We start from the raw sequence: 51,879 nt of genomic DNA, 5'->3' as shown, positions 1-51,879 counted from the left end.
GAGAGTATTGGGACGAGCAAAATTCTTTGATGGTAGATCGCGATCTTAATGCTGCGATTAACCTAAAAAGACTGGGGTTGGACATTTTCCCCAGTATAAAACGCCCTAGTGGGAATCTTTCTATAGTAGGAACTATGGATAACAGTACCATCAAGGAAATCTTACATACCCTTCATCGGGCTGTTAAGAAGCCCACATCATAATCTGTAATCAGATTTGATGTGGGAGTATGTCACTTGTTTGATATTGAAATTGTCTGCATCTAAGGCAAAAACCGATCCAAAGCAGCTTTCAACTCTTCAATTTCCGTATCAATATTACCTTCCTTAGCAGCTCTACCAATACATTGAGTTAAATGTTCGTCAAGAATGATTCTCGCAACGCGATCGAGGGCTCCTCGAACCGCAGCAACTTGTACTAGAACTTCAGGACAGGGGCGATTTTCCTGTACCATAGTTTTAATTCCACGAACGTGTCCCTCAATCCGAGACAAGCGATTCACCAACCGTCGCATGGATTCTTCATCGTGATGGTGAGGGTGAGCAGAGTCACCATCGTGATGGTGGTGAGAATTTGAGGGCAAAGATGGGTCAGCAGAAGTATCAGATAGGATCATGAGGAAAAATTTAATAGTTAGAATTCAGAATATCTTGAGTTTGTGCAGGGTTATACCAATTTTTCATGAGGGTGCATAGAATTTGATCCCCCCAGCCCCCTTAAAAAGGGGGAGCAAGAATTCAAAGTCCCCCTTTTTAAGGGGGATTTAGGGGGATCGGGATATATGCAACTTCACATTAAATTGGTATTACTGACTTCATGTATTCTAACCCACGCCTCGAAGCAAAGGTTGCTCCGAAGGGGCTGACAATTTGGCAAAATATATGTGGGAGTTCCTAGTAGCAGATTGACTCGGCACCAGAACTCCAGCACCCAACTAACTCAGCTAGCATAAAATTAACGCTATGGGAATACTCAAGTTTTTTCGCCCAGCACCCCGAATGGTGTCTTCGCTGTTGCGCGTATTTTTAGGAATTACGATCGCCCTACAGGCTTGGACAATCAGCCCCGCATCAGCATCTGCAAGTAACTTCCAACCCGCCACCAAATCCATAGCCTCACCTTCCCAACTATTAGCACTCCGAGGGACAGAACTCCCGGCGACTGCTAGCAACAATAGTTTTGTGACACTAGCAGTCGATCGCGTCGGACCAGCAGTGGTGCGAATTGATACCGAGCGCACTGTTAGCCGCAACCTCGATCCAGTCATGGAAGATCCGTTATTTCGCAGATTTTTTGGAGACGAATTCCCTACCCAAAGCCCCAGACAAGAACGCTTGCGGGGTCAAGGTTCCGGCTTTGTGATCGACAAAAGCGGGACTGTGTTAACCAACGCTCACGTAGTGGATCAAGCCGATCGAGTGACTGTCACCTTAAATGACGGGAGCGTTTTTCCGGGAGAAGTGTTAGGTACGGATGAGGTGACAGATTTGGCGGTTGTCAAAATTAATACTAAGGGTGTTAATTTGCCGACAGCAGCTTTGGGAGATTCTGATGCGGTGAAAGTGGGAGATTGGGCGATCGCCGTGGGAAACCCCCTAGGATTTGATAATACCGTCACCTTGGGAATTATCAGTACCTTGAAGCGATCGAGCGCAGCCGTAGGTATTCCCGACAAGCGCCTCGATTTCATTCAAACAGACGCAGCCATCAATCCCGGCAATTCTGGTGGCCCGCTGTTAAACGGTTCAGGAGAAGTGATTGGAATTAACACAGCGATTCGAGCCGATGCAATGGGTATTGGCTTTGCAATTCCCATCAACAAAGCCAAAGCTATTTACGCACAGTTAGCGCGGGGAGAACAAGTCAGTCATCCATTTTTGGGAATTCAAATGATTGATTTGACTCCAGAAATTGCTAGAGAGAATAATGCCGATCCAAATGCTCCTTTGATGATACCGGAAGTGAGAGGGGTGTTAGTGATGCGAGTTGTGCCAAATACGCCTGCTGAGAAAGCGGGAATTCGCAAGGGAGATGCGATCGTCCAAATTGACGGCGAATTTGTCACGACGGCGGCAAAGTTGCAAAATCTGGTGGAAAATAGCCAAATCGGTCAAAGTTTGAAACTGAAAGTGCGGCGAGGTTCTTTGACGAAAGATGTTGTTGTTCAAACGGCTCAATTGAGGGATTTTTAACTCGAAGGGGAAGGGGGCAACTGTTGGCTTGCCAACAGTTAATTCAACAACTAAAACGCCCAACCATTGCTACGGGGCTGGCAACTATGCAGAGTTATGCGATCGTTTGTTACAGTTGCGTAAGTCATCAGGAATTAAAGTATATTGGTCACAATCAATAGATAGCCAATTAAAAACTCAGGGAGGATTTAGTGATGACATCTGTGGATATTGAAAAAAAAGCCATGACAGAAGAAGAGGTGGCAAAGTTATGGGAAGCGTTCAAAGTATTTGACACGGACGGGAGCGGTGCTATTTCATCAGAAGAACTGGGTCAAGTGATGCGATCGCTAGGGCAGAGTCCTAACGAAACCGAGTTGCGCGACATGATCAAGGAAGTGGACGTAGACTTGTCGGGCAGTATCGATTTTGAGGAATTCAAAATGCTGATGGTGTCCCAGCAAGGCGATCGCCAGAGTCGTCTCAAACTGTCATTTAGTGTATTTGATGAAGATGGCAGCGGTCAAATCACTAGAGACGAGATGCAGGGGGTGATGAGCCAGTTTGGGCTGACAGAGCAAGAGCTGGATGAGATCATCAAAGAGGTAGACCATGACGGCGATGCCTCAATTGACTTTGAGGAATTCTGCAAACTGGTACCGGATGAGTCAGAGCTCACAACCGGATATCAAGACTCGCCCGTTCCGATTGTCAGTACACAGACAACCGAGATTTCTGATAGTACAGCGGCGGCGATCGCCAGTACAGCAACTGCTATCAACGAGGCTGCTTCTGCCACGATTGAACCTAATCTACAAGAAGCAACCACAGACGATAGCGATCCAGAAATAGCGCGGCTAAAAGAACTACTCGCCCAACACCCACAAACTGAGGAGAAGCGGGGTACGTCCCGCTTGCAGATGCAGATTGGTTTGTTTCGTCTGATCCAGGGAGCAGCCTACCGCTGCTTCCGCGAGAGTTTTTCCGCCAACCACCAGACTCACCTGCGCGTGAGAAACTTGCCATACAGAATCGTTGATTTTGTGCAATTTGTCAGAAGTGCGATCGCCCTTTATAAAGGATTAGGTATCGTAGAGTCTGCGTGCAACCCTCTACTGGATGCAGTAGTGAAGTCGATCGAAGATGAATATGCCAGACTAGAGGCTCGGATCAAGAACTGGAAGACGATCGAAAAAACTCCAGAAATGTTGGCAGAACAAAAAGCCATGTTGGAAGCGCGGGGTAAATCTGCCAGCGCCAAGGAGAAGTTTGCCGCCGGAGTCGAGTTTGCAATCACCATCAAAAAGAAGAGTCTCAACTTGCGCGACATCGCCGAGGGTGTGCTTGCCATCAACGAACTCAACCGACTGCGGAAAATGGAACTGAGTGAGGAAATGGCACCGCCACCAGCCCAATCCGAGGGAGATCCCAAAGAGTACCTGAAGAAGTGGAACCGCGTCATCCTCTCGGATGCCTCAGAAGCAATAGATGGTGCGATGATGCCAGTGGCCTATTGGTATGAAGACTTTACGCCGAAGTTGCTGGCTGCCTTTAGCGTCTGTACCGCAGCAGATATCCCCTTGAACACGGTGGCTGACGAAGCGGCTTTAAACCAGTGGTACGAAGCCACTAAAACGTCAGGGGAATTTGGGCGCTATGGGGCGGATGTTGTAGAAAGCTTTCCCAAATGCGCTCCAAAACAAAAGCTGATGCTTAAACAAGCATGGCGCTTGACGCACAACTATCTAAATGGGGTACAGAAACGACGCGAACGCATGGAGTTTGGGCGCGAGTCTGGCGAACTTTCGCAATATGTGTCGTTTATCGATGTGTATATCGATCGCAGTGAAATCAAGAATTCACAAATGCGCGTCAGCTTCCCTTACTATATTGGCCCTGCGGTGTGGCGTTTCTTCCACACTACGGCTGAAATCGTCTCTACCAAGACCCCCCAACAGCAAACAACTCTGGTGGCCTTCTTCAAGGACTTCTTCAAGCTGTTTGCCACTATGTATCCCTGCCCCTACTGCCGCCACCACCTCAACGCCTATGTCGTGCAGAATAAGGAGGTGGAAATGTACCCTGTAGAGTACCTTGTGCTTGGGCGCGACCCGCGTCTGAATAACTTTGAGGTATCAATGGAGGCCAAGCTGTCCACCGTAGTAGATGGCGCTTCCCTGCGCTTATTCTTCTGGAAGTTGCACAATACAGTCTCTTCATCGATTGCGCGATCGGAGGAGTGGTATCACAAGGATGAGAAAGCATTCTATACCACCCGTTATTGGCCCAGCATTGACTCTGAGCTAGCACGAGCCAAAGCCCTCAAACACATTAGCATTGCGACCGATCGAATGTACCGGCTCTACGGTATGCTCAAGCCATCGGCACGACTGACTGGGGTGAGAGCAACATTGCAAAAACTGTTGGATAAGCGGGATGAGGAAGGCATCAAGGAGGCCTGCTTAGTTGCCCAAGATTATATCAAGGAGTTGGAGGAGGCGATCGTCACCGGACAATTCCTACAAGAGACATATTACTTTGACCCCGATCTTGTCGATCGAGCTCCCGTCTTTAGTCCTGAAGAAGAGGAGTTTGCTCGAAGCGGTGTGTTTGTAGAGGTTGCTTAGATATTAGTGAGTAAAAAGTTAAGCTTTAAAGCTTAACTTTTTAGCGATTATAAAAAACTATAGGAATCCTAAATCATTGTCTAGGAGTGAAGAGTAGATTTTGAGCTTGAGGGTTGCGGTGTCACTATGCCATAATTAATGACAGCATATATTCAAAGGATTAATAAGGACTATGGCAAGCATTACGATTCAAGTTGATGAAGATATTAAGACGGCGTTTGAAGGGGCTACTTCTGAGACTCAGAAACAGTTGAGCTACATTGTTAAATTGTTTTTGAGAGGGAATTTACACAATAAAAGTTTAACTGAAGTTATGGCAGAAATTTCTGACAAAGCACAACAGCGAGGCTTAACGCCAGAGATTTTACAACAAATTTTAGCAGATGATAATGACGAATAGATTTGTCGTAGATACGAATGTTTTAATCAGTGCTTTACTGTTTAATAATTCAGTCCCATTTCGGGCGATTGAATTAGCAGAAAATCAAGGAATAATTTTATATTCTGAAGCAACTTTAAATGAATTAGAGCAAGTTTTGAATCGGAAAAAGTTTAATAAGTATCTTTCTTTAGAAGACAGGCAGGTATTTTTGCTTAAATTTATCAGCGCGTCCGAGTTAGTCTCTATTACAGAAAAAATTGCAATTTGTCGAGATGAAAAAGATAATAAGTTTTTAGAGTTGGCTGTTAGTGGTAATGCCAATGTAATTGTTACGGGTGATTTGGATTTATTGGTATTAAATCCTTTTCAATCAATAGAAATTATTACTCCAGATATGTTTATTGATAGATTTAGTTAATTGTAAGTTGATTTAGCGGTAGTTGGGGTGGGTTGACTTTATAGGTTAGGTTTCTAAAACAGTGCGTTGTAGCCAATTAATAATAGTTTGAATCAGGTGGGGTTCTTGGGGTGAGAAAGTGGGAATGGTGGGATGGGGTAAGTCGGTAATAACGTAGATTGTAGCGTCGAAGCGAGTGAGAGAATCGAGAGAAGTAGGGACACGGCAGTGCCCATTAGTGTCAACTTAAGCCTGAAAGCCTTGAAAAATCTCGTTTATATCCTAGTCCAGATCCCCCTAAATCCCCCTTAAGAAGGGGGACTTTGAGAAGACTCCTGTCCCCCCCTTCTTAAGGGGGGCTAGGGGGGATCTAGATTTAATAGTCAAACAACACTCTCTGACTGGGTTTGACGTTAAGTTGACACTAATGGGCAGTGCCGTGTCCCTACTGCCGTGTCCCTACACCTTGGGGTTTCGCATCTTCATAGAAAATGAGGATGGGGTGTTTATCCCAGTCTAGGAGTGAAGAGTAGATTTTGAGCTTGAGGGTTGGGGTGTCACTATGCCATAATTAATGAGAGCATATATTCAAAGGATTAATAAGGACTATGGCAAGCATTACGATTCAAGTTGATGAAGATATTAAGACGGCGTTTGAAGGGGCTACTTCTGAGACTCAGAAACAGTTGATAGTGGAAGTCGAATTTGGTCATGTTCAGAAATACGATACAGTAAGGGGCTTCGGCTTTGTAAGCCGCACATTTAGGGCCGCTAATCGACGACTTGGAAATAATGTTTGGTTTCACATCACAAATATCAAGCGTGATTACCCCAATCTGGCAAAAGAATTAGATGCTGGTTCGTTGGAGATGAATTTTTGGTACGAAGTTGATAATAGCGATCGCGAAAAGGTCAGTAAAATCTGGCTAGAGCCACAAGACATTCCTAAGCAGCAACGAGACAGTTTAGTTGCTTATATTGAGCAACTATGGTGCAATCATGATCGAGCCCTTCCTGAATGGCTAGATTCCATAACAATTGTTGTGGTTGGACAAGTTCGCAAAGATGAGTTGAAGCAACTTTATGATGATCAAATCCGTAAGCGAAATGAAGTAAAAAAGCAAGAACAAATACAGATACAATCTCGACGTAAACAGGCGATGCAGAGTAACAATCAAACTCAATCGTCCCCAGATCGAGTGCAAGGACATCTGAATAATATAAAAAATAATGCAATTCCATCAGATAGAGATCGTCAATGTAACGCACTAGCTCATCAGGCAAAGAGATAGATACTTTCATAAAAAATACTCGATAGTGTTGGAAACTCAGTTTTTTTGGCTTGTTCGGCTAGCAGCACTGCCTTACTTATTAGCTCACCTTACGGAACAAAAAGACGACCAACGCCCATCCAGGTTTCGATATCCAGCAAGATTTCCAGAATACGATCGACACAACGATTTCGATAGACTCGATCGCCTAAAAATCGATCGGCATCTCCAATGGTAATCACAGGCAGGGAATCCACTGTATTTTCTTCTCGGATCACCTGTTCCAGGGAGTCTTCACCCTTCATGCTGCGGTTTGCAGTAAGCAAGATCATCTGATTTGCCTGAGCAAGTCGCCAAACAACTCGATCGTTACTGTCGATCGACAAATTCATCTGCTTGAAAGTCACCAAACGAATTGGGAGTAGATTTAACCAACCTTGACTCGCAATATTGCCCAATAAAATCTCTGCATGACCTCCCAGATTGTGATCTATAAGAAAATTCATGCTTCTAGTTCGTGTTTGGCTTTCTGCTCTTGAAGTTTTGCCCAAAGAGCCTCTCGACCGGGTTTGGGTGGCATCGCTGCAACGCGGGCTGAATGTTCGCGATTGCGTTCTTCCCAGTAATGCTGAATTTCCTTAGCTTGCCTTAAAACAATTTGATATTCTGCTTCGACTTCTGCACGATTTGCCTCAATGTAGGATAAAGCAACGTTAATCTGATCGTCTGTTAAGTCAAACAAGGAACGGATAAACTTCGGGGGATATTGAGCCGTCAGGTAGTCCATGACATCATAGAGAGTGATGCGCGTACCTGAAATTGTCAGTCCGCGCTCTGTGCGAATAATTGTTGGTTGGTTGTTGGATACTGAAACCATATCTATAGCCTCTGAAACAACTTAGTAAATAATCTCATAGTACCTCACAAATTTGTAATGTCGTATTTGTAGCAAGTAGGGTGCGTCGCCATCTATAATCTGCAAGTTATATCCAAAATCTCGCAGCGACGCACCCTACGGATTAACACTACAAAAAATTAGCCGGATCTTGATCTCGCCGATTCTTCAAGAGAATCGGAGCACCTTGCGAATCGCCCACCAAAGCCGCCGTTTCCTCCAACGCTTCCCTCAGCCGCTTCGCCGCGTAAATCGACATATCGCGGGGCACATTCACCCGATCGCGCAAATACCGCAAAGCCCCATCAGAACCAACAGGCGGCGTACAAACTTCACCAGTCATCATCAAAGTTAAAGCACAACGCAAAGCCTCATCAAATAAATTGTCATCCGCAGGATTGACTTTAATAATGTTGCTGTGATGCTTAATAACGCGGTGGAGTGCTTCAGCGCGCGAGGTTTCCGGTTCTGGATACATAACATCCGGTAATCCAGCCCAAGGCCCATTATCCACGCGGGCTTTATTGAGTAACATCTGCGGTTCCCCGTTTTCAAAACAGCCGCCCATTTGAGGTGGCAAATCGTGTACATGGGTGTGAAAGTCACTCTGAGTACCGCGATAAGTCGATCGGCTTTCCATCCCCGCAAACCAGTCCGCAAAGCGCGGGTTTTCTTCCCGCATGGAGTAGCCTTTGTAATAGTAAAGACTGGCATTCATCCGTTCGACGTAGGGCGTAAAGATGACATCCGCCGTGCCAAATTCATCGAGGAAATAAGGCCCCGGAGTGCTAGCCAAGGCTGCTTCAACTTGGGCGACGACGCTGATAAATTGGTTGCGGTTGTGTTGTTCTGCTTTGGCTGAATTTGCTGGGTAGCACAGCCAAGTACACCAGGCTCTAAATAGCAGTCTTTCCAGTCGTCTCAGGGGAAGGACTTTCGGGTTTTCCATACCCAAACTCAAGGGGCCAAAGACTCGTTCTAGGGCGATTAAGATATCATCGCTTTCGGTGATGATGCGGCCGTCTAGCTCGATCGCGGGTAGCATTCCCGATGGCACTTTCCGCTTGTACCAACTTTCTTTTTCCCCGTAGCAGAACATGGTAACTTTTTCAATGCGGTAGGGGATTTGTTTTTCTTCTAGCCACAACCAGATTTTTTGGCAGTAGGGACACCAGGCGTGGTTGTCGCGGTATAGGGTGACTCGCACATCGGATTCGGTTTTTCCGAAGAGGCGCAACCGGGATTGGGCGTTTGTGGGGCCGTTGGTGCGATCGACTTCAAAGTCTGTGAGGGATTCTAGTTGTGTCCAGCTTAGGGGGGTGGCGATCGTGGCGGTGGATGTCATGGGTGAATTAGTGCGGATGATGGTGGTCAGAAATATAGACTAAATGTATATCGTTTCTAAGTCGCGATCGTCCAAAAGCCAATGGCAAATTTGCCATTGGCTGATGTTTGTTACTGGCTACACCATTCCTACTGAAATCAATAGGTTTTTAGGAGAGCAACGATCGCGATAATGACTGCGATCGCTACATAGCATAGCCCTGCAAAAACGATGATGAACTTGGATATAGCACAGCACCAAGCAATCTGAGGCCAGGGACTTTTTACAGCGCCGCGAAGCATTTTCTCAAGCGCGAAATTTTCAGTTCGATCCAGTAGCGCTGCCAGCCATTGCGCCCAAGCCAGTAGAATTGCTAAGTTATACTCCCAAGTTCCAGGCGCGTGCAGCTTATCAGCAGCCATTACACAGCCTAATGCGATCGCTGTTGAATAAGCCAGTAGAAAGAAATTATCCCAGTACAGGCTGCTTAAAGCATCGTTGACTTCCCCCTTCTCCCAGGAGGCAATAATCGCGCTAGCTTTCTCCTCATTGCCTGCCAATTCAAGAGAAACAATGTTCCAGGAAGCTTTACCGGGGGGTTTGAGCGATCGCTGGTTTGTCTTTGGTGCCAATCCCAAAGTGAGAGCAACCAACAGTCCCAATACTAGCCAATCAGTTAAACCACTGGGGATTAAATGAAGTGGATGCCACAATTGCATTTTCTTGCCTCCTAAAGTTCCGGTGTCACTCGGAGTACAGGATTGGGGCGTGGAGTCTTTTTGTCAATAAGAGACACATCACCCCAACCTTTCACAAAGTCCTGCATATATTTGACGCGAGCCAATGCTTCCTCGCACCAAGCCTCGGAGCGACGGTATGGATATTTATCATTCTGATCCTGCTGCTCATTTTCATCCTGCTGCTCTTTCACCAGCGTCTCGCAGTTGAAACTATTGTCTTGCAACACCTGTTCCATCTTTGTTAGTTCAGTTTCCAGTAGTCCCATTAGTATCTGAAAACGAACCCATTTATGATGTTCAAAGTTGAAATCATCTAATATTTTTTCTCCAGCTATCTTTCCTTTGCATATCACTCGCTGGATAGTTTTATCGTCCATAGACAAATTCAGTCCACCCTCATCGTCACTTAAACAAACCTGCACCACCCGTTCCCTGTAACTTGGCAGCATTGACTGGGTGTTGTCGCGGTAGTTCTGCGCTGTTAGCCAAATTGCCCGGATAAAATCGCTCAGATTAGAAATTTCTGCCCACAATTGAATTGGGCGATCGTTTGCCTTGGCAAGTATAATTGACTCATACAGTTCCTTTCTATTCACATCCAACGTGTCTAGTTGTTCGCCAAGGTTTTCTGGAGCTGGATTGGTAACGACGCTGATAGCATCTGCCTTTATTTGAGTCTTATTTTTGTCCTTAAATGCGTTGGGCTGCAACGAGGTAAGGTTGATTCCAAACGTGGGGCGAATTGGCAACCACTCATCGAAAAGGTGGAGCGGAAAGTTGCTAGAAATTCCTCCGTCGCTGAACCAGTTCCGTTGCAAATCCTCCTTGGTAAGTTTAAGTTTTTCTTCGCCTTGTTTGCGTCTGAAGTCAGCCTTACTAATTGTGTAGAGAGGAACTGCACCGATTAATATAGGAAAGCTGAGGCTCATCCGCATCGCGACTGCCACTGGCAAATTGTCCGCTTCAGGCAAGAAATGAAAACCTTTAGGCAACTCCATGCTTTTGCTTGGGTAAGCACATCGCGTCATATATTCTACGACGTTCGACGGGAATAGCTTGGAAAACTCTTCCTGATTAAAAATAAAAGCGTGGTTTTTGAAAGGCAGTATATAGGGTTGATTGTGACTCAGGTTAGATGTCACCAGCTTGAGGTTAATGCGCTTTTGCTTTAGCTGGCCAACAGTAAGTGGCTCACCGTTTTCATCGATTCCGGCAACATAGTTGATTGTGGCAGTCAGCCAATCGGTCAGCGCCGGATCTTTAGATGTGGGATTGTTTTTTCGCCCACTGCACATTCCAAAAAAGTGACCCGGCACTTTTTTAGTGAGGATGCCGTACAGATCGTAGACGCCAACACCCAAACTACCAATCCACTGCCCTATCCAAGCAAATGATACGCTCAGTAGCAACAAGAGTATAATAAAACTCCATCCGCTTAAACTACCACCCGTAAAGTGAGCCACTAAAAAAAATACTAGAAAAGAGAACCCTGATAGCAAGAAGGCCAGGATTAAACCGATGGCTAAGCCTCTACGCGATCCGAGTGCGAACACCCTCTGGTGTTTAGAGCGAAAAGTTTCGCGAAGAAATCGAGCAAATTGGAAAAAGCCCAAGAATTTTTGCAGCGGACTTAGTTTTTTATGCTTTTTATGGTTGGTTTTTTCCGTTTCTTCTTGTTTTTTCGTCTCGCTAAAAACAGCGTACAGGGTATCCATTAATGGTTGGGTTTCTTGGGAAGGTTGAAATAGCTTGAGTAAGAAGTTGTCTTGACCAAGTTGGTCGCTGATCTCCTTGAGCTTTGGAAAGCCTCCCGTGTCCCGTCCGTATTCTGCTGCTGCTGTAACTGCGGCGGCGATCGCTCCTGCGGAGGTTCCTCCAATACTGCGAAATCGATACTTTTTCGCCAGCTTTAGGACAATCGGTGGATAAACAATTCCGCTCGTCACACCCCCTTTCATGACTAAATCACATTCTTCTTGTTTATCACCCATAAACTCTGATTCTTCAGTTGCATTCAAAAACTCTGTTGGCATTTGACTTCTCCTTTTTAAAAAAATGTTTGCTTGAGAATAGGTCGAGGCTACCCTAATAAATTATTGAATAAATCTAAGTTCAATAACTCTCTAACTGAGTAGTTAGCTAGCTAAATCAACTTTGATTGACGGGATTCGCTTTTTTGGGTTCGTGAAACTTGCGATCGCATTTTCTTTATCCAACTGAGACAAGAGCGATCGCCTAGTTAGCATCAGAAAAAACTCCTTGATCGTTAACCGAGTAAATTTCTGAATGATTAGTATCATCCACGAATCTAACTCTACTGTTTCCTAAACTTGAGATATTTCTCCAAGTTTTGCGCCAACCATCGTAACGATAAAGGAATGTTAAGTTTCCTTGAGGTTCGATACGGTATATCTCACCTTTTCCAGCCTCGCGATCGTAGAAGAGAACCATATCTGTTCTGATAGCAACAATCTGATCCCAACTCTTATGCCAACCAGAATATCGTTGAATAATTTCTCCACCATCCTGGCGAACAAGAGTACCTGTTCCATTATTCCGAAAATATTTGATAACTTTTCCATTACCCAGACTGACTGATATATCACTGCTTTGGTTCTGGCTTGCTATCTCTCCAGAAAGCCAGCCTGCAAATTTTTCCTGAAAAGCTTCAGCTTCCTTCTCCATTGTATTATTTTGATAATTTTGTCCACCTTTTTTGTATTCTCTAAAGTAATGGTATCCAAACTGTGTCATACCTCCTAATTTTTCACACTGTTTAGAGTGTGTAAGCTCATGAGCAAGTAAAATAACTTGGTTGAAATCATTGGGATTGTACGAATCACGAACATAGATGCGATCGCAATAGGTTTGAGCCGCCGATTCTACTCCACCTAGGCGAATTTCTTGACCAAATGCTGACCAAGTATCCATCATCTGAGCATTGTAGACAACCTGTACGCGATCAACTAAGTCACCAAAATGAGGGCGCAAGTATATCTTTTGGCTCTGATACAATCCTTGACTGCCACCGTTTTTTGCACGCATGATATCAGAAGCCGATTGATATCCTACTGCGCCAGCTTGTCCCCATGTCTCCTCAGAAACTTCTGTCGGATTAGTTGGAATACTTATAGGAGGCGGTGTTGGCACACATACAGGTATCGATCCTAATGGGCCTTTGTGTTCAGCTCTATGTAATGGCGGACAAGGGTGAAAAGCTTGAGCTTTTGAAAAACCCAATAAATTTATGCTTGAAATCCCAAGACAAAGCAGCATTGTACTTGGTAAACTCATCCATATTTTAGCTACGATTAAATTGAATTTAATCCTCATAATTATCCTCTTTTAATCTCCTAAATTGTAAGTGTAGTTCCTGGCATTACCCGTATCGACTTCGACAAATTTTTGCCATACTCTACCTATTCCTTCACATTGTCTGTCTGCTCTAGCTAATGTAAAAGCTTTACTTGTTGTGCAAAAACTATTTTTACCGCTCCATTCTCCTCCCTCTTCAGCTTTTGCGTATACATAGTAAATGCCGTTCCTTTTGTTAAGCTCATGGGGATATACTCTCGCGCATTCACCAGAATTTAACTTCCACCATCCTTCAGTAGTCCAGCCTCTAGAACGTCTTGGTGGAGTGTTGCCAAAAATATCTGATTCGGCTGCATCTATTTCCAGATAGGCAAAGGCAACAGAAGCTTTATCGCCTGACTTATTACACACATCAAACCAAGCACTTGCAGTTGAAGGAAACAATAGATTTAAACCCCAAAATGTCGAGCCAACAATTATAGATGTAGACCATTTCAAAACTGCTAAATTAATTTTTGACATCGCTCTCTCTCCCAAGTCTTACAAGATTTGCAGGTATAGGAAATGCAAGTTTGCTTCAAGCCAACAAACTACTAAGAGCCTATTCTCCTAATTGTCCATTGATTGTCATTTCCAGCATCACCACTGCCGGGCTTGCAGCGATAAACTTCGACTGCTGCCCCAGCCCAATGATCGTCTACTCCTACGACTCCTAAGCACAGACCAGAAACCCTATTTTTGATGTAACTGTATCCATTTGTTAAAGGCTGAATTGTCCATTGATTGTCATTACCAGCATCACCACCACCGGGGTTACAGTGGTAAACCTCAACCCTTGCCCCAGGCCCATGACTATCTACTCCTACGACTCCTAAACAGAGATTGGAAACCTTATTTATAATGTGACTGTATCCATTTCCTAAATCCTTAATTGTCCATTGATTGTCATTTCCAGCATCACCACCACCGGGGTTACAGTGGTAAACCTCAACCCTTACCCCAGGCCCATGACCATCTACTCCTAGGACTCCCAAACAGAGATTGGAAACTTTATTTGTTATAAAGAAATGTGATGACCTCTCTGCTTGAGCCTCTACCCTGGATAGTGAAGAGGCTAAAAAAGCAATGGAAATTAAACTAACTAGAATTTTTGCTTGTCTTTGCATAGTTTAAATCACCTAATTATTGATTGAGTTGTGACCTGGCTTTTAAAGAGCGTTTCGAGAAAGATGCTGAGGCAATCTTTTGTTAACTCAGTTTGTTAAATCAAAAGAATATGCTTGGCTGCTAGGACGCACGGGTCTAAAAGCTACCATTTCTCCACCAGCTTGCTGACATTTTTCTTTTATAAACGCCTTGGAATCCTTAAACTCGAATTCTGATGAATTAATACAATAACTTAACTTTGAGTCGGAACCCCTCCAAACAGAATCTCCACCTTTGGCGTAATATCCACGCACTCTACTTGCATCATTTTCGTATACCTTTTTGCAAGTACCAGGCTCTATCTTCCACCATCCATGCGACTCTATATATTGCGGTGCGCCTTCACCATCGCTGCCAAAAGGTCCCCTGTAATTAAGTGCAATGGCAACATAGACATTGCCTATACTTGTCTTATTACAGATAGTTAATCCCCTTTGAACCGGAGGAGTCGGAGGAAGTCGTTGACCGGGAATTGGCTTATTACTAGGGCATAAAGCGTCTGGTACAAATGGAGGACAGTCAGCCAGAACTGACGGTTGTCTCACGAGAAGACCAAAAGGTGATAAAACCAAAATACTTACAGCAAGAGTTAGCGAGAATTTTTTCTTTGACATTTTCATAAAATATCCTATTCAGTAGATCGAACATACCAATCTGTCCCAACTGACGGGCGATCGCTCTCTCTTATTCCAGATAATCAAAAAGCAATATTCACCACCCAAATGGGTTCGGAATTGCGCTATCTTTGTTGCCGTGATGCACACAGGTTACGTTAGTAATAACATTGATGCTGCCATTTGTAGGGTTGCCATAATTGCCGCGAACAGTCCATGAAGGAGTCAATTTTTTATCCTCTTGGAGAGACCCGATTTTAAGCGATCGCGTAATTTTAGCCTCACCGTTAGTGTATTTGACAGTCACAGATCCTTCAGTATGATATTGATTGGGACACCTGGGGGTACGGATATTCATACTGATTTGTGCGCCTTCCGCTTGCCAATGACTGTAACCATCGGAAGCACTCGGACTTCTACCTGAAATGATTCCTTGTTCGACAGTAACGTCGCTAACCCAAACTGACCCTATCTTCTTTTGAAACGAAAAAGTTTCAACCTCATTCGCTAGCGCTATGGGAGAAATAATAGCACTAGCTAGAACTGCAAGAGTTCCGCTATTAATCAAGAGTTTTGCGTACATAGCTAGATAGACCTTTAAACCATTAAATCGCCTAAACTAGGGAACTTGTAATAGTATGGATTGCTTGACCAGGTAGTGTGTTAGGGTCAATAGGATTTAAACCTCTAACTTGATCTCCTACAAAATCAGCAACATCATCAAAAAAGTTACCCATCTCAAAATCTCTCTTTACGTGGATAGTCGTCGCTTTCAGGTTGAGATTGACTGGTTCAATCAACCTTGATTCAAAAATAATCCGGATGCGGCAACTACGTCAGTGAGAAATAGTTATAAATAGTTATAACTTGAGTGTAAAATATGCTACAATCTTGAGTATAATTGCTTAATTTCCTGTACCGTCAAGCAGGAAGCACCGATTTTGCGCTCACACACCCGATAATTTTAAATAAATGACGATCGACGAAGCACTGCTTTTCCTCGACTCGGTTCTCAAACAACAGCATCTCAACGATATTCACATACTGGTATTGCGGCAGACTTGGGAAGGACACTCTTATCGAGAGATTGCCAAAAGCGCTGGTTATGATGCCGAATATATTAAGTTTGTTGGCTTTCAGTTATGGAAAGTTCTCAGTCGGGTATGCGGAGAAAAAGTCACTAAGAGCAACTTTCAGTCAGTTTTGCGACGGCAAGCACAACAGGCACAAGTCCCCGCCTCACTACCAAATAGCCAAATTACTCACAATATCAACCAACAAGTCGATCGCAGTGGTCCGATCGCCGATCGAGCTACAATTGACTTAACAAAACTCAACAAATCGATAAATTGGGGAGAGGCTATTGATGTTTCTATTTTCTACGGACGTGCAGAGGAAATAGCCTTATTAGAAAAGTGGCTTATCGTCGATCGCTGCCGCTTAGTAACGCTGTTGGGAATGGGTGGAATTGGCAAAACTTCTCTCTCTATTAAGGTAGCAGAACGCATCCAAGAACAATTTGATTATATTATTTGGCACAGTCTCTGCAATGCTCCCTCTATCCTTGACTTATTACTAGAATTGATTCAGTTTCTGTCGCACCAACAGGAAACAAATTTACCCGATACCGTAGAGGGTAGAATCTCGCGACTGCTGCACTATCTGCGACAGCATCGGTGTCTTTTAATATTGGATAACATCGAGTCTATTCTACAGGAAGAAGAACGCACGGGTTGTTACCGAGAGGGCTATGAAGGATACGGTCAACTTCTGCGATGCGTAGCCGAAATAAATCATAAAAGTACCCTGCTATTAACCAGTCGAGAAAAACCGATCGGTTTAGCCGCTCAAGAAGGCAAAACTTTGCCTGTTCGTTCATTACAACTGACTGGTTTAACCACCACAAAAGCACGGGAATTTATTCAACGCATCGGTTCTTTTCAAGGGTCGGACTCTGAATGGGATATTTTGATATCTCACTATGCGGGAAATCCCCTAGCCTTAAAAATGGTTGCTCCCGCTATTCGCGATTTTTTTGATAGTAGCCTCCCCAAATTTTTAGAACTTTTAAATCAAGGAACTTTAGTGTTTGATGATATTCGCAACCTATTAGACAGGCAATTTAATCGTTTATTAGATTTAGAAAAAAAGGTGATGTACTGGCTGGCTATTAATCGGGAGCCAGTCTCGGTGGCCGAATTACAACAAGATTTAGTAGCCAAATTAACTGTAAAACAATTACTAGAAGTTTTAGGTTCTCTCCTGAGACATTCTCTGATTGAAAAAACCTCAGAGGGCTACACTCAACAACCTGTCGTCATGGAATACATGACGGAACGATTAATCGAACAAGTCTGCACTGAAATCGCCACCAGCACAATTGATATTCTCAGAAGCCACGCTATTCTCAAAGCTACAGCTAAAGAATACATTAGAGATACGCAAGCTAGTCTGCTCCTCAAACCTATTGCCGATCGCCTTTTTTTTTCTTTTGAACACCAGCAAATCCTCGAAAACCAACTCAAACCAATTCTGGCATCGCTGCGCGGTAAACCCACACTAGAAACTGGCTATGTTGCGGGTAATATTATAAATCTCTTGTGTCAGATGCAGCCAGATTTAAGCGGTTGGGATTTTTCTAATTTGACCGTTTGGCAAGCTTATTTACCCGATACGAATTTGCATGGTGTCAACTTTGCTGGGGCTGATTTAACTAATTCTGTTTTCGCTGAAGTTCTGGGAAGCGGTTTGTCCATCGCTTTTAGCCCGGATGGAAAACTTTTAGCAATGGGCGATACGAATAGTGAGGTTCATTTGTGGCAAATGCCAGAAGTTAGGCTGCTGAGAACTGGCAAAGAATACGGCAGCATTGTGTTATCTGTTGCTTTTAGTCCAGATGGAAAAACCTTTGCTACTGGCGGTAGTAACGGCACGATTAATTGCTGGGATGTTAGCAGTTGGTCGATTCGGCAAATATTGCATGGCAATACTAGCAGTGTGCTCGGAGTTGCTTTCAGTCCTGATGGCAAGATGCTTGCTAGTGGCATCGGTGATGGGACTGTGCGTTTTTGGGATTGGAGTAATGGACGATGTTTACTAACTTTGCAAGCACACAAAAGTCAGGCTTGGTCGATCGCATTTAGTCCTCAAGGTAATATTTTAGCTAGTGGCGGTGATGACGGAATACTTAAACTGTGGGATGTTGCTACGGGACAATGCCTGAAAATGTTTGAGAGTGACTGTCGTCAAATTCGATCGGTGGCTTTCAGTTTAGATGGTAAAACTGTAGCCTGTGGCGGTCATGATGCTTTGATTCGCATCTGGGATCTTAGCACGGATCGAGTCGTTAGCATTTGCTCTGGACATTCAAAAATAGTAATGTCTGTTGCCTTTAGTCCAGACGGTCAGATTTTAGCAAGTTGCAGCGAAGACAGCACCGTCAGATTGTGGGAAGTGGCATCGGGTGAGTGTTTCAAAACACTGCAAGCACACACCAGTCGAGTTTCATCTGTCGCGTTTCGTCCAGATGGCAAAATTTTAGCTAGCACTGGTGAAGACTGTACGGTGAGACTGTGGGATGTTAAAACAGGTCATTGTCTGAAAACAGTATTGGGGCAAAGCAATCCAGTAAATTCGGTAGTTTTCTCGCCCGATGGCCAAACTTTAGCTAGTAGCGATCGCGCCGTGAGATTATGGAATATCAAAACCGGGAAGTGTTTTAAAAGCATACAGGATGGACATACTAATCGATTGAAATCCATTGCCTTCAGTCCGAATGGGGACTTGCTGGCGAGTGGATTCTCTGACACGAGTGTCAGGTTATGGGATACTGCGACTGGAGAGTGCCTAAAAAGTTTAGAGGGTCATTCTGCTTGGGTTTGGGGAGTTGCCATCAGTCCCGACGGTAAGACATTGGCAAGTTTCAGTGAAGACCAGACGATCGAACTATGGGATATTAGCACAGGGCAATGTCTTTATACTTGTACCGAGCATGAGAGTTGGGTGATGGGAGTTGCTTTTAGTCCAGATGGTAATATCCTGGCTTCTGCGAGTACCGATAAGACGGTGAAGTTATGGGATGTCAGTACAGGGAAAGTCTTAAGCACTTTGATGGGAAATAGCGGTTGGGTTTGGTCTGTTGCCTTTAGCCCTGATGGTAATATTTTGGCAAGTAGCAACAGTGACGGTAATATCAAGTTTTGGGATATCAATACCGGAGAATGTCTGACCAGCATAGAGGGACATGATGGTATTGTGTCATCGGTAATCTTCAATCATGATGGTACACTCTTGGCCAGTGGCGGTCACGATCGAACTGTACGAGTTTGGGATGCGAGGACGAATGATTGCTTGCAAGTTCTGCGGGGACACGACAATTTGGTGTGGTGTGTTGCTTTTAGTTTAGATGGGCAGATGCTGGCTAGTAGCAGCCAAGATGAGACGATTAAGTTTTGGGATGCCGTAACGGGTGAGTGTATCAAAACTTTGCCTGTTCCGAAACCTTATGAAGGATTAAATATTGCAGGTATTAAAGGTGTAACTGAAGCAACTGGGGCGATATTCAAAACACTGGGGGCAGTGGAAGTAAGTCGATCGTGATATGTTGTATTCTTCTCAAGAACAGGCAAGATGCCTGGGTGATATCATTTCCGGTTACACCGGAATGATGTTGACAGTTGACGGTTGACAGTTGACGGTTGACAGTTGACGGTTGACAGTTGACAGTGAACAGTGAACAGTGAACTCGAATTTACTATTCCGATGAAGAGATGATTTGATATTATATAAAATCCTCTCTTCATCGTCCTGTATTAAACTCTCTCTTCTCTTGCTTCGCGTACTTCGCGCCTTCGCGGTTAAATCATTCCGATACAACCGGAATTGATATGAATCTCAATGAGTGTAAATATATTCGTAGGGGCGAAGCATGACCGCAGTAAATCTCTGGTTATCACTAATAAATTGTCTGCGGTCATGCTTCGCCTATGCAAAATCGGGATGCTCCCAGATGCCTGTTCCACAAAGAGTGAGTTTTTTGGTAGGGATGGCTGGAAGTCCTGCCCATAAAATGGTTATTGAATCCTAGTTTAACATCTCAGTTTCACCAGACTGGGAGATGCTAAATTTGCCCCGAAGGTGGTGAGTCTTGAATTTTAGTGAGTGCTGCTTTCATTTCTGGAGTATCTAAGAATTTTTTGGTGGCTGCGATTAAACGATCGCCCCAGAGGTTTTCTTTGAGAAAATCTACAGTAGCATAGCGTTTATCTAGTTTCAGAGCCGCTTCTCCCATCGCTAAGCCTTTTTCTTTGTCGCCTTTGCCGTACAATGCTACTGCTAGAGCTAGCATTGGTTCGGCTGCTTTGTTGTCGATCGCGATCGCCTGTTCCCAACGTTTAATCGCGCCATCGGCATCTCCCTTTTCGTATTTGACTAATCCGATATTGTTGAGAGCGGGCCAGAGATTTTTTTCTAAAGCAAAGGCTTTTTCATATTGGGCGATCGCATTATCCAATCGTTTAAGCTTGTAAAAAGCATTGCCTAAATCAAATAATGCACCCGGATTATCGGGTTTTAACTTTAACCCTGCTTGTAAGTATTCCACTGCTTTTTCATAGTTTGCTTGCCGAAAATGAGCTTCCCCCAAGACAAATTTAATTGCAGGATTTTCCGGCGACAGAGATTGAGCTTGTTGCAAAGCGTCAATGCCTTTTTGCAACTGGTCAACTTGAAGGTACAAGCCGCCTAACAAAGTCCAAGCTTGAGAATTTTTAGGGGCTAATTGTGTGGCGAGTTCGGCTCTGGGTACCGCGAGTTGGTACTGCTGGAGTCTGGCTAGCTGGACAGCTTCTTCTCCCAGGCTCAAGGCTGTTTGTTCGAGTTGGGCAGAGTCGATTTGTAGAGTGTAAGGCAGGAGTGCCTGGGCGACAACGGGTTTGGGCATTGTGCACAAACCGAGGGCCAGTAGCAGAGATATTAGAGGAATCCGATTAGGCACGCGAGCAGCCCCAGCAAAAAATATAAAGGTTTCTCGATCGCCTATGATAACCTATAATTCTCCGCATCAGCCTCGCCGGACTAGATTATATTAATGGCGATTGAGACCCTAGTCCGAGGGTTAGGTTAATTTTTATGAATCTTTGCCCTTGCCTGGATGCTATGTTGAATTTTCTCTAACAATTGGGCTGCTGACAAAGAAGAAGGCAAAATTTTAGCAGCTACTTCTTGTAGTAGAAAGTCGATCGCCTCCGATTCTGAATTGACACTACACCGATAATCCAAAACTAAGATCGGCGGTTTTGTTGCCATTTCTCGCAGACTTGATAGTGCTGACAACAGACTGGGGGATTCCGAGTGCCTGTCTCCCAAGCAAAGCAAAACTAAGTCCACGCTTTGATATTGCAACTGCTGCAAAACTTCCCTCCAATGGAGAGCAATTGAACCTCGAAAGCCTGCGGTTTGGATGTACTGAATCAAAGCTTGAAAGTTAGGGGCAAAATTTTCAGAATTATGAATAGGAAAATCAAATTTTTTCCCTCGATAATCTGCATTTTCGGAGGTGGCGAAATCCCGATTTTCCATCATATTTTGCTGCAAGTCCAGTAAGGTCGAAATATCAGCAAATAAAATGCTGGGCTTCCAACTCATCCCAGCAGCTACTTGAATAACTTGCCACAAAGCAGAGGCTACTAAAGGAGTGTCGGAGGTGTCGCTGTCGGTGGCTAAACACGGAAATACTGACAGTCCCTGGACTTGATTTGCCACTTGTGTAGTTGCCTGATCTAAAGTTACTAAAGGCAGAAAACCCAAACTCGAAGACTGACTTAACTGTTTGATAAAAGCTAAAGGGTTTTGCAGTTGGTTTGTGCCGTCCAAAACGATCGCATCGGGACGCCAGATACGGGCCACCAGTTCGGCCTGACCGAGATCATCTGCTTCTAAAACCCGGCAGTAGGTAGGGTTGAGCAATAAAGATGAGCCTTGGGAGCCACTGTTCTGCGGGCACAGCCACAAAATAGTCAAACAACTTCTCACATTGCCGATATTGCCATCGGGGTGTCCGAGCAAATTGCCCAGCAGCATTCCCAAGGCTGGCTCTGTGACGGGTAAGCTTAAAAAGCCTTCGGCTCGGTTGACGGAGGCCCGTTCTTTTTCGCCTCTGGTGGCTGTGATGATGGCTGGTATCGATCGAGTATCTGGATCGCTCTTGAGCAGTGTCAGCACGTCCCAGCCCGACAACAGTGGCAACAACGGGTTCAGGAAAATCACTTGGGGACTGAATCGGCGGGCTTTTTCCAGTGCTTCGGTGCCGGAACGGGCGACGATTACTTGATAACCTAAACCCGTAAGAACTTTGGTTAAATCTTCGATATATTTCGGAACTGCTTCGACGATTAAGACGAGGCGAGAGCGAGAATTGGCGATCGGGTACTGATATTTTGGTTTGAATAATTCTGGCTCTATGCCTGGATATTCTGCCACATCTTCTCTAGTGTTTCCCGGAGGATTTGGTGGCAGGAGTAAGGTAAATTGAGAACCTTGACCTTCTGAGGAAATAAACGAAACGTCTCCGCCGTGGAGCCTAGCTAAACGTTGAGTCAGTACCAGTCCTAGTCCGGTTCCTTGAAATCGGCGAGTTAAGGGGCTTTCTAATTGTTGGAATTTTTGAAATATCAGGTGCTGTTTGTCGGCTGGGATGCCGATGCCGTTGTCCCAAACTGTGAAAGCAATCCAGCCTTCCCAAATATTTACTTTCAAGCCAATTTTGCCACCAATTTCTGTGAATTTGAGGGCGTTGGATAGCAGGTTGACGAGCATTTGTCGCAACCGCAGTTCGTCGGCGATTAAGTGGCTTAGTCCCGGTTCGATTTCGAGTATAAATTCGGTTTGGATGGGGGATTCTTCCCCTGGGTTGGCGGTAGTTACCTCGGATTTTGATGGGGATTTTTCTTCTTGCTGTTGGAGTTGTTTGGCTTGTTCAAAGGCTCTGTGGCAGGCTGCGGTAATTTCGACTGGTTCGGGAATTAGTTCTAGCTGCCCGGTTTCCATCCTGGTCAGGTCTAAAATGTCGTTGACTATGGTCATTAAGTGTCGCCCGCTTTGATGGATGAGTTTGGCGTAGCGAGTTTGGCGATCGTTGAGTTCTCCGATTAATTTATCTTTGAGGAGGCTGGACAAACCGAGGACGGCGGTGAGAGGGGTTTTTAGTTCGTGGCTGATACAGGATAAAAATTCGTCTTTTAGTCGGTTGAGGTGGATTAAGTCGGCATTTTTAGCTGCTAGTTCTTTGGCGACTAAATGTTCTTCGGTGACATCTTGTCCCATGACTAAAATTAGGTTGTCCGAGAGTGGCTGTTTGACAAATTGCCAGATTCGTTCTTGACCTTTTTGGACTGGACAGTCGCAAATGTAGGTGTCTGGTTTGCCTGCGATGGGACACCAGGCTGGGCTGGTTAAGGTGGATGGGGAGGCGGCGGCGTAGAGGGGTAGGGGGCAACTGGTGGCTGCGGTGGAGTCGCGATCGCCCGATCGCCCAGCTCCTACTAAGCTTCTGAATTCTGGGGAGATGGCTAAATTTGGGGGGCTATTATATTTAGTCGGCTCTGGGCCTGGTTGATGGGGAGATGAGCGATTTCGATTGACTGCTGTTTCTGGGACTGGTTCTGGACCAGCTCCCAGTAAAATCCGCCACGCTGCGTTTTGACTGACTATCTGTCCGGTGGGGGTTTGCAATCTCAGGGGTAGGGGCAGTTTTTCGAGGAGTTGGACTAGGGAATTGAGGTTTTCTGAGGGTTTGAGTCCTGCTTCGAGAAAGCGTAATTGACCGTCTAGGGCGCTGGCCATCGCTGAATGTATCGGCTCTCTGGCTGCTGTTTCTTGAGCTTTGATGCTGTATTCGGCAGCGGTGGAGATCGGGATGCAGTTGCTGTGGGCGACGAATTGCAGCAGGCTGAGGCTGTTTAGAAGTCCCAAAAATTTGCCTTCGGAATTGGTGAGGGCGATGGGAGTATCGACAAATCTGCCCTCCATTTTTCCCAGGTCCCATAGGTTCTTAATTTCTGCTGTTTGCAGGTATTCCCAGAATTCGCTGACGCTCCAATCTGCGGGTACGGCTCTGAGGGGAGCGATGGCGATCGGGTTTTCTGACAGGGGTTGTTGCCATTTGCCGTCTTGGTTTGCCAGGGGCATGAGGCTGCGGAGATATATTAATCCCTTGGGCTGTAGCTTGTCGTTGACTAATGCGATGCGATCGCAGTTGCCCTGATTGAAAATTGACCGCAGTGTTTTTAGCTGAGCTGTCGGTCTGCACAGTGGCACTGGCTCGATAAAATTTTGGAGACTAGGGCGGGTTTGTGGCATAACGAACCTGAGAGTCTGCTCCCCTGAGCAGTAATATTTTTGAGACCCAATGTAGCTGCCGATTTCTGTATCTAATTTGTTTTATATCAGTCTGCTATGGCACCTCGAAGCTCCATCGCTCCCCGCCAGTTCGATGCCAGTGCTTGATTTGGGGCTACTAGCACCTATTTTAAGGCTTAAGCTTAATTGCAGAAATCAGGCTGGGGGTGCTTGAGCTAGCAGCAAAGGACTACAGTTTTATTATCCCTCTGTCACAAGGTTGTTACCATTTTTGTAGTTAAGATTGGTAACATAAATGTTGCGATGATTGTTAAAATGTTAAGTGTTTTGTAAAGGAGATATCAACTCTGAGCGATCCACCATTTTCAGGTAACTTAAATGTTTCACCTACAGCTTTGCTTCCCCAACTGTCTATATGTATCTTTGTCAAGTCAGGGGAACTCGCAGGCTTGGCGATCGAGGTTTTGGGAGGCAGACGTTATGCTTTGACCCAGGTTAAGTCCGAGAGCGAGTTTTTTGGATACCTGAAGCACAATTACCACCTAGACTGTTTGGTTTTAGAAGTTGATGGGGATCTGCGATCTCTGACTGGTAAACTCCAAGAGCGATCGATCTTTTTACCGGCTGTGATTTTTGCGACCAAGCCCGGAGACGATGGGACGCAGGAAGTTCCACGGACATCGGACAATGGCTGCTATCCGTTGGTAACTAGCCCCGAACTGAATCAACAGCAAAGTTGCTCTTTTTTTTACCATGCTGCTGAGGTGCAACTCCCAATCGATCGATCGGACGAACTTGCCGCCAGTATCGATCGGGCGATCGCCCAATTTTTGAAACTTTCTACTCCGGTTCCTTTAGATGACCAATCCGCCAAGGTGGGTGCAACGGCGCAATTAACTGCTCAAAGTTTACTACAACGACAGCAACGCCGACTTGCTGAAAAATTGCGGGAGCGATTAGGATACTTAGGTGTGTATTATAAAAGAAATTCCCAGAATTTTTTTCGTAATCTGTCTCAGGAAGAAAAGCCCAAATTTTTGGAGCAATTCAAGTTAATTTATCGAAAAATTGTTTTGAGTTATTTTTCTGAAGATACTGCGGTAAATAATCAAATAGATGAATTTGTGAATATAGCTTTTTTTGCGGATGTTGCGGTGACTCAAGTTGTAGAAATTCACATGGAATTGATGGACGAGTTTGCCAAGCAACTCAAATTAGAAGGGCGCAGCGAAGAAATATTGCTGGATTACCGCTTGACTCTGATTGACGTCATCGCTCATTTGTGCGAAATGTATAGGCGATCGATTCCCAAAGATGCCTCGGAACGTGGAAGGTAAAACCTGGCTAAAAATATTATAAAATACGAAAGAATAGGGGATTTAAGACAAATAACAACTACAACTAAAATTTGATAACTAACACTCAATCTCTCATAAAAGTTCATGACTCCTCTGAAGAAAACCTACGTTCTCAAGCTTTACGTTGCGGGAAATACTCCCAACTCAGTGCGAGCTTTGAAGACCCTTAAGGACATCCTCGAACAAGAGTTTCAAGGAGTCTACGCCCTGAAAGTGATAGATGTTCTCAAAAATCCTCAACTAGCAGAAGAGGATAAAATTTTGGCAACCCCTACCCTGGCAAAAATTCTGCCCCCTCCAGTGCGAAAAATTATTGGTGATTTGTCCGATCGGGAAAAAGTTCTGATAGGATTAGATTTACTCTATGAAGAACTTCGCGAAGAAGACATGAATTCGTAAGATAATTAAGTTACAGTCATTAGTCAGCAGTAATTTAGTTATGGAGCGCTAGCACTAGCTAAACACTGAGTACAAATACTAACGAGCTGCGGTTAATGGCTGAAAATTTTAAAATACTGACAATTGATAAAAATCGACATGAATGAAATTAGTCAAACGGTGCAACCAGAAGGATTGGTAACGGCGGGAGTTCAAAAAATCCGCACCATGATTGAAGGCTTTGATGACATCAGTCACGGCGGAATGCCGATCGGCAGAACTACCCTAGTCAGTGGCACGTCTGGAACCGGAAAAACCTTATTTGCTGTACAATTTCTTTACAACGGAATCACCCATTTTGACGAAGCCGGAGTTTTTGTAACTTTTGAAGAATCTCCCACAGACATTATTAAAAATGCCTACAGTTTTGGCTGGGATTTGACTAAGTTTATCGATGAAGGTAAGCTATTTATTTTAGACGCTTCCCCAGATCCAGAAGGTCAGGATATCGTGGGAAATTTTGACTTGTCTGCCTTAATCGAACGCATTCAATACGCCATACGCAAATATAAAGCAAGGCGGGTTTCTATTGATTCGGTGACGGCAGTATTTCAGCAATACGACGCTGCATCTGTGGTGCGGCGCGAAATTTTCCGTTTAGTTGCACGCCTCAAACAAGTAGGCGCAACTACAATCATGACTACGGAACGAGTGGAAGAATACGGCCCGGTGGCCCGGTTTGGAGTCGAGGAATTTGTCTCGGATAATGTGGTGATTGTTCGCAACGTTTTGGAAGGAGAACGTCGTCGCCGAACCATGGAAATTTTGAAGTTGCGGGGGACTACTCACATGAAGGGCGAGTATCCTTTTACAATCACTAATGACGGCATTAATATTTTTCCGTTGGGGGCTATGCGATTGACTCAAAGATCTTCCAATGTTCGGGTTTCTTCCGGGGACAAAACTCTCGACGAAATGTGCGGGGGCGGTTTCTTTAAAGACTCGATTATTTTGGCTACGGGTGCGACGGGAACTGGCAAAACGCTGTTGGTAAGCAAGTTTTTGGAGAATGCTTGCATGAATGGCGATCGCGCCATGCTGTTTGCCTATGAAGAGTCGCGGGCGCAGTTGTTCCGCAATGCTTATTCTTGGGGCATTGATTTTGAGGAAATGGAACATAAGGGTTTGTTAAAAATTCTTTGTAATTACCCGGAATCTGCGGGTTTGGAAGACCATTTGCAAAATATTAAATCAGAAATTGCAGATTTTAAACCCTCTCGAATTGCGATCGATTCCCTGTCAGCTTTAGAACGGGGAGTTAGCAATAATTCCTTCCGGCAATTCGTGATTGGAGTGACAGCTTTCGCCAAGCAGGAGGAAATTACAGGCTTTTTTACGAATACAAGCGACCAGTTTATGGGTTCTAATTCGATTACGGATTCCCATATTTCTACGATTACTGACACGATCATCATGCTTCAGTATGTGGAAATTAGAGGGGAAATGTCGCGGGCAATTAATGTGTTTAAGATGCGTGGTTCCTGGCATGACAAGGGAATTCGGGAATACACTATTACTGATAACGGACCCGTAATTCGGGATTCTTTCCGCAGTTACGAACGCATTATCAGCGGTTCTCCGACTCGAATTACAATTAATGAGAAGAGTGAATTATCGCGGATTCTTCAGGGGGTACAAGGTCAAGACAATGATGATATTTGACCCTGAGTCATGATTCGTGGTTAAAATGAGGTTGGGCTTGGCAGCTCAACCCCAATTTTTGAAACCATTAAGGTGTGTCAGTTCGTAGTCGATCGATCGATGGTGAACATACATAACGCCAACTCTCCACAAAAGCAAGTGTGGAACAGGCAATATGCCTGTTCCACAATAATTAGGGCTTGCTGAATAATTGATCGCTTTTTGGCGATCGGGAGTGATTGATTATTCAACCAGAGTTAAATATGAGTTTTTCCTGCCTCATTTTGAGTGAAATATAAGCGCAAATTATGTTAAGCCCAAAAACAGGCATTGTTTTCCCCGAATCGCATAAAAACACACAAAAAACCAGGCGCCACCAGGTAGAAAGGTTCATTACTAAAAAAGTAATTGCAATAGCTGTACCAGAGGTATTCTCAAGTTTTGTCATTACCAGATTCAGGCTAAATCTTCGTTTACCTTGCCCAAATTTCCCTTCAATTGCCTGACGAATCTTCTCATCTTCCTTGGCTTGCTTCTTTTTTTCTTTACTCACATTTGCTGGGGGTCTTCCTAGGGGGGGTCCACTAATTCTAATGCCTTTTTCTTTACACCAAGCTCGGTTCTCTCTTGTACGGTAAATGCGATCTGCATGAACGGACTCTGGATAATATCCTGTGAACCTATGATATGCTTCTACTTGTGCTTTCAAGTCTCCTGATTCGTTAAAATTATCCCAGCTCATCCGGTCTAAAAATGTAGTCTTTTCTTGCTAGATTACGGTAGGTTCTTGGTTTTTTATGGTTTTTTTCTTTGATTTGTTTATACAGGATGTCTAGGATTTTTTCTGTATGAACTCTGGCTTTGTTTAATAGTCCTAAGTCGGTCGGATAGGTAATGTCGGCTGGAGCACAGGTTGCATCTATGATTAGTTTTCCGCGATTGGGTGACTCATTTTTGGCGTCCGAATCCTTTTTTTTTTCGGGTTTGATTGGGGTGAGTTATCGCATTTTTTCAACCATGCGTTCGTTGACTTGATTAATTAGGTTGGGACTGATTCGTTGCCGAAAGTGTACGGCGGGGTGATGGATCAAATGGTAGTTCATTGCTGTAGCTTGATTGACCGATAAAGTATTGTAGATAGGGGTTTTCGCGGATCTGTTCTACTGTTTCCCGATCGCTAATTCCCAGTTTTTCTTTAATAATTAATGCCCCCAATGCCATCCGAAACGATTTGGCGGGTGCCCCATGAGTCTGTGGGGAAGTTGGCCGCATATTCTGATTCAAATTCAGACCACGGGATTATTTGGGCCATTTTTACCCAGCGGTTGTCGGCTGACAATTTAGAGCCGTTGGCTAGTTCAAAGTCTAAGGCAGGGAGGAGAGCAAGCTCAGCTTTCTTGTACACGATCGCAGGTGGTTATGCACGGGTTTTGCTCTATTTTACCTGTTTATCTTGCACTAAACTCTCGATCGCGCGATCGTATAACCTAGGCCACGTCAAGTGCGATCGATATATTCAGCAAGCCCTATATAGTGACCGCGCTCAAAATATCTTAAGAAGGTGGAATAAAGGTTTTACCCAAACCCATGCTTTACGCCATTTAGCTAATCTCAGTGGTCAAATGGCTGGAATGTCTCAGGAAACAAGAGCTAAAAGTCTGGGGCATTCACCCCAGATGAATGAAACTGTTTACAAGCGTCGCGCTAACACTGAGACAACTATTGATTTATTAACTCAGTCTACGAAGGAAGCTATTCCTTTGGGTAGTGCAATTGGGGTACTTAAGCAGTTAGGTAGTGATGTGAAAAATGTCAAACTGCTAGCCGCTATTTACGGCATTACACCCCACGAAGTTATGGAGTTGCTAGCCGAATAATTTGAAACAAAACTTTATAGTCCCTGCGTTGACAAGGAACTGTAAGTCTGCGATCGTATGTAACTAAGGAAGATTGATGCGCGACTGATTAGCATTAGCAGTGCTAGCCAAGTCACGACTTCCCCAAACCGTTCACTAACAACGTTTGGAGCCTAAATATAATGCCACATTCAGCCGATTGTCCCAATGGACGATCGCAACTCTTCATGATTGAGTTTGCGAGGTTCTGCAATGACTGAACTATCAATTTTTGATTTCGAGGGTCAGGAAATCCGTGTTTGTGGCTCTGCTGAGCAGCCTGAGTGGGTGGTCACTGATGTGGGGGCTGTTTTAGGAATTAGCCAAAGCACGCTGTCAGAACGTGTGAGCAAGATGCCTGAAAATTGGAAGGGTATCGGTTTGACCGATACCCTTGGGGGTCAACAGAAAATGCTTACTGTGACAGAGCCGGGTTTATACGAGCTAATTTTCCGATCGGACAAACCCGCAGCCCAACGGTTCCGAGTTTGGATGTTTGAGGAAGTGTTACCCAGCATCCGCCGAACCGGAAGCTACTCTCATGTCACTCCAGAGCAAACTGTTGACGCCCAAGTATCTCAACTGATAGAACTCGCACAGACCCAAGTCGAAGTCATCAACACATCTGAACCGCTTGACTTACAAGCTGTAGACAGTGTAGACACCTTTGACTGGACTAATGACGGTTCCTTAAGTGAACGCTCAGTCCCCATCATCGAAAAACCCCGCTACTTCACAGAAGAAGAAGCCGATGCGATGAAGACGCTGGCAAAGGAGAAAACTGAGGGCGCACGTCACGCCAAACGGGCTTATGAAGCTGCTGGCAAGATTGAGGAAGCCGATGCCAAAGTCCACAAACACCACCGTAAATATGAGGGCGTGGTTGCCGATAATGAGCTCGTAAAAAAGCGCGCCGATGCACGTCTAGGTAAACACTTGCACGGGTTGCGTCCAGCCTACGCTCGATTAGGCATGGGTTTAGAGCAAGCAGCCAGCAACGCCGAGACTCGCATCAGCGAAATTAAAGCCAAGTTACAAGGGACAAAACCATGAGCCGAGCGATCGCACTTTTCAACACTTTTGTGAGTAGTGCGATCGCTTCCAGTTTCCTCTGCTGGATAGCGTCGCTCAATTCTGGGTTACAAATTTTGGTGAGAGCCTTGTACCTAGTCCTAGTCCTGTGTTGGGTTCTAGGCTGGATACTAGACGACTGGCTGTGTTTGAAATTCCGCATCACACTCCTGGACCTGCAAGGGATTTTGGTTGCAGGTATAGCCGCTGTTTTATTCGGTTTGGGGGTGATGTTATGTCGTTCTTGAAAGTGTGCGCGTTAACAACCTCTGGGTTAATCCTCTGGCTAGCACCACCGTTCACCCTCAGCCGTAAAATTCCGCTACACAATTGGGTAACTGGGTTGTCTCTAATGGGCGGTTTTGCTTGCTGCTTTGAATCTCGGAGAATCGCCCTCAAACTAGCTCAGGCCCAAGAGTTTGAGTCTATGCGTGAGGCTGTTGTTGTGGCTGATGCGGTTGACGAGCTAGCTACCAGTGCGTATGTCTCTGAGCAACAACGTCGGATGGAAGCCGAATCTATTCTAAACACGGCGGGTTCTGAGCAAGTCGAACACCTAGAACGCTCTCTAGCACTAAGTCACAGTCAAGGTGATGATTGGAATTCTGAACGTTCCCCCCAACTAGCTGAGAACGCAGACTCAGAACTTTTAGAACGGATTCTACAGCTACAAGCACGGGGCTATGGCAAGGCAAAAATCATCCTTGAGTTGTGGGGCGTAACCAAGGGGGGTAGTTCTAAGTACAAAGCTGCTGAGGCTGAGTATAAGCGCTTGGTTGGTGAGTAAGACTGATGTATCGCTTTGTGTTGATTTTGGAAACCTATCATGCTTAACAACAAAATCCGTCCGAGATTTTGGACAAAATCCCCTCTGACTTGGGGACGCTAAAACCCTTGTTCTGACTCGCTCGTCTAGTGCTTTTACCTTTAAACCCGACGAGCGAGTTTTGACACGTATTCGGTTCGTTGCCGGGACAAAATCGGTCTGAAATTATCAGGTGCAATTTATCAATTAAAATGTTCGACATGGATGTGAAATGTATTTACGGGTTCATCGAGCGAGTCAAGCGCTGTCTCAAGCCTTTCTGGAATAGAGGGGCCGGAGAATCTCTTGTGGAGTTTGGAGAGCGCAGCCGGGAATGGAATCCGAGAAAGATGAAATTCTGGAAATACATTTGTTGCACAGTCCGGGGGCATATGTTGGCAGAGATAAAGCATCTCATTAACAAGCAAGAGAAAACTCCCAAAACTCGCATTGAGCTTGCCAAGGAACCTGTAATCAAAGACACCGACATCCAGTTGCCTGTTCGAGCAACCGATCGGGCCCCTCCATCCTTCCCAATCTTTGTCCCATTACCTGACGCTGAAATAGGTGGCTGTGCTCGTAACGACAGCTTAATCGCACCCGCAATCTAACCCGCGGGGCGCTTCCTCCTGTGTCCTAAATTTTCAAAAAAAAAGTAAACGCCAAAAAACCGCTGCATCTAATTGGAAGCTAGGAACAGCGGTCTTTGGTACTAAAACCCGCTTTTTAGGGCGGACTACATCATGTCTAAATCTTACCCCACCGGGGAAAATTCTGCATTCCAAAATTCAACTTTTATCAGCCCAAAGCACCTTATCGAGTGGGTTGAAGGTTCAGTCGTATCAGAAGCGATCGCACGTCTCAACATCGAATCGCTAACGGCCAAAGAACTCAACGAGCGCATCCAGCCCAAAGACCCCATCAAAACTGATGGCTGGTGGTGTCGCGGTGTTAATTGGCGGACTGGTGCACGCATGGGCAACTGTTACGGACAGGGCAAACCAGACAAGCCACATCAACCAGAAGGCTCTAAACCGCGCAAGTACCTCACAAGTAGTGGCGGTGAACCCGATGCCATCTTTCTCTCAATACCAGACAGACATTACTGGAATAAGGCTTGGAACGACAAGTCCATACCACGTCATTGGACGGAAGGAGCCAAAAAAGCTGGTGCTGGTTTGAGTCTTGAACTTGCCGTCATTGCGCTTACAGGGGTATGGAATTGGGGCAAAGACGGGGAACTAGCGCCCTTTGTCAAGGAGTGGGCACAGCCTGGAACTATCCACTACATAGACTTTGACTCCGACTATGCCAGCAACCCATCTTGCCGTACAGCCATTTTGAAGTTTGGTCGCTTGCTAGAGGAGTGTGGATGCGAAGTACACATCACAGTTTGGGACAGTCAGTTTAAGGGCATGGATGACTTCATCAAAGCTAAGGGTGGTGATGCTTTCAAAGAGGCTGTAACCAGCGCACCAACTTTAGCCAAGTGGGAAAAAGAGCTCAAAAAAAGCGATCGCAAAAATCACTCTTTAAGCCCTAATAATTCTTTATCTCCTCACCCGCGCACGCGAGAAGATGTAGTATATTTGTCGTCTAACAGTAGCACAAGTGACTACATTCCAGACACAGCGCCGACTCCAGAATTGAACTACGCACAAAAAGCCATTGAAGCGTTGTATTCAGGCACGCATTGGGTGTCGATAGGGGGACAACTTTTTGAGTTCACCGGCACTCATTATGAGTTGAGGCCTGAAGCCACTGAGAGGCGACGTATCCTGCACTGGCTGAGTACCTACTCTGAGTATGTGAAAGGGAAATACCGTTGCAACCGCGCCAATTCTGCCAGCGTCAATGAGGTTTATAACTATATGGTTTTGGCTGTGGCAGTTGACCCCAATACCATTAATCCCGATGGTTTGAACTGTGCCAACGGCGTTGTAAAGGTCAATTCAGATGGCACTCACTCGCTTGTACGGCATGACCCCAATCAGGTCTATACCTATGTTGGCTGCAAGTATGACCCCAATATTGACCCGACAGATTGCGATCGCCTTTTGGAGTGTCTTGAACCACCGCAACGTGAGATATTCTTGCGGACTGCTGCTGCTGCACTTAACCTCAAACTGGTGCGCTCGAAGTTGACGGGGCGGGGGGTAAAAGGTTTGCTGTGCTTCGGTGAGGGGTCTAATGGTAAGGACACGCTGCGGGCTGCGTTGGCCACTGTGTTTGGGCGGGGTATGACCGGAAAGTCGCTGTCAGATTTCAAGTCCTACGACAATGGCCGCAAGTTTTCCCTAGCAGGAGTTGAGGGGAGTATTTGCAATTGGGCTTCTGAAAACACGGCAAAGGTAGACTTAGACACTATTCAAAGTCTGAAGCAGTTAATCACGGGAGACCCTCTAGATATTGAGCGCAAGGGTAAGGATAGCTATGAGTACAAGCCTGCTGCAATTTTCTTTGCCAACTGCAACAAACTACCGTCTATCACTGGGGGAACGGCTGCGATTGATGACCGCTACGGCATCTTGAGCTTTAAGAAAACTTACAAGTACAACGCTGACCCGTCTCAGGGAGAGTTAGAGGCTGACCCGCGCTTTAAGGATGATGAGACATTCATCCTTCAACAAATTGCGCCGGCGATGCTTAACAAGATGTTGGAGCAAGAACTTAAGGAAGCACGGCGCGATCGGGGAGAAAATAGAAATTCGGTTCCGACCGTCGCAGAATTCCCAGAGCCGGCCGAACTGCTTAACCAGTTAAAAGCGCGACGCAAAAAGTCTAAGGCGGACTTGGCTGATATTGAGGTGGTTTTGGAGATACTTGAAACCGACAGGAGCGAAATTTGAGCGGAAAATAGGACTATCAGTAATACGATTAACCTGAAACCCTTACTCCATAAAAACCATACAAAATGAGCACGGAGGGATTCGAACCCCCGACCCTCAGGACCGGAACCTGATGCTCTATCCACTGAGCTACGTGCCCTCAACTTTTTTGACTATATCACGTCTTGGCTAAAATAGCTAGTCCGATCGCAAATTCGATCGCTAGCCTCCACATCCCTTAACAATCCAGCAATTGCCTTCGAGTCGCCCGGATTCTTGCCCACGCACGCTGACTGACTAAACTAAATCTACCATTCCCCATCGACTTGACTCAACTAGCCCTTAAATAAAGTGTCTGGGGCATTTCTCCTCGCCTCCTACTAAAAAATCTGCCTAAATTGTCAAAATCATAGGACAATTGATACAATAACAGCCTATAACATCGCCAATACTAGATTTAAATTAGATCGGGGGTTGAGCATCTACCGCAGCGAATAACCACAAAACAATTACCTATAGCTAATTGGCCGTTGATGGCGCTGCTTTTGAGACAGATTGTACCAGGACTGTCCTAGATTAAGTTCACCAAACCTCTCAAACTTATGGTTTTTAAACTTTTAGAGAAACTTCCCCTGCGAACTGTACTGATAGTTCCCTTTGTACTGCAAATAGTCGGAGCCGTGGGACTTGTAGGATATCTTTCTTTTAGAAACGGACAAAAAGCAGTTAATAACTTAGCTAGTCAGTTGATGAGCGAAGTTAGTGCTCGCGTCGAGCAAAACCTGCAAATTTACGTCGCCACGCCCCATCAAATTAATCAAAGCAAGCTGGATGCAGTCAAACTGGGGCTGTTAAACATGGAAGATTTATCAGCTTGGGAGCAATACCTGTGGCGGCAAGTACAATTATATCCTTATATCAATTTTACATCCATTGGTAATAAAAATGGAGAATATAGAACCGGAGAAAAACTTTCCAATGGCTCCCTGATGATTAATATGTCAGGACGCTCTACTGGGCTTGACTTTTATTCTTACAATACTAACAATACAGGCGATCGCACTACAGTAGCAACTGTTGTCAAGTCTTTCGATATTCGCCAACATCCTTCATACCAAAATGCGGCTAACGCAGGCAAACCCACTTGGAGTTCAGTTTACATTTCTTTTTTGGAGCCGACATTAATCATCAGCGCTCTACAACCAGTCTACGAAAATGACCAACTGGAAGGAGTATTAATTACTGCCTTGCGCCTCGATCACATTGGTCAATTTTTAAACAGTCTCAAAGTTGGCAAATCGGGACAGGCATTTATCATGGAAAGAAACGGCACCCTGCTGGCAACTTCCACTTCCGAAAAACCTTTCCGTACCAGAAGTAATAACAAAGAACTGTTTAAAGCTGAAGAAAGTGTTGATGCTACGACTCAAGCTACTGCAAAATATGTAGCAAGTCATTTTCAAAAATTAAAAGAAATTAAAGCTTCCTATACTTTAAATTTTCCAATAGAAGGCAAACCACAATTTGTCAAAGTCCTACCCTTTCAAGATGGCAAAGGTTTAGACTGGCTAATTGTGGTCGTGGTTCCCGAAGCTGATTTCACCGCTGAAATAGATGCCAATACCCGCATGACGATTTGGTTATGTTTGGCTGCTTTAGGAGTAGCTGTAGTCATTGGAATTTTTACTTCTCGGTGGGTGACAAATCCTATTTGGCGCTTAAATACAGCAGCCAAAAACCTTGCCAAAGGTGAATGGAATCAAACATTAGAAATTCAACGTAAAGACGAATTGGGAGAATTAGGCAAAGCATTTAACAGCATGGCTCAACAACTGCAACATTCTTTTGAAAATCTCGAAAATAGAGTGGAAGAACGGACGGCAGAATTAGCTGTAGCTAAAGACAAAGCTGAAGTCGCAAATCAAGCTAAAAGTACCTTTTTGGCTAACATGAGTCACGAATTGCGATCGCCTCTCAATGCAATTCTCGGCTTTTCCCAACTAATGACTCGCAGCCAAACTCTATCGCGAGAAGACCAAGAAAATATGAACATAATTAGCAGCAGCGGAGAACACCTGCTCACCCTAATTAACAATGTTCTCGATTTATCCAAAATTGAAGCGGGACGCACTACCCTCAATCCCAAAAAAATAGACATTTATCGCCTGCTGTGCGATGTCGAAGATATGTTTCAATTAAAAGCAGATGACAAAAAATTGCAGTTGGTTTTTGACCGCAGTCCTGATGTACCACAATACGTGGAAACTGACGAACTAAAATTGCGACAAGTCTTAATTAATCTGCTTAACAACGCTCTCAAATTTACTGATGAGGGTGGTGTATCGGTTAAAATTAGCAAGCAGGCAGAATCGGAAAGTTCTCCGATGTTAGAAAAGTCTAAAAAAATCAAGAATCGGCAAATTAAAGATGTTCAAGACTCCGAATTAGCTCTGTATAAAAATGCTAATTTTGCCTCGCCAATTCCCCTTGATGATTCAATCTATGCCCCGGATTCAGTCCCGGTTAATTCTTCTTTGTTTCTGCATTTTGAAGTAGCAGATACAGGGAAGGGTATTTCCCAGGAAGAATTAGATAATCTTTTTGAACCTTTTGTACAAACACAAACAGGAAAAGACTCCCAAGAGGGTACAGGATTAGGTTTGCCAATTAGTCGCAAGTTTGTTGAATTAATGGGTGGTGAAATGAGTGTCAGTTCCTCGGTGGGACAAGGTACAGTTTTTAAGTTTGATATTCAAGTTATTGTGGTCGAAAGTGCTGAATTTGAAAACAAAAGATTAACTAGCCATGTGATTGCCTTGGAACCCAACCAACACCCCTATCGAATTTTGATAGTAGACGATAAACCGCTCAATCGCCAACTATTAATTAAAATCCTGAATCCTCTGGGATTTCAATTGAAAGAAGCCATAAATGGTCAAGAAGCTATTGAAATTTGGGACAGTTGGGAACCGCATTTAATTTGGATGGATATGAGAATGCCTGTGATGGACGGTTACGAAGCAACGAAACACATAAAAGGCACTGTCAAAGGTCAAGCTACTGCGATTATTGCACTCACTGCTAGTGTTTTGGAGGAGGAACGGGCAGTGATTTTGTCAGCGGGTTGCGATGCCTTTATGCGGAAACCTTTCCGGGAAGCCGAGATTTTTGATGCTATGCACAAACATATTGGAGTGCGCTATATTTATGAAAATACAAAGGAAGTTAATGTACTGAAAACAAACAATGGGGATTTTGAGGTACTTACTGTGGATGCTTTCAACGGATTACCCCAGCAATTAGTAGCTGAGTTAAAGCTGGCCATACTGAATATAGATCTGGATTTAATAGATAGCTCGATCGCCCAAATTAGTTTGCAGAATCCTTTACTGGCCAGTGCGATCGCAAATTGTATAGAGAATTTTGACTACGATCGAGTGTTGAATTTAATTTCTGAAACAAAATACCATGAATAACGACACGAATACTAACAACGGTAATATCTTAGTAGTAGATGATACACCAGCTAATTTGCGCCTGTTAGCGGGAATATTGAATGGAAAGGGCTATAAAGTCCGCCCAGTCCCTAATGGTGAATTGGCACTTTCTGCTGCTAGGGGAATGCCTCCAGATTTGATTTTACTGGATATTATGATGCCGGAAATGAATGGCTATGAAGTATGTCAAAAAATCAAAGCAGATGAACGTACTCGCGACATTCCGGTAATTTTTATTAGCGCGATTAACGATGTGCTAGATAAGGTAAAAGCTTTTGCTGTAGGCGGTGTAGATTATATTACCAAACCTTTTCAAGTTGAAGAGGTGTTGGTGAGAGTGGAAACTCATTTGGCGATGTGTAAGTTGCAAAATAAACTCAAACAAAAAAATGAAGAGTTAACAGTCGCTTTAGCACAATTAAAAGCAACTCAAAATCACTTGGTACAGTCGGAAAAAATGGCCGCGCTGGGACAACTGATTGCTGGGATTGCTCACGAAATCAATACGCCCCTAGGTGCGATTCGATCGTCTATTGGCAACATTAACAATCTTTTGGATAATAATCTAGAAAGTTTGCCCGTTTTTTTTAAAGAACTTTCCGTCGATCGCCAGCAAGATTTCGTGAATTTAATGCACAGTTCCAGCAAACAAGATTACTCTTTATCGACGCGAGAAAAACGGGAATTCAAAAGAGGTGTGAAGCAGCAGCTAGAGTTCCAAGAGATTGGTAATGCGGACAGTCTTGCTGGTATGTTAGTCAATCTCGGCTTGCAGACAGATTTACAATCGTTTTTGTCGCTCTTAAAAGACCCCGATAGCGAAAAAATTATCAAGACAGCTTATGAGTTTTCTAGTATTCAGAGAAGTGCTAAAACGATCGCTACCGCTACCGAACGTGCAGCAAAAGTCGTGTTTGCGTTGAAAAGTTATGCGCGTTACGACTTTAATGGAGAAAAATTAGAGGTGAATATTGGTGAGGGAATCGAAACTGTATTAACTCTTTACCAGAATCAACTCAAACACGGTGTCGAAGTCATCAAAAACTATCAAGCCGGAGTGCCAGCGGTATGGTGTTATCCCGACGAACTCCATCAAGTTTGGACAAATTTAGTGCATAATTCTTTACAAGCGATGGACGATAAAGGAATTTTAAGAATTGATATAGTACATGAAAATAACTGGGTAAAAGTTAGCATTACCGATAGTGGCAAGGGAATTCCGCCTGAAGTATTGCCCAAAATATTTGAGCCGTTCTTTACTACTAAATCTATGGGCGAAGGCAGCGGTTTAGGATTGGATATTGTCCGAAAAATAATTGATAAACATCAGGGTAAAATTGATGTCGAATCGATGCCTGCTAAAACTACATTTGCAGTCTCTTTGCCAATAAATTTACCGGAGTAGGTAAGTGGGTTATGGGCTCGCAATAAGTCCCTGTCGGGATTGTATAATTAATTGGGAAATCTTGCCGATCGCGATCGCCCAATCAGCATACTATACTCAAAGAGGAAACAAGCCATGGTTAAACCAGCAATTCTGTGTGTGGACGATGAAATATCGGTACTGGAAAGTCTGGAAATAGAACTGCAACAGGCTTTTAACGGACATTATCTCTACGAATTTGCTGAAAGTGCGGCCGAAGCACTGGAGATTATTGCAGAGTTATGTCAAGATGAGGTGAATATACTCGTGATTGTCTCTGATTGGTTAATGCCTGGAATGAAAGGAGATCAGTTGCTGATCGAGATTCATCAAAAATATCCAAAAATTGTGACTGTGATGCTGACTGGACAAGCTGACAAAGATGCCATTGAACGTACCAAAAATCAAGCAAACGTCCATGCTTTATTAGCAAAACCTTGGAACCATCAAGAATTAATTGAAGCGATTAAGTCTGGTATAGGAAGATTATGAAAAAACCAGTCATTGTTTGTGTAGATGACGAGCCGACTATACTAGATAGTCTGGAAATTGATTTGCTCAAAGCCTTTGAAGATAAATATTTAATTGAAACCACAGAAAGTGGTGAAGAAGCCTTAGAGTTACTATCACAATTAATCGCCGATAATTATGAAGTTCCTTTGATTATTTCCGATCAGATCATGCCGAACATGAAAGGAGACGAACTACTAAGGAACGTTCATGCTATATCTCCGAAATCTCTGAATATTATGCTGACTGGACAAGCGGATTTGGAAGCGGTTACTAATGCTATTAACTATGCCAAATTATATCGCTATATCGCTAAGCCTTGGCAGCCGGACGATTTGAAACTAACTGTGACCGAGGCAATATATAAGTATTTTCAGGAGAAACAACTTGCGGAAAAACAAGTAGAACTTCAGGAGATGAATCAGGAATTAGCAAAATTAAGTCGCAAGCAGGCAAGGTTAATTGCGACACTCCACGAAAACGAAAGTCGCTTGAGGCAATATTTGGAAGCGATGCCGTTGGGTGTGTGCGTGCTGGATGCCAGCGGTCAATCTTTTTATGCAAATCAGAAAGCGCGGGAGATATTTGGCAAAGGAACTGTGCCGCATATTAATTCTGAGCAAAAAGCAGCTATTTATCAATTTTATAAATCAGGAACAAATCAGAGATGTCCTGTAGAAGAATTGCCAATTATGCGCGCACTTCGGGGCGAAAATGTGCGGACTGAAAGTGTAGAAATTCGTGCGGGTAATAAGATTATTCCCGTTGAAAGTTGGGCGACTCCAATTTATGATTCTCTAGGGGAAATTTCCGATGGGATTATCGCTTTTACTGATATTACGGAACGGAAGAAAGCGGAAGCAGCGTTAATTCAAGCTGAGGAGAAGTATCGCAGCATATTTGAAAATGCTCTTGAAGGTATTTTTCAGACTACGACAGACGGACATTTTATTAGTGTTAATCCGGCTCTAGCTCAAATCTACGGCTATGATTCGCCAGCAGAATTGATAGCAAGTGTTAATGATATTGAGCACCAATTGTATGTGATGCCGAATCGCCGTCAAGAGTTTCTGAATTTGATGAAACACCACGGTACTCTATCTGAGTTTGAGTCTCAGGTTTACTGCAAAGATGGTAGGATTATTTGGATTTCTGAGTATGCACGCACTATTTTTGATGGGAATGATGAAGTGCTTTACTACCAGGGTTTTGCAGAGGATATTACTTTGCGAAAAGAGGTAGAAATGGAACGGCTCAGGTTTACCAATGATTTGGAAAAAGCTTTAGTAGCAGAAGAAAAGTTAAATGAGGAACTGTCAGAAAGTGAAAATCGGCTGACTCAATTACTGGAAGCGATGCCGGTGGGAATATTTGTCGTAGATGCTAAGGGAAAACCTTGCTACATGAATTCGGCCGGTACAAGGATATTTGGTCAAGGTTTAGTTTGCGATGTTATTCCTGGTAAGTTACCAGAAGTTTATCAAGCTTATTGTGCGGGAACTAATCAATTATATCCCATGGATCGCCAACCGGTGATTCGGGCCCTGCGAGGAGAAGTTGTGCGTGTTGATGATGCGGAAATTCACCGCCCGGATCGGATTGTGCCGATCGAGGTTTGGGCGACACCAATTTACGACGAAGGAAAAAATATAGTCTATGCGATCGCAGCATTTCAAGATATCACAGAACGTCAATGTGTAGAAAAAGAGCGCCGTCAATTCACAGACGACTTAGAAAAAGCCCTAGCAGCAGAAGAAAAATTAACAGATGCTTACGGGAGATTTGTGCCGCATGAATTTCTGTATTTTCTGGGATATGAAAGTATTTTAGAGGTGAAATTAGGGGATCAGGTACAAAAAGAAATGTCGGTGCTATTTTCAGATATTCGTGATTTCACAACGCTATCTGAAACTATGAATCCCCAAGAAAATTTTCAATTTATTAATGGTTATTTATCGCGGATGGAACCCGCAATTACTGATAATTATGGGTTTATTGATAAATATATTGGCGATGCGATTATGGCATTGTTTGATGGTAGTGCAGACCATGCTGTGAAAGCTGGAATTGTGATGCTAGAGCAACTAAATGAATACAATACTACTCGTACTCAACCCGATCGCCAGCCGCTACAAATTGGCATTGGCATCAATACAGGTTCTTTAATGTTGGGGACTGTTGGGGGGCAAAATCGGATGGATAGTACGGTGATTAGTGATGCAGTAAATTTAGCCTCCCGCATTGAAAATTTGACGAAAGAATACGGAGTATCGATGTTAATTACTCACAATACTTTTATCCAGTTGGAAGAAGTTTATGATTTGAGGTTAGTCGATCGCGTCAAAGTTAAAGGTAAATCGCGACCCATCACAGTTTATGAAGTATTTGAGGCGGATGGGCCGGAGTCGCGACAGAAAAAGTTAGAGACTAAAGCCATCTTTGAACAAGCTTTGGTATATTATCATAGCAACAGGTTTGTAGAAGCTAGAGAATTATTTTCGGCCTGTCTGCAACACCATCCTACAGATAGTGTAGCTCAAATTTATATACAACGGTGTGTCAAACTAGCGATCGCCACTGTTTGACTCAAGCAAGGCTGTATTCTATTTAAACGGGCAGACATACAGAGACTATGGTTGATAAATTCGGGGAACTTTCTATTTTTAAGTTTCCGCCATGTAATTCTGTAATCCGTTTCACAATTGCCAAACCTAATCCCAAACCTGCTTGTTGGTAAAGTTGGCGATCGAATTGCATATAAGCTTCGATTTGTGAAATTTGCTCGGAAGTCATACCCCGTCCTTCGTCTTTCACCGACAGAATGAACTTCTGATTTTCCACCCAAACACTCACCAAAACTGGTGTTCCTTCTGAAGAAAATTTGAACGCATTGTCCAGGAGTTCCTCAAGAACTTTTGTCAGCTTCACAGAATCTATTGCTACCGATGAATTTTGCAAGCTTAATTTTAAATCGTCTATTCTATTAGCCAGCTTTGCTTGCTGCCGCGCTTTTTCTGATAGCAAAGATTCTACGCAGCTAAATTTGCTGTTTCGCATCTCCTTAATTAATTCGGGATTGGTTGCTGATATTTCCAGATCTGTATATAGCAAAAAATTCTGAATTAGTCGGTACAAGCGATGGCCGGAAATTTGGATGTGACCGATCATTTCTAAAATATCCGATTCCTCAAAAACCTTATATTCCGACAATATCAGTTCAGAAAAACCGAGAATTGCATTCAAAGGAGTGCGCAATTCGTGAGGTAAGGACGTACTAATATTGGAACGTAAATCGTCAAGTTTTTTTTGGGATTGACTGCTAATTGCTTTGTGTTTTTCCAGTCTAATCGCAACAGCTTTTAGCAGTTGTTGTGGCGTACAAGGTTTGGTTATGTAATCGTCAGCTCCCAGTTCCATCCCTAGGCGAATGTCTGTTTTTTCAGCTTTGGCTGTGAGAAAAATAAACGGAATTGTTGTAGTTAAAGGCTCTGCTCGCAATGCTTTGAGGACACCGTGACCGTCAATTTCTGGCATCATCATGTCGCACAAAATTAAGTCCGGCATATGTTCGATCGCCATTTTGATACCGACTTTGCCGTTAGCAGCTCCTAGGGATACAAAATTCTCGGCTTCTAGCAAGTCTAAAATATTTTCTCTAATCGCTGCTTCGTCTTCAATTACCAAAATTTTTGCCATAGTTATTTATGCGGTGATTTATTGTAGTTAATTTCTGAATTTATCCGGTTTTTAAATTGTGTGTGTTTTGAAGATTTTTACCACGGAGTAATTAGCTATTTTGGGCAGAATTACAAATTAAAGGTAGGGTGATTTTAAAATTTGTCCCTTTGCCTTTTTGACTGTGTATGACTATCTGGCCACCGTGGAGTTCTACAGCTCTTTTGACAATTGCTAAACCGAGACCTGTTCCCGAAATATTGCCGACATTTGTAGCGCGATAAAATGTTTCCCAAATTCGCTTTTGATCGGATTTGGGAATCCCGATTCCTCGGTCTTGAATTTGAAAAATAACTTCTCCATTTTGAGTTTTCAGGTGTAAATCAACTGATGTTCCGGCTGGAGAATACTTGAGGGCATTTGAGAGTAAATTTCCCAATATTTGCCTGAGTAGTTTTTCATCCATTTCAGCTTTGGTGTTGTCGCCGGAGACAATCAAGGCGATGGGGTGTTGGTTGCTATCATTGAGTTGTTGTTCTTCTATAATCTGACGGCAAAATTTTTCCAGGTTTAAGGAAACTGGTTGAAACTGTAGTGTATTGGCTTCGATTTTACCTACTACTAGGATATCTTCTAATAACTCTGTCATGCGTTGAATCGCTAGTTGAATCCGCACAAAATGAGTCGATTTTTTCTCGCTCGACCAATTTGAGCTGTAATCTTGTAGCAATCCAGCGGAAAATTGGATTGTTGTCAGGGGGGTGCGAAACTCATGGGAAACCATGCTCACAAATTTAGCTCTGAGTTCTGAAAGTTCCTTTTCTCGTGCCAGGGTTTTAAGAATTTCGGCTTCAGCTCGCTTGCGATCGCTAATATCCCGTCCTTCAGCAATCAGCAGCAAAACTTGTCCTGTGTCATTTTTGACTGGCTTGAGGGATAAATCCACCGTCACAATTTGGTCGCCTTTTCCTAACAAGTCTATTTCTTTGCGAAAAAACTCACCTTGACTAGCTTTACTGATTCCTTCTTTTAATTGTGCTTTAGCATGGGGTGACTGTTGCCAAATCGGCTGTTCCCAAATCGGGTAGCCCACAATATTTTGCGATCGCATTCCTGTAAACTCCAGAGCTGTTTCGTTAACTTCCAGCACAATTCCATCGGGAGTTAGTAGCTTTGTCAGTTGAAATGAGGAGTCAAAAATTGCCCGAAAACGTCGCTCGCTTTCCCTGAGCATTTGAAAAGTTTGGGAACGTTCAATAGCGTAACGGATTGTGCGCACTAACAATTGAGTAGTAATTTGACCTTTGACTATGTAATCTTGAGCGCCCAAGCGGACAGACTTGAGTCCAACGGCCTCATCATCCCACCCAGTCATTACCACCACTGCCGTATCCGGTGCCACTTCTCGCAAGCGAGTTAGGGTTTCCAAACCGTGGCTATCGGGCAAAGAAAGGTCGAGCAAAACTAGATCGAAAGATTGTTTGCTCAGATGTGCGATCGCCGAGTGTAGGAACTCAACGCACACCAGTTCCCACTCGACTCCTACAGATGCTTCTAACAATTCTGCAAGCAAATCAGCGTCAGTCGGATTGTCTTCTACCAACAGAATCTTAATCCACATAGCTTTGATGTTATTTATCCTCAGATTGCCACGGGGCAAATACGATCTTAAACTATTTTACTTTACCCTTCTATTTGTAACTTGAAAATTAGAGTTTGGCAAGGGTCTACACCACCCCGATAACTATTCTATCCATTAAACGATAGGAAGTTTGACTACTGCTAGCCAGAACTCCTCAATTAACCTAACTACCTTAGTAAATTGTAAGAAATCTACTGGTTTTGTAATATAACAGTTGGCATGGAGCGAGTAGGACTTGATAATATCCTCTTGGGCTGCTGAAGTGGTGAGAATCAATACTGGAATCAGTTTTAAATTTGGGTCTGTCTTAATTTCTTTCAGGACTTCTACACCGCTTTTTTTAGGCAAATTCAAATCCAGCAAAATTAAGTCTGGACGCGGTACTTCCTTGTAAGGTGCTTTTTTTCGTAAAAAATTGATGGCTTCTACTCCATCTTCGACAAAATGCAAGTTATTTAAAATTTTACCGTTGCTGAGGGCTTCCATTGCCAAGTCAGCATCGCTGGGAGAGTCTTCAACTAACAAAATTTCTATTGGTTTAACTTGGGTGTGAGGAGTCATAATTTGCTTATCCTGATGACGATCTAAAAAAAATATTCAAAATTTGATGTTGCAACTGTTAACGATCGGAATAGTAAAGTAAAAAGTAGCGCCTTCTTCCGGCAAAGACTCAACCCAGATCCGTCCGCCGTGGCGTTCCACAATTCGCTTGCAAATCGCCAAACCTATGCCAGTACCTAAATATTCGCGACGGGAGTGCAAGCGCCCAAAAATGATAAAAATGCGATCGGCATACTCTGGATCGATGCCAATCCCGTTATCGCGGACACTGAACAGCCATTCATCATCTTGTATGATAGCAGTAATATGAATTATGGGGACCTCTTCGCGGCAGAATTTGATGGCATTACCGATCAAATTTTGGAATAATTGCACCAGTTGAAATTCATCTGCCATCACCGTGGGCATCACATCCTTGGTAATAATAGCTTGCTTTTCGGCGATCGCAATTTGCAAATTGCACAAACTTTGCTCCACCGCAGCGTTGCAGTCAGCAATCTCAAATTCCTGAGCCCTAGTTCCCAATCTCGAATAAGCTAACAAATCATTAATTAATTGTTGCATTCTGGAAGCACCATCAACAATATGATTAATATATTTATCTGCTTTAGCATCCAAATTGCCTTGATAGCGCTGGGCCAATAATTGAGTGTAACTGGTAACAGCTCTTAGAGGTTCTTGTAAATCGTGGGAAGCCACATAAGCAAATTGTTCTAATTCCTCGTTAGAACGCTTCAAATCTTCTGTAAGTTGCAGCATTTGCTGCTCTACCTGTTTGCGGTCTGTAACATTGTAAACCAAGGCACAGGAAGACAGCATACAACCAAATTCATCCATAACCGGACTGGTAGAAATATAAGTCCAAACATCTTTACCATCCTTACTCTTAAGCTTAGATTCATGTTTTTCACTAATTCCCTGTTTACGCCGCTCCACATATTGGCTAGTTAGCTGTTGTTCCTGTTCATCCATGAAATCAAAAATCCGCCTTCCCAACATTTCTGAGTCTGTATAACCGAGCATTCGCGCCATGGCGTGGTTGACGTAAGTGGTGCGAGCATTGCTGTCAATTACCCAAATACCTTCTTCAGCTAATTCCACTATTTGTCTGTATCGAAATTCACTTTCCTGTAATGCTCTTTCCGTTAGTTTACGCTCAGTGATATCTTTCATAAAACAGTGGTATCCATTAAATATCCCTTGTTCGTCATCAGCTTTTACCATGGTGATTTGGTTGTAAAAAAACAAGCCATCTTTCCGCACACCTCTAGCTTCAACTTCTACTTTGCCAGAAATCAGCATTTCCCGCTCGGCTAACATCAACATCTCAACATCGTCAGGATGTACAATCTGCTTCCATCCCATCCCAATCATTTCTTCTGGTTCGTAGCCAAATTTATGAGCGTAAGCCCGGTTAACGCTCAAGTAGCGTCCCTCAATATCCAGCCTCCCAATACCTTCCACCGCATTTTGCATAGCAGTATTCAGTTCCCGCACCTCTTTTTCAGCTTGCTTGCGTGTGGTAATATCCTGACCAATGCCCAAAAAACCGTTAATATTTCCCTCGCTGTCAGATAAAGCAGTAACCGATAGCAGCACCGGAAACCGCGAACCATCTTTACGAATATAAGTCCATTCATTCTCGTCAGGTATTCCCCGAATGGGCAAGGTCACAAAAACCTCAATTCCCGGCTCTATTTTTACTCCCAATTCTTGATAAAGAACTTCAGCTCTCTGCTCCACCTCCACAGGATCATGAATTATTGCTGGTGTTAATTTACCCACAACTTCCTCTACGGAATAGCCTAAAAGTTGCTGAGCGGCCCGATTAAATGTTTTAATTACACCGTCGGCATCTGTGGAAATAATTGTGTAATTAGCACTGTTAAGAATCGCCTTTTGCAGTTGGGTTAATTCCCACAAAGCTGTAGATATTTGTTGACGTTCTGCGATTTCTATTTGCAATTGTTGGTTGGCAATTTCTATCTCATTAGTACGCTGAGCAACTCGACGCTCCAGGCTTTCATTTAGCAGTCGATTTTCCTCTTCTACGTGCTTGCGTTCGGTAATATCGGTAATAGTACCAACATAACCTTTAACCTCCCCATTCTCGTCGATTTGCCCGACAGCTTGACCAAATACCCACCGGACACTATGGTTATCAATACTTTGAAAACGGTACTCAGATTGAAAGGGCAATTTTTCCTGGGCAGCCCGATACCATTCCGCAAAAACGCGCTGACGGTCGTCAGGATGAATACTTTGCACCCACCCTGTTCCGAAAGCTTCTTCGCAGGTAATTCCAGCAATTTGACACCAGCGTTCGTTGACGTATAAACAATTTCCTAAAGTATCAGTATAAAATATTCCCACTGGCGAAACTTCAGTTAAAGTTTGATACCTAGCTTCACTTTTTCGACGTTCAGCTATTTCTATTTGTAGTCTGTGATTAATTATCTCTAATTGAGTGGGACTGGGGAGAGCTAATGCTTGGGGAATTAAAGGAATTAATATGAAAGCGGTGTAAACAGAAATAGCTGCGGTAATCAGTTTCAAGATGCCAAACAGCCAATAAACAGGATACCACAGCGTCCAAACTGCCATCACATGAGTAGTGCCGCAGGAGATAATAAAGGCTCCAAACAGCCAAAAAATGTTACGAAAGGGCAAGTCTTGTCGCTGGTGGACAAAATAAAGCAGCGATAGAGGTATGGAGTAATAGGCGAAGGCAATCAGCGAATCAGAGACTATGTGGAGTCCAACTAAATCTCGCTGCCACAGGTAACAGTGGCCATGAGGAATATACTTCCCGGTGAATAACAGGTTATTTAAAAAATTCCAGAGCATAAGGTGCGATTTACAGACAATCAATAGAATAAAACCGGCTCTGACCCATAACCTATAACTTATCTCAAATTTTGGAGGTCGATCGGCGGTTTCAACCCAGATTCCGCACCCCCCCCCAACGCAGGGCTGTTTCATTCTCTTGTAGGGGCCGCCCCCCGTGGCTGCCCCAATCTCTGAAACACTTACAAAATTGTGGATGGGGAGGGCGGGCACGCACCATCCACCGCCCCTACAAAAGATGGGGAGGGTAGGCACGGGGGCACTACCCCTACAAAAGCATCGTTTTCTTGAGAATGAAACAGCCCTGGGATGCTCCCGTATTGCAGGTTTATGAAGTAAGGACTTCATAAACCTGGGATACACTGTATTTACTCGATCGCGATTTCCACGGGTGGCGCAATCAAAACAATAAATAACAATCAAAAGAATAAGGAGTTCGAGAGCCTGAGCATGACCAATAATTTCTTGATGGTACAAGCCCCCGGATTTACCCGTGGAATCAATCCAAAATCTAAAATCCAAAATCCTCAAGCCCCCGAATTTATCCGTGGGGTCAATCTAAAATCTAAAATCTAAAATCTAAAATCTAAAATCGAATGACTGATGTGACAATTGATTTGACTAACTGCGATCGCGAACCGATTCATATTCCAGGGCTGATTCAGCCGCACGGGGTTTTGCTGGTTTTGCACAATCCCACCCTAGAAATTGTTCAGGTGAGCCGCAATACCGAAGCTGTGATGGGTCGCCAACCGGAGGAGTTGCTGGGCCAGCCGCTGTCAGACTTATTGGATGCCAAGCAGATTAAGCTGATGCAACAATGTCTGGCAGAGGATTTTGAGGGCATCAATCCCCTCAACCTGTCGATCAAGCGGGGGAATAAATCGATCTATTTTGATGGGATTGTGCATCGTTTGCAGGCTGCCATTGTACTAGAATTGGAGCCGAAAAAAGCGAAGGGAAAAACAGACTTTTTTGATTTTTATCAACAGGTAAAAGGAACCATTACTCGGATTCAAAAAGCACCCACGTTGCTGAATATGTCCCAGATCGTGGTTAAGGAAGTCCGGCGGATCACTGGCTTCGATCGCGTGATGGTTTACCGATTCGCTCCAGACGGGGCAGGCAGTGTCATTGCTGAAGACACCAATCAAGAAACGTCCTATCTGAATTTGCACTACCCAGCCTCCGACATTCCTAAGCAAGCCAGACAGCTCTATACGCTCAACTGGCTGCGGCTGATGCCAACTACCAGCTACCAGCCCGTTACGTTAATTCCAGCGACCAATCCCTTCACGAATCAACCGCTCGATTTGAGTTTGTCGGTGTTGCGAAGTGTGTCGCCAATTCATCTAGAGTACCTGCAAAATATGGGCGTGGATGCTTCTATGTCCATTTCTCTAATGCACGATCAAAAGCTCTGGGGATTGATCGCCTGCCATCATTTGTCGCCTAAATATGTTCCCTACAATATCCGCACTGTTTGCGAGTTTATTGGGCAGGTGATGTCTGTGGAACTAACGAACAAAACAGCCACCGAAGACATTGACTACAAAATGCAATTGAAGTCTTTGCAAACTCAATTTGTCGAAGCATTGTCTCAGGCTGAGAATTTGCTGGATGGAATGGTGCAACTGAAATCTCAACTACTGAATCTGGTGAATGCCACCGGAGTGGTGGTTTGCAGTGGCAACGAGTATTTTCAAGTGGGCGTTTCGCCATCAGAGGAAGCAGTTCACGCCTTACTCGATTGGATTAAACCTCAATTGCATAACAGCTTGTTTGAAACCCGATCGCTCTCTAAAGACTATCCTGCTGCCGAATCGTTTAAGGCGATCGCCAGTGGGGTGTTAGCACTAGAAATTTCTAAAGTTCACCGCAATTACATTCTCTGGTTTCGTCCCGAAGTGATGCAAACCGTGAATTGGGGCGGCAACCCTAACAAGCCTGTAGAAGTTTCGGTGGATGGCAGTTTGCGGATGTCTCCGCGACTATCCTTTGACTTGTGGCAAGAAACGGTGCAAGGCTGTGCCGGGCCCTGGAAACCCTGTGAAATTGAAGCCGTGGCTGAACTGCGAAGCCTGATTGTGGGTGTGGTGTTGCGGCAAGCAGATGAACTGTCATTGATGAACTTTGAATTGCAGCGGAGCAATGAAGACCTTGACTCGTTTGCCTACATTGCCTCCCACGATCTGAAAGAGCCGCTGCGGGGCATTCACAACTACGCCAATTTCTTGATGGAGGACTATGAAGAAGTGCTCGACGAGGATGGGGTTGCGAAACTGCAAACTCTGGTGCGGCTGACTCAGCGGATGGAAGACCTGATCAATTCACTCCTCTATTTCTCGCGGTTAGGTCGCACCGAACTGATACGGCAAACGGTGAATTTGGATGACTTGGTGCATCAGACGATCGCCACCCTGACTATTGCCCGCCCACAAAACGAAGTCGAGTTTCGGATTCCCCAACCATTGCCCAGCATTGAGGGCGATCTGGCTCAGGTGAATGAACTCTTGACCAACCTGATCAGCAACGCGATAAAATACAATGATAAAGCGTCCAAGTGGATCGAAATTGGTTTCATCGCAGGGAATGAAGAAAATTCTGACCTTTACCCGCTGACCTTCTATGTGCGTGATAATGGCATTGGCATCTTGCAGGAGCATCTCGACAAAATCTTTCAGATCTTTCGCCGCCTGCATGGACGAGATGACTTCGGTGGTGGCACAGGGGTAGGATTAACGATTGCCCGCAAAATTGTGGAGCGGCACGGAGGCAGAATTTGGCTTGAATCTACCCCTGGTCAAGGCAGTACGTTTTATTTCACCTTGGGAGCGGAGACCATCGCGTAATATCAATTCCGGCTGCACCGGAATGATATAGAGGAGACGGCAGTGCCCATTGGTGTCAACTTAAGCCTGAAAGCCTTGATAAATCTCGTTTATATCCTAGTCTAGATCCCCCTAAATCCCCCTTAAGAAGGGGGACTTTGAGAAGAATCCTGTCCCCCCCTTCTTAAGGGGGGCTAGGGGGGATCTAGGCTTAATAGTCAAAAAGCAGTCTCTGACTGGGTTTGACGTTAAGTTGACACCAATCGGCAGTGCCCATTAGTGTCAACTTAAGCCTGAAAGCCCTGAGAAATCTGGTTTTTACCTGAGTCTAGATCCCCCTAAATCCCCCTTAAGAAGGGGGACGAAAGATCGGACTCTTGTCCCCCCCTTCTTAAGGGGGGCTAGGGGGGATCTAGGCTTAATAGTCAAACAGCAGTCTCTGACTGGGTTTGACGTTAAGTTGACACCAATCGGCAGTGCCCATTAGTGTCAACTTAAGCCTGAAAGCCCTGAGAAATCTGGTTTTTACCTGAGTCTAGATCCCCCTAAATCCCCCTT

The 51,879-nt window shown here is 44.3% G+C and carries 36 protein-coding genes, 1 tRNA gene and 3 pseudogenes; 21 read left to right on the top strand and 19 right to left on the bottom strand.

The window, feature by feature from the left end; all coding sequences use genetic code 11:
- Positions 1–203 (top strand): annotated as a pseudogene (locus tag AAFP11_RS11630) (RNA-guided endonuclease TnpB family protein); the annotation flags it as partial.
- 59 nt (positions 204–262) lie between these two features.
- Here AAFP11_RS11630 and AAFP11_RS11625 read toward each other — a convergent pair.
- Positions 263–616 (bottom strand): metal-sensitive transcriptional regulator, encoded by a 354-nt coding sequence (locus tag AAFP11_RS11625; protein ID WP_341731234.1) that lies wholly within the window; start codon positions 614–616, stop codon positions 263–265.
- A 346-nt stretch (positions 617–962) separates the two neighbouring features.
- On the opposite strand from AAFP11_RS11625, the gene AAFP11_RS11620 reads away from it, so the two are divergent.
- The 5 genes from AAFP11_RS11620 to AAFP11_RS11600 all read left to right on the top strand — a co-directional run bounded on the left by AAFP11_RS11620 (position 963) and on the right by AAFP11_RS11600 (position 6,869).
- Positions 963–2,192 (top strand): HhoA/HhoB/HtrA family serine endopeptidase, encoded by a 1,230-nt coding sequence (locus tag AAFP11_RS11620; protein ID WP_341737211.1) that lies wholly within the window; start codon positions 963–965, stop codon positions 2,190–2,192.
- 191 nt (positions 2,193–2,383) lie between these two features.
- Complete coding sequence (locus AAFP11_RS11615) at positions 2,384–4,798, top strand: EF-hand domain-containing protein (protein WP_341737210.1); 2,415 nt, start codon at positions 2,384–2,386, stop codon at positions 4,796–4,798.
- 172 nt (positions 4,799–4,970) lie between these two features.
- Complete coding sequence (locus AAFP11_RS11610) at positions 4,971–5,198, top strand: hypothetical protein (protein ID WP_333196283.1); 228 nt, start codon at positions 4,971–4,973, stop codon at positions 5,196–5,198.
- Entirely contained in the window at positions 5,188–5,598 is a 411-nt protein-coding gene (locus AAFP11_RS11605; RefSeq protein WP_341737209.1) for a putative toxin-antitoxin system toxin component, PIN family, read from the top strand. The genes AAFP11_RS11610 and AAFP11_RS11605 overlap by 11 nt, the downstream gene beginning before the upstream one ends.
- A gap of 587 nt (positions 5,599–6,185) precedes the next feature.
- The gene (locus AAFP11_RS11600; protein WP_341737208.1) at positions 6,186–6,869 is read left to right on the top strand and encodes a hypothetical protein; all 684 of its coding nucleotides are present in this window, start codon (positions 6,186–6,188) and stop codon (positions 6,867–6,869) included.
- Between the two features lie 89 nt (positions 6,870–6,958).
- Here the strand turns inward: AAFP11_RS11600 and AAFP11_RS11595 are convergent, their stop codons facing one another.
- The 10 genes and pseudogenes from AAFP11_RS11595 to AAFP11_RS11550 all read right to left on the bottom strand — a co-directional run bounded on the left by AAFP11_RS11595 (position 6,959) and on the right by AAFP11_RS11550 (position 15,525).
- Positions 6,959–7,354: an ACP S-malonyltransferase gene (locus tag AAFP11_RS11595; protein ID WP_341737207.1), complete on the bottom strand. Its 396-nt coding sequence runs from the start codon at positions 7,352–7,354 to the stop codon at positions 6,959–6,961.
- Entirely contained in the window at positions 7,351–7,725 is a 375-nt protein-coding gene (locus AAFP11_RS11590; RefSeq protein WP_341737206.1) for a DUF433 domain-containing protein, read from the bottom strand. Before AAFP11_RS11590 ends, AAFP11_RS11595 begins: the two co-directional genes overlap by 4 nt.
- 148 nt (positions 7,726–7,873) lie before the next feature.
- On the bottom strand, positions 7,874–9,088 hold the full coding sequence (locus AAFP11_RS11585; RefSeq protein ID WP_341737205.1) for a glutathione S-transferase family protein: 1,215 nt from the start codon (positions 9,086–9,088) through the stop codon (positions 7,874–7,876).
- A gap of 137 nt (positions 9,089–9,225) precedes the next feature.
- Positions 9,226–9,786 (bottom strand): hypothetical protein, encoded by a 561-nt coding sequence (locus tag AAFP11_RS11580; RefSeq protein ID WP_341737204.1) that lies wholly within the window; start codon positions 9,784–9,786, stop codon positions 9,226–9,228.
- 1,607 nt (positions 9,787–11,393) lie between these two features.
- Positions 11,394–11,798: pseudogene (locus AAFP11_RS11575) on the bottom strand (patatin-like phospholipase family protein); the annotation flags it as partial.
- A 244-nt stretch (positions 11,799–12,042) separates the two neighbouring features.
- A complete protein-coding gene (locus tag AAFP11_RS11570; RefSeq protein ID WP_341737203.1) occupies positions 12,043–13,140 on the bottom strand; it encodes a hypothetical protein in 1,098 nt (365 codons plus the stop codon).
- Positions 13,141–13,152: 12 nt separating this feature from the next.
- Positions 13,153–13,644 carry a DUF1036 domain-containing protein gene (locus AAFP11_RS11565; protein ID WP_341737202.1) on the bottom strand — a complete coding sequence of 164 codons (492 nt, stop codon included), beginning with the start codon at positions 13,642–13,644 and terminating at the stop codon, positions 13,153–13,155.
- A 71-nt stretch (positions 13,645–13,715) separates the two neighbouring features.
- Positions 13,716–14,288 (bottom strand): RICIN domain-containing protein, encoded by a 573-nt coding sequence (locus AAFP11_RS11560; protein WP_341737201.1) that lies wholly within the window; start codon positions 14,286–14,288, stop codon positions 13,716–13,718.
- A gap of 87 nt (positions 14,289–14,375) precedes the next feature.
- Positions 14,376–14,942, bottom strand: coding sequence for a DUF1036 domain-containing protein (locus tag AAFP11_RS11555; RefSeq protein ID WP_341737200.1), 567 nt, complete (start codon positions 14,940–14,942; stop codon positions 14,376–14,378).
- 97 nt (positions 14,943–15,039) lie between these two features.
- A complete protein-coding gene (locus AAFP11_RS11550) occupies positions 15,040–15,525 on the bottom strand; it encodes a hypothetical protein (RefSeq protein ID WP_341737199.1) in 486 nt (161 codons plus the stop codon).
- A 389-nt stretch (positions 15,526–15,914) separates the two neighbouring features.
- Between AAFP11_RS11550 and AAFP11_RS11545 the strand changes: the two genes are divergently transcribed.
- Positions 15,915–19,541: an NB-ARC domain-containing protein gene (locus AAFP11_RS11545; protein WP_341737198.1), complete on the top strand. Its 3,627-nt coding sequence runs from the start codon at positions 15,915–15,917 to the stop codon at positions 19,539–19,541.
- Between the two features lie 520 nt (positions 19,542–20,061).
- Here the strand turns inward: AAFP11_RS11545 and AAFP11_RS11540 are convergent.
- Positions 20,062–20,883, bottom strand: coding sequence for a tetratricopeptide repeat protein (locus tag AAFP11_RS11540; protein ID WP_341737197.1), 822 nt, complete (start codon positions 20,881–20,883; stop codon positions 20,062–20,064).
- A 179-nt stretch (positions 20,884–21,062) separates the two neighbouring features.
- Positions 21,063–24,299, bottom strand: a complete 3,237-nt coding sequence (locus tag AAFP11_RS11535; RefSeq protein ID WP_341737196.1) for a hybrid sensor histidine kinase/response regulator — start codon at positions 24,297–24,299, stop codon at positions 21,063–21,065.
- Positions 24,300–24,694: 395 nt separating this feature from the next.
- On the opposite strand from AAFP11_RS11535, the gene AAFP11_RS11530 reads away from it, so the two are divergent.
- The 3 genes from AAFP11_RS11530 to kaiC all read left to right on the top strand — a co-directional run bounded on the left by AAFP11_RS11530 (position 24,695) and on the right by kaiC (position 27,757).
- Positions 24,695–25,636, top strand: coding sequence for a circadian clock protein KaiA (locus tag AAFP11_RS11530; RefSeq protein WP_341737195.1), 942 nt, complete (start codon positions 24,695–24,697; stop codon positions 25,634–25,636).
- 105 nt (positions 25,637–25,741) lie between these two features.
- Positions 25,742–26,056, top strand: a complete 315-nt coding sequence (gene kaiB, locus AAFP11_RS11525; RefSeq protein ID WP_340520079.1) for a circadian clock protein KaiB — start codon at positions 25,742–25,744, stop codon at positions 26,054–26,056.
- 138 nt (positions 26,057–26,194) lie between these two features.
- Positions 26,195–27,757, top strand: a complete 1,563-nt coding sequence (gene kaiC / locus AAFP11_RS11520; protein WP_341731251.1) for a circadian clock protein KaiC — start codon at positions 26,195–26,197, stop codon at positions 27,755–27,757.
- A gap of 226 nt (positions 27,758–27,983) precedes the next feature.
- Here kaiC and AAFP11_RS11515 read toward each other — a convergent pair.
- A pseudogene (locus AAFP11_RS11515) lies at positions 27,984–29,141 on the bottom strand (transposase).
- Here AAFP11_RS11515 and AAFP11_RS11510 point away from each other — a divergent pair.
- The 6 genes from AAFP11_RS11510 to AAFP11_RS11485 all read left to right on the top strand — a co-directional run bounded on the left by AAFP11_RS11510 (position 29,134) and on the right by AAFP11_RS11485 (position 34,356).
- The gene (locus AAFP11_RS11510) at positions 29,134–29,613 is read left to right on the top strand and encodes a hypothetical protein (RefSeq protein WP_341737194.1); all 480 of its coding nucleotides are present in this window, start codon (positions 29,134–29,136) and stop codon (positions 29,611–29,613) included. The pseudogene AAFP11_RS11515 and the gene AAFP11_RS11510 sit on opposite strands and share 8 nt — an antisense overlap.
- 231 nt (positions 29,614–29,844) lie before the next feature.
- A complete protein-coding gene (locus AAFP11_RS11505; protein WP_341737193.1) occupies positions 29,845–30,684 on the top strand; it encodes a BRO family protein in 840 nt (279 codons plus the stop codon).
- A complete protein-coding gene (locus AAFP11_RS11500) occupies positions 30,681–30,950 on the top strand; it encodes a hypothetical protein (protein WP_341737192.1) in 270 nt (89 codons plus the stop codon). Before AAFP11_RS11505 ends, AAFP11_RS11500 begins: the two co-directional genes overlap by 4 nt.
- Positions 30,938–31,489: a hypothetical protein gene (locus tag AAFP11_RS11495; RefSeq protein WP_341737191.1), complete on the top strand. Its 552-nt coding sequence runs from the start codon at positions 30,938–30,940 to the stop codon at positions 31,487–31,489. Before AAFP11_RS11500 ends, AAFP11_RS11495 begins: the two co-directional genes overlap by 13 nt.
- A 230-nt stretch (positions 31,490–31,719) precedes the next feature.
- Positions 31,720–32,118, top strand: a complete 399-nt coding sequence (locus AAFP11_RS11490) for a hypothetical protein (RefSeq protein WP_341737190.1) — start codon at positions 31,720–31,722, stop codon at positions 32,116–32,118.
- 132 nt (positions 32,119–32,250) lie between these two features.
- Positions 32,251–34,356 carry a DUF3854 domain-containing protein gene (locus AAFP11_RS11485; protein ID WP_341737189.1) on the top strand — a complete coding sequence of 702 codons (2,106 nt, stop codon included), beginning with the start codon at positions 32,251–32,253 and terminating at the stop codon, positions 34,354–34,356.
- A 66-nt stretch (positions 34,357–34,422) separates the two neighbouring features.
- Here AAFP11_RS11485 and AAFP11_RS11480 read toward each other — a convergent pair.
- A tRNA-Arg gene (locus tag AAFP11_RS11480) sits at positions 34,423–34,495 on the bottom strand.
- 442 nt (positions 34,496–34,937) lie between these two features.
- On the opposite strand from AAFP11_RS11480, the gene AAFP11_RS11475 reads away from it, so the two are divergent.
- From AAFP11_RS11475 to AAFP11_RS11460, 4 genes are all read left to right on the top strand, one after another.
- The gene (locus tag AAFP11_RS11475; RefSeq protein ID WP_341737188.1) at positions 34,938–37,811 is read left to right on the top strand and encodes an ATP-binding protein; all 2,874 of its coding nucleotides are present in this window, start codon (positions 34,938–34,940) and stop codon (positions 37,809–37,811) included.
- Positions 37,804–39,237 carry a response regulator gene (locus AAFP11_RS11470; RefSeq protein ID WP_341737187.1) on the top strand — a complete coding sequence of 478 codons (1,434 nt, stop codon included), beginning with the start codon at positions 37,804–37,806 and terminating at the stop codon, positions 39,235–39,237. Before AAFP11_RS11475 ends, AAFP11_RS11470 begins: the two co-directional genes overlap by 8 nt.
- Positions 39,238–39,351: 114 nt before the next feature.
- Positions 39,352–39,747, top strand: coding sequence for a response regulator (locus AAFP11_RS11465; RefSeq protein ID WP_340519438.1), 396 nt, complete (start codon positions 39,352–39,354; stop codon positions 39,745–39,747).
- The gene (locus AAFP11_RS11460) at positions 39,744–42,350 is read left to right on the top strand and encodes a PAS domain S-box protein (protein WP_341737186.1); all 2,607 of its coding nucleotides are present in this window, start codon (positions 39,744–39,746) and stop codon (positions 42,348–42,350) included. Before AAFP11_RS11465 ends, AAFP11_RS11460 begins: the two co-directional genes overlap by 4 nt.
- A gap of 22 nt (positions 42,351–42,372) precedes the next feature.
- Here AAFP11_RS11460 and AAFP11_RS11455 read toward each other — a convergent pair whose 3' ends face one another.
- The 4 genes from AAFP11_RS11455 to AAFP11_RS11440 form a co-directional block, all read right to left on the bottom strand.
- On the bottom strand, positions 42,373–43,461 hold the full coding sequence (locus AAFP11_RS11455) for a response regulator (protein ID WP_341737185.1): 1,089 nt from the start codon (positions 43,459–43,461) through the stop codon (positions 42,373–42,375).
- A gap of 91 nt (positions 43,462–43,552) precedes the next feature.
- On the bottom strand, positions 43,553–45,061 hold the full coding sequence (locus tag AAFP11_RS11450) for an ATP-binding protein (protein ID WP_341737184.1): 1,509 nt from the start codon (positions 45,059–45,061) through the stop codon (positions 43,553–43,555).
- A gap of 135 nt (positions 45,062–45,196) precedes the next feature.
- Complete coding sequence (locus AAFP11_RS11445) at positions 45,197–45,643, bottom strand: response regulator (RefSeq protein ID WP_341737183.1); 447 nt, start codon at positions 45,641–45,643, stop codon at positions 45,197–45,199.
- A 36-nt stretch (positions 45,644–45,679) separates the two neighbouring features.
- A complete protein-coding gene (locus AAFP11_RS11440; protein ID WP_341737182.1) occupies positions 45,680–48,490 on the bottom strand; it encodes a PAS domain S-box protein in 2,811 nt (936 codons plus the stop codon).
- 596 nt (positions 48,491–49,086) lie between these two features.
- On the opposite strand from AAFP11_RS11440, the gene AAFP11_RS11435 reads away from it, so the two are divergent.
- Positions 49,087–51,342, top strand: coding sequence for an ATP-binding protein (locus tag AAFP11_RS11435; protein ID WP_341737181.1), 2,256 nt, complete (start codon positions 49,087–49,089; stop codon positions 51,340–51,342).
- Positions 51,343–51,879 lie beyond the last annotated feature (537 nt).

It is taken from the genome of Microcoleus sp. CAWBG640 (assembly GCF_020883015.1).
Lineage (GTDB): Bacteria > Cyanobacteriota > Cyanobacteriia > Cyanobacteriales > Microcoleaceae > Microcoleus > Microcoleus anatoxicus.
The sequence above is the reverse complement of the archived record's forward strand: the minus strand, read 5'-3'. Positions and strand labels throughout refer to the sequence as shown.

Coding starts and splice junctions, on each gene's coding strand:
- AAFP11_RS11625 (WP_341731234.1), bottom strand. CDS start 616: ATGATCCTATCTGATACTTCTGCTGACCCATCTTTGCCCTCAAATTCT.
- AAFP11_RS11620 (WP_341737211.1), top strand. CDS start 963: ATGGGAATACTCAAGTTTTTTCGCCCAGCACCCCGAATGGTGTCTTCG.
- AAFP11_RS11610 (WP_333196283.1), top strand. CDS start 4,971: ATGGCAAGCATTACGATTCAAGTTGATGAAGATATTAAGACGGCGTTT.
- AAFP11_RS11605 (WP_341737209.1), top strand. CDS start 5,188: ATGACGAATAGATTTGTCGTAGATACGAATGTTTTAATCAGTGCTTTA.
- AAFP11_RS11600 (WP_341737208.1), top strand. CDS start 6,186: ATGGCAAGCATTACGATTCAAGTTGATGAAGATATTAAGACGGCGTTT.
- AAFP11_RS11595 (WP_341737207.1), bottom strand. CDS start 7,354: ATGAATTTTCTTATAGATCACAATCTGGGAGGTCATGCAGAGATTTTA.
- AAFP11_RS11590 (WP_341737206.1), bottom strand. CDS start 7,725: ATGGTTTCAGTATCCAACAACCAACCAACAATTATTCGCACAGAGCGC.
- AAFP11_RS11585 (WP_341737205.1), bottom strand. CDS start 9,088: ATGACATCCACCGCCACGATCGCCACCCCCCTAAGCTGGACACAACTA.
- AAFP11_RS11580 (WP_341737204.1), bottom strand. CDS start 9,786: ATGCAATTGTGGCATCCACTTCATTTAATCCCCAGTGGTTTAACTGAT.
- AAFP11_RS11570 (WP_341737203.1), bottom strand. CDS start 13,140: ATGAGGATTAAATTCAATTTAATCGTAGCTAAAATATGGATGAGTTTA.
- AAFP11_RS11565 (WP_341737202.1), bottom strand. CDS start 13,644: ATGTCAAAAATTAATTTAGCAGTTTTGAAATGGTCTACATCTATAATT.
- AAFP11_RS11560 (WP_341737201.1), bottom strand. CDS start 14,288: ATGCAAAGACAAGCAAAAATTCTAGTTAGTTTAATTTCCATTGCTTTT.
- AAFP11_RS11555 (WP_341737200.1), bottom strand. CDS start 14,942: ATGTCAAAGAAAAAATTCTCGCTAACTCTTGCTGTAAGTATTTTGGTT.
- AAFP11_RS11550 (WP_341737199.1), bottom strand. CDS start 15,525: ATGTACGCAAAACTCTTGATTAATAGCGGAACTCTTGCAGTTCTAGCT.
- AAFP11_RS11545 (WP_341737198.1), top strand. CDS start 15,915: ATGACGATCGACGAAGCACTGCTTTTCCTCGACTCGGTTCTCAAACAA.
- AAFP11_RS11540 (WP_341737197.1), bottom strand. CDS start 20,883: ATGCCCAAACCCGTTGTCGCCCAGGCACTCCTGCCTTACACTCTACAA.
- AAFP11_RS11535 (WP_341737196.1), bottom strand. CDS start 24,299: ATGCCACAAACCCGCCCTAGTCTCCAAAATTTTATCGAGCCAGTGCCA.
- kaiB (WP_340520079.1), top strand. CDS start 25,742: ATGACTCCTCTGAAGAAAACCTACGTTCTCAAGCTTTACGTTGCGGGA.
- kaiC (WP_341731251.1), top strand. CDS start 26,195: ATGAATGAAATTAGTCAAACGGTGCAACCAGAAGGATTGGTAACGGCG.
- AAFP11_RS11505 (WP_341737193.1), top strand. CDS start 29,845: ATGACTGAACTATCAATTTTTGATTTCGAGGGTCAGGAAATCCGTGTT.
- AAFP11_RS11500 (WP_341737192.1), top strand. CDS start 30,681: ATGAGCCGAGCGATCGCACTTTTCAACACTTTTGTGAGTAGTGCGATC.
- AAFP11_RS11495 (WP_341737191.1), top strand. CDS start 30,938: ATGTCGTTCTTGAAAGTGTGCGCGTTAACAACCTCTGGGTTAATCCTC.
- AAFP11_RS11490 (WP_341737190.1), top strand. CDS start 31,720: ATGTTCGACATGGATGTGAAATGTATTTACGGGTTCATCGAGCGAGTC.
- AAFP11_RS11485 (WP_341737189.1), top strand. CDS start 32,251: ATGTCTAAATCTTACCCCACCGGGGAAAATTCTGCATTCCAAAATTCA.
- AAFP11_RS11475 (WP_341737188.1), top strand. CDS start 34,938: ATGGTTTTTAAACTTTTAGAGAAACTTCCCCTGCGAACTGTACTGATA.
- AAFP11_RS11470 (WP_341737187.1), top strand. CDS start 37,804: ATGAATAACGACACGAATACTAACAACGGTAATATCTTAGTAGTAGAT.
- AAFP11_RS11465 (WP_340519438.1), top strand. CDS start 39,352: ATGGTTAAACCAGCAATTCTGTGTGTGGACGATGAAATATCGGTACTG.
- AAFP11_RS11460 (WP_341737186.1), top strand. CDS start 39,744: ATGAAAAAACCAGTCATTGTTTGTGTAGATGACGAGCCGACTATACTA.
- AAFP11_RS11455 (WP_341737185.1), bottom strand. CDS start 43,461: ATGGCAAAAATTTTGGTAATTGAAGACGAAGCAGCGATTAGAGAAAAT.
- AAFP11_RS11450 (WP_341737184.1), bottom strand. CDS start 45,061: ATGTGGATTAAGATTCTGTTGGTAGAAGACAATCCGACTGACGCTGAT.
- AAFP11_RS11445 (WP_341737183.1), bottom strand. CDS start 45,643: ATGACTCCTCACACCCAAGTTAAACCAATAGAAATTTTGTTAGTTGAA.
- AAFP11_RS11440 (WP_341737182.1), bottom strand. CDS start 48,490: ATGCTCTGGAATTTTTTAAATAACCTGTTATTCACCGGGAAGTATATT.
- AAFP11_RS11435 (WP_341737181.1), top strand. CDS start 49,087: ATGACTGATGTGACAATTGATTTGACTAACTGCGATCGCGAACCGATT.